Origin of the sequence: Pseudomonas versuta, from assembly GCF_001294575.1 — a bacterium.
GTDB lineage: Bacteria > Pseudomonadota > Gammaproteobacteria > Pseudomonadales > Pseudomonadaceae > Aquipseudomonas > Aquipseudomonas versuta.
The window spans coordinates 4,875,522-4,932,790 of the sequence record NZ_CP012676.1; the positions used below are offsets into that span (position 1 = coordinate 4,875,522).

At 60.2% G+C, this 57,269-nt stretch carries 50 protein-coding genes and 2 pseudogenes (2 of these 52 cut by a window edge); 24 read left to right on the plus strand and 28 right to left on the minus strand.

All coding sequences use genetic code 11. The features are described 5' to 3' along the window. Together AOC04_RS21895 and AOC04_RS21900 are read left to right on the plus strand one after the other, a co-directional pair. On the plus strand, positions 1–450 hold the 3' portion of the coding sequence (locus AOC04_RS21895) for a M48 family metallopeptidase (RefSeq protein ID WP_060696634.1). Its footprint begins 51 nt before the window's first position; 450 of the gene's 501 nt are visible here — the last part of the coding sequence; its start codon lies beyond the left edge, outside the window; the stop codon is at positions 448–450. Between the two features lie 55 nt (positions 451–505). Continuing rightward, positions 506–802 (plus strand): winged helix-turn-helix domain-containing protein, encoded by a 297-nt coding sequence (locus AOC04_RS21900; RefSeq protein WP_060696635.1) that lies wholly within the window; start codon positions 506–508, stop codon positions 800–802. Here the strand turns inward: AOC04_RS21900 and AOC04_RS21905 are convergent. The 10 genes from AOC04_RS21905 to betI form a co-directional block, all read right to left on the minus strand. Continuing rightward, entirely contained in the window at positions 793–1,245 is a 453-nt protein-coding gene (locus AOC04_RS21905; RefSeq protein WP_060696636.1) for a GNAT family N-acetyltransferase, read from the minus strand. The genes AOC04_RS21900 and AOC04_RS21905 overlap by 10 nt on opposite strands. Before the next feature lie 83 nt (positions 1,246–1,328). Further along, the gene (gene yccS / locus AOC04_RS21910) at positions 1,329–3,503 is read right to left on the minus strand and encodes a YccS family putative transporter (RefSeq protein WP_060696637.1); all 2,175 of its coding nucleotides are present in this window, start codon (positions 3,501–3,503) and stop codon (positions 1,329–1,331) included. 145 nt (positions 3,504–3,648) lie between these two features. Continuing rightward, a complete protein-coding gene (locus AOC04_RS21915; protein ID WP_060696638.1) occupies positions 3,649–4,827 on the minus strand; it encodes a BaiN/RdsA family NAD(P)/FAD-dependent oxidoreductase in 1,179 nt (392 codons plus the stop codon). Between the two features lie 152 nt (positions 4,828–4,979). Continuing rightward, positions 4,980–6,317, minus strand: coding sequence for an ATP-dependent RNA helicase DbpA (gene dbpA, locus AOC04_RS21920; RefSeq protein WP_232286864.1), 1,338 nt, complete (start codon positions 6,315–6,317; stop codon positions 4,980–4,982). 231 nt (positions 6,318–6,548) lie between these two features. Continuing rightward, positions 6,549–7,979, minus strand: coding sequence for a multidrug transporter subunit MdtD (mdtD, locus tag AOC04_RS21925; RefSeq protein WP_060696639.1), 1,431 nt, complete (start codon positions 7,977–7,979; stop codon positions 6,549–6,551). Between the two features lie 141 nt (positions 7,980–8,120). Continuing rightward, positions 8,121–9,458, minus strand: coding sequence for a TldD/PmbA family protein (locus AOC04_RS21930; RefSeq protein WP_060696640.1), 1,338 nt, complete (start codon positions 9,456–9,458; stop codon positions 8,121–8,123). Next, entirely contained in the window at positions 9,458–10,900 is a 1,443-nt protein-coding gene (locus tag AOC04_RS21935; RefSeq protein ID WP_060696641.1) for a TldD/PmbA family protein, read from the minus strand. The genes AOC04_RS21930 and AOC04_RS21935 overlap by 1 nt, the downstream gene beginning before the upstream one ends. A 220-nt stretch (positions 10,901–11,120) precedes the next feature. Then, entirely contained in the window at positions 11,121–12,824 is a 1,704-nt protein-coding gene (gene betA, locus AOC04_RS21940) for a choline dehydrogenase (RefSeq protein ID WP_060696642.1), read from the minus strand. A gap of 161 nt (positions 12,825–12,985) precedes the next feature. Beyond that, on the minus strand, positions 12,986–14,458 hold the full coding sequence (gene betB / locus AOC04_RS21945) for a betaine-aldehyde dehydrogenase (protein ID WP_060697007.1): 1,473 nt from the start codon (positions 14,456–14,458) through the stop codon (positions 12,986–12,988). 108 nt (positions 14,459–14,566) lie between these two features. After that, positions 14,567–15,160: a transcriptional regulator BetI gene (betI, locus tag AOC04_RS21950; RefSeq protein WP_060696643.1), complete on the minus strand. Its 594-nt coding sequence runs from the start codon at positions 15,158–15,160 to the stop codon at positions 14,567–14,569. A gap of 452 nt (positions 15,161–15,612) precedes the next feature. Between betI and AOC04_RS21955 the strand changes: the two genes are divergently transcribed. Beyond that, positions 15,613–17,553, plus strand: a complete 1,941-nt coding sequence (locus AOC04_RS21955; RefSeq protein WP_237178974.1) for a BCCT family transporter — start codon at positions 15,613–15,615, stop codon at positions 17,551–17,553. A gap of 91 nt (positions 17,554–17,644) precedes the next feature. On the opposite strand, the gene choV is transcribed toward AOC04_RS21955, so the two are convergent. The 3 genes from choV to AOC04_RS21970 form a co-directional block, all read right to left on the minus strand. Next, on the minus strand, positions 17,645–18,823 hold the full coding sequence (gene choV / locus AOC04_RS21960) for a choline ABC transporter ATP-binding protein (protein WP_060696645.1): 1,179 nt from the start codon (positions 18,821–18,823) through the stop codon (positions 17,645–17,647). Then, complete coding sequence (choW, locus tag AOC04_RS21965; protein WP_004419575.1) at positions 18,820–19,665, minus strand: choline ABC transporter permease subunit; 846 nt, start codon at positions 19,663–19,665, stop codon at positions 18,820–18,822. Before choW ends, choV begins: the two co-directional genes overlap by 4 nt. Positions 19,666–19,734: 69 nt before the next feature. Further along, positions 19,735–20,682 (minus strand): choline ABC transporter substrate-binding protein, encoded by a 948-nt coding sequence (locus tag AOC04_RS21970; RefSeq protein ID WP_060696646.1) that lies wholly within the window; start codon positions 20,680–20,682, stop codon positions 19,735–19,737. Between the two features lie 360 nt (positions 20,683–21,042). On the opposite strand from AOC04_RS21970, the gene AOC04_RS21975 reads away from it, so the two are divergent. Further along, positions 21,043–22,419: an L-serine ammonia-lyase gene (locus AOC04_RS21975; protein ID WP_060696647.1), complete on the plus strand. Its 1,377-nt coding sequence runs from the start codon at positions 21,043–21,045 to the stop codon at positions 22,417–22,419. Between the two features lie 420 nt (positions 22,420–22,839). After that, a complete protein-coding gene (gene gbdR, locus AOC04_RS21980; RefSeq protein WP_060696648.1) occupies positions 22,840–23,943 on the plus strand; it encodes a choline metabolism transcriptional regulator GbdR in 1,104 nt (367 codons plus the stop codon). Positions 23,944–24,036: 93 nt separating this feature from the next. On the opposite strand, the gene AOC04_RS21985 is transcribed toward gbdR, so the two are convergent. The 5 genes from AOC04_RS21985 to choX form a co-directional block, all read right to left on the minus strand. Then, positions 24,037–24,294 (minus strand): hypothetical protein, encoded by a 258-nt coding sequence (locus AOC04_RS21985; RefSeq protein WP_060696649.1) that lies wholly within the window; start codon positions 24,292–24,294, stop codon positions 24,037–24,039. 234 nt (positions 24,295–24,528) lie between these two features. Beyond that, positions 24,529–25,011 carry a thioesterase family protein gene (locus tag AOC04_RS21990; RefSeq protein ID WP_060696650.1) on the minus strand — a complete coding sequence of 161 codons (483 nt, stop codon included), beginning with the start codon at positions 25,009–25,011 and terminating at the stop codon, positions 24,529–24,531. Positions 25,012–25,023: 12 nt separating this feature from the next. Further along, complete coding sequence (locus AOC04_RS21995) at positions 25,024–25,989, minus strand: L-carnitine dehydrogenase (RefSeq protein ID WP_060696651.1); 966 nt, start codon at positions 25,987–25,989, stop codon at positions 25,024–25,026. Positions 25,990–26,081: 92 nt separating this feature from the next. Next, a complete protein-coding gene (gene cdhC, locus AOC04_RS22000) occupies positions 26,082–26,969 on the minus strand; it encodes a 3-dehydrocarnitine:acetyl-CoA trimethylamine transferase CdhC (RefSeq protein WP_060696652.1) in 888 nt (295 codons plus the stop codon). Between the two features lie 73 nt (positions 26,970–27,042). After that, a complete protein-coding gene (gene choX / locus AOC04_RS22005; RefSeq protein ID WP_060696653.1) occupies positions 27,043–27,969 on the minus strand; it encodes a choline ABC transporter substrate-binding protein in 927 nt (308 codons plus the stop codon). Positions 27,970–28,134: 165 nt separating this feature from the next. On the opposite strand from choX, the gene AOC04_RS22010 reads away from it, so the two are divergent. Next, a complete protein-coding gene (locus tag AOC04_RS22010) occupies positions 28,135–29,070 on the plus strand; it encodes a GlxA family transcriptional regulator (protein ID WP_060696654.1) in 936 nt (311 codons plus the stop codon). A gap of 74 nt (positions 29,071–29,144) precedes the next feature. Here the strand turns inward: AOC04_RS22010 and AOC04_RS22015 are convergent. Both AOC04_RS22015 and AOC04_RS22020 read right to left on the minus strand, forming a co-directional pair. Further along, positions 29,145–29,482, minus strand: a pseudogene (locus AOC04_RS22015) (DUF3010 family protein); the annotation flags it as partial. Between the two features lie 141 nt (positions 29,483–29,623). After that, on the minus strand, positions 29,624–30,025 hold the full coding sequence (locus AOC04_RS22020) for a lysozyme inhibitor LprI family protein (RefSeq protein ID WP_060696655.1): 402 nt from the start codon (positions 30,023–30,025) through the stop codon (positions 29,624–29,626). A 219-nt stretch (positions 30,026–30,244) separates the two neighbouring features. Here AOC04_RS22020 and AOC04_RS22025 point away from each other — a divergent pair, with 219 nt between their 5' ends. The 6 genes from AOC04_RS22025 (at position 30,245) to etfB (ending at position 38,110) form a co-directional block, all read left to right on the plus strand. Then, positions 30,245–31,222, plus strand: a complete 978-nt coding sequence (locus tag AOC04_RS22025; RefSeq protein ID WP_060696656.1) for a dipeptidase — start codon at positions 30,245–30,247, stop codon at positions 31,220–31,222. 127 nt (positions 31,223–31,349) lie between these two features. Then, the gene (locus tag AOC04_RS22030; RefSeq protein WP_060696657.1) at positions 31,350–31,880 is read left to right on the plus strand and encodes a 4-vinyl reductase; all 531 of its coding nucleotides are present in this window, start codon (positions 31,350–31,352) and stop codon (positions 31,878–31,880) included. Between the two features lie 15 nt (positions 31,881–31,895). Next, the gene (gene dgcA, locus AOC04_RS22035; protein ID WP_060696658.1) at positions 31,896–33,956 is read left to right on the plus strand and encodes a dimethylglycine demethylation protein DgcA; all 2,061 of its coding nucleotides are present in this window, start codon (positions 31,896–31,898) and stop codon (positions 33,954–33,956) included. 127 nt (positions 33,957–34,083) lie between these two features. Beyond that, complete coding sequence (dgcB, locus tag AOC04_RS22040) at positions 34,084–36,027, plus strand: dimethylglycine demethylation protein DgcB (protein WP_060696659.1); 1,944 nt, start codon at positions 34,084–34,086, stop codon at positions 36,025–36,027. After that, the gene (gene etfA / locus AOC04_RS22045) at positions 36,024–37,235 is read left to right on the plus strand and encodes an electron transfer flavoprotein subunit alpha (protein WP_060696660.1); all 1,212 of its coding nucleotides are present in this window, start codon (positions 36,024–36,026) and stop codon (positions 37,233–37,235) included. The genes dgcB and etfA overlap by 4 nt, the downstream gene beginning before the upstream one ends. Before the next feature lie 104 nt (positions 37,236–37,339). Beyond that, positions 37,340–38,110 carry an electron transfer flavoprotein subunit beta gene (gene etfB / locus AOC04_RS22050; protein WP_060696661.1) on the plus strand — a complete coding sequence of 257 codons (771 nt, stop codon included), beginning with the start codon at positions 37,340–37,342 and terminating at the stop codon, positions 38,108–38,110. A 497-nt stretch (positions 38,111–38,607) separates the two neighbouring features. Here the strand turns inward: etfB and gbcA are convergent, their stop codons facing one another. After that, positions 38,608–39,900 (minus strand): glycine-betaine demethylase subunit GbcA, encoded by a 1,293-nt coding sequence (gbcA, locus tag AOC04_RS22055; RefSeq protein WP_060696662.1) that lies wholly within the window; start codon positions 39,898–39,900, stop codon positions 38,608–38,610. Positions 39,901–40,182: 282 nt separating this feature from the next. Here gbcA and gbcB point away from each other — a divergent pair, with 282 nt between their 5' ends. From gbcB to AOC04_RS22070, 3 genes are all read left to right on the plus strand, one after another. Further along, a complete protein-coding gene (gbcB, locus tag AOC04_RS22060; RefSeq protein WP_004419536.1) occupies positions 40,183–41,283 on the plus strand; it encodes a glycine-betaine demethylase subunit GbcB in 1,101 nt (366 codons plus the stop codon). Between the two features lie 211 nt (positions 41,284–41,494). Beyond that, positions 41,495–41,719: a hypothetical protein gene (locus AOC04_RS22065; protein ID WP_060696663.1), complete on the plus strand. Its 225-nt coding sequence runs from the start codon at positions 41,495–41,497 to the stop codon at positions 41,717–41,719. Continuing rightward, a complete protein-coding gene (locus AOC04_RS22070; RefSeq protein ID WP_060696664.1) occupies positions 41,716–42,018 on the plus strand; it encodes a cell division protein ZapA in 303 nt (100 codons plus the stop codon). Before AOC04_RS22065 ends, AOC04_RS22070 begins: the two co-directional genes overlap by 4 nt. 82 nt (positions 42,019–42,100) lie before the next feature. Here the strand turns inward: AOC04_RS22070 and AOC04_RS22075 are convergent, their stop codons facing one another. Continuing rightward, positions 42,101–43,144, minus strand: a complete 1,044-nt coding sequence (locus tag AOC04_RS22075) for a threonine aldolase family protein (protein ID WP_060696665.1) — start codon at positions 43,142–43,144, stop codon at positions 42,101–42,103. Between the two features lie 307 nt (positions 43,145–43,451). Here AOC04_RS22075 and glyA point away from each other — a divergent pair, with 307 nt between their 5' ends. The 7 genes from glyA (at position 43,452) to fdhA (ending at position 52,380) form a co-directional block, all read left to right on the plus strand. After that, positions 43,452–44,705 (plus strand): serine hydroxymethyltransferase, encoded by a 1,254-nt coding sequence (gene glyA / locus AOC04_RS22080; protein ID WP_060696666.1) that lies wholly within the window; start codon positions 43,452–43,454, stop codon positions 44,703–44,705. A 22-nt stretch (positions 44,706–44,727) separates the two neighbouring features. Then, the gene (locus AOC04_RS22085) at positions 44,728–45,978 is read left to right on the plus strand and encodes a sarcosine oxidase subunit beta (protein ID WP_004419522.1); all 1,251 of its coding nucleotides are present in this window, start codon (positions 44,728–44,730) and stop codon (positions 45,976–45,978) included. A 15-nt stretch (positions 45,979–45,993) separates the two neighbouring features. Then, the gene (locus AOC04_RS22090) at positions 45,994–46,326 is read left to right on the plus strand and encodes a sarcosine oxidase subunit delta (protein WP_060696667.1); all 333 of its coding nucleotides are present in this window, start codon (positions 45,994–45,996) and stop codon (positions 46,324–46,326) included. Continuing rightward, the gene (locus tag AOC04_RS22095) at positions 46,323–49,340 is read left to right on the plus strand and encodes a sarcosine oxidase subunit alpha (RefSeq protein WP_060696668.1); all 3,018 of its coding nucleotides are present in this window, start codon (positions 46,323–46,325) and stop codon (positions 49,338–49,340) included. Before AOC04_RS22090 ends, AOC04_RS22095 begins: the two co-directional genes overlap by 4 nt. 111 nt (positions 49,341–49,451) lie before the next feature. Further along, entirely contained in the window at positions 49,452–50,084 is a 633-nt protein-coding gene (locus AOC04_RS22100; RefSeq protein ID WP_060696669.1) for a sarcosine oxidase subunit gamma, read from the plus strand. A gap of 150 nt (positions 50,085–50,234) precedes the next feature. Next, positions 50,235–51,092 (plus strand): formyltetrahydrofolate deformylase, encoded by an 858-nt coding sequence (gene purU, locus AOC04_RS22105; protein WP_060696670.1) that lies wholly within the window; start codon positions 50,235–50,237, stop codon positions 51,090–51,092. 88 nt (positions 51,093–51,180) lie between these two features. Further along, positions 51,181–52,380, plus strand: coding sequence for a formaldehyde dehydrogenase, glutathione-independent (gene fdhA / locus AOC04_RS22110; RefSeq protein ID WP_004419507.1), 1,200 nt, complete (start codon positions 51,181–51,183; stop codon positions 52,378–52,380). A 53-nt stretch (positions 52,381–52,433) separates the two neighbouring features. Here the strand turns inward: fdhA and AOC04_RS22115 are convergent, their stop codons facing one another. From AOC04_RS22115 to AOC04_RS22125, 3 genes are read right to left on the minus strand one after another with little or no spacing between them, the layout of a single operon-like run. Beyond that, complete coding sequence (locus AOC04_RS22115; protein WP_060696671.1) at positions 52,434–53,108, minus strand: anti-sigma factor; 675 nt, start codon at positions 53,106–53,108, stop codon at positions 52,434–52,436. Continuing rightward, positions 53,105–53,737 (minus strand): RNA polymerase sigma factor, encoded by a 633-nt coding sequence (locus tag AOC04_RS22120; protein ID WP_073509810.1) that lies wholly within the window; start codon positions 53,735–53,737, stop codon positions 53,105–53,107. Before AOC04_RS22120 ends, AOC04_RS22115 begins: the two co-directional genes overlap by 4 nt. Positions 53,738–53,797: 60 nt before the next feature. Further along, on the minus strand, positions 53,798–54,394 hold the full coding sequence (locus AOC04_RS22125; RefSeq protein ID WP_060696673.1) for a fasciclin domain-containing protein: 597 nt from the start codon (positions 54,392–54,394) through the stop codon (positions 53,798–53,800). 229 nt (positions 54,395–54,623) lie between these two features. On the opposite strand from AOC04_RS22125, the gene AOC04_RS22130 reads away from it, so the two are divergent. Next, positions 54,624–55,181, plus strand: a complete 558-nt coding sequence (locus AOC04_RS22130; RefSeq protein WP_060696674.1) for a DUF2780 domain-containing protein — start codon at positions 54,624–54,626, stop codon at positions 55,179–55,181. Between the two features lie 3 nt (positions 55,182–55,184). Here the strand turns inward: AOC04_RS22130 and AOC04_RS22135 are convergent. Then, positions 55,185–55,598 (minus strand): annotated as a pseudogene (locus tag AOC04_RS22135) (acyltransferase); the annotation flags it as partial. 335 nt (positions 55,599–55,933) lie between these two features. Between AOC04_RS22135 and rloA2 the strand changes: the two are divergent. Then, the gene (rloA2, locus tag AOC04_RS22140) at positions 55,934–56,434 is read left to right on the plus strand and encodes a retropepsin-like aspartic peptidase RloA2 (RefSeq protein ID WP_060696675.1); all 501 of its coding nucleotides are present in this window, start codon (positions 55,934–55,936) and stop codon (positions 56,432–56,434) included. A 30-nt stretch (positions 56,435–56,464) separates the two neighbouring features. Here the strand turns inward: rloA2 and AOC04_RS24000 are convergent, their stop codons facing one another. Next, a complete protein-coding gene (locus AOC04_RS24000; protein ID WP_167344886.1) occupies positions 56,465–56,641 on the minus strand; it encodes a hypothetical protein in 177 nt (58 codons plus the stop codon). Then, on the minus strand, positions 56,638–57,269 hold the 3' portion of the coding sequence (locus AOC04_RS22145; protein WP_060696676.1) for a PepSY-associated TM helix domain-containing protein. 481 nt of this gene lie beyond the right edge of the window; 632 of the gene's 1,113 nt are visible here — the last part of the coding sequence; its start codon lies beyond the right edge, outside the window — the gene reads right to left on this strand; its stop codon occupies positions 56,638–56,640. The genes AOC04_RS24000 and AOC04_RS22145 overlap by 4 nt, the downstream gene beginning before the upstream one ends.

Below are 57,269 nucleotides of genomic sequence, written 5' to 3' on the forward strand. Positions count from 1 at the left end.
GTACGCCAACTGATCGAGCGCGATCAGCTGGGCAGCTACCTGAGCGAGCGTTATCCACAGCGTCATGCGGTGCAAAGCGACAAGGCCCTATACGCCTATGCGCTGGAACTCAAGCAGGAGCACCTGCGCAATGCGCCTTCATTCGACAAGGTGCTGTTTGATAACAGGCTCGATCTGACCCACCGCGCCCTGGGCCTGCACACCACCATTTCGCGGGTCCAGGGTGGCAAGCTCAAGGCCAAGAGAGAGCTGCGCGTGGCCTCGCTGTTCAAGGAGGCGGCGCCAGAGTTTCTGAAAATGATCGTGGTCCATGAGCTGGCACACCTCAAGGAGTCAGATCACAACAAGGCGTTTTACAAGCTGTGTGAATACATGCAGCCGGATTACCACCAGCTGGAGTTTGACCTGCGGGTGTACCTCACGTGGCGGGACATGCAGGCTGGTCGATGACAACCTGCAGGCGCCTGCACTAGTAGTCGCCAAGCACAGATATCAGGAGTCCTGAATGGAAGTCAGCAAAACCAAAAGCAGCTTTTACCGGCGTTTGTACGTGGCCTGGTTGATCGACAGCCAGATCGCCAGCAGCGTACCGGCCCTGACCGAGGTCACCGGTATGCCGCGCCGTACCGCCCAGGACACCATCGCCGCGCTGGCCGACCTGGACATTGTCTGCGAATTCGAGCAGCAGGACGGGGCCCGCAATCATGCCGGGCGCTATCAGATTCACAGCTGGGGGGCCATCGATAAGGCCTGGATCGGCCAGCATCTGGCGCAGATCAAACAGGTACTCGGTTACCCCTGAGGTGTTTGATGACGGCGCATGCCGATGTGCGGGATGTCATCTTCAAGATAGATTTCGCCTTCGGCGCTAAACCCGTGCTGCTCATAGAACGGCTGCAAATGAGCCTGGGCGGACATGAACACTGGTTGCCCGGCCCAGTACTCATCGATATTTTCCAACGCTTGAGCCAGCAGCTCGTGCCCCAGTTTTTGCCCGCGGCCAGCGGGGGCAATGATCACCCGGCCAATGACCACGTCACCGCCTTGGGAATCGGGATCGAGCAGCCGGGCGTATGCCACCAGTTGGTTGTTCTGCCAGCCCATCAGGTGCAGGGTATCGCCACTGAGGTCTTGTCCATCGACGTCCTGATAGGCGCATTTTTGCTCGACGACAAATACCTCCGAACGCAGCTCCAGTATGGCGTAGAGCTGTTCCTTACCCAGATCGGTGTGGTGTTTGCACATCCATTGAGTGGTGGTCACAAGCCTGTCCCTGTTCGAGAAAACGATCGTCCGATAGTAGGCCCGAAGCCCGGTGGCGCCAAGCGTTACGGCGCTTTGATCAAATGCGCGGCCAGGGTGCGCAGCGGCCCGAGCTGACGGCAAATCAGTGCCAGCTGGGTTTGCACCAGGCGCTGGCTTTCGTCGAGCTCATCCGGCATCTGTTCCAGCTCATTGGCCAGTGCTTCTTCTTCGTCACTCTGCACCGCCACGGCTTGTTTGGTTGCCAGGCCTTGAGCAATCAGGTCGATGCTGTCTGCAATCCTGCGCCCCGCGCCTTCGATCAAGTGTTCGCGAATCTCGCTGGGCAACTGGGTGTCGCGGTGCGCGCCCAGGCCCGACAAATAGCTGAGCAAGGTGTGTGAGAGCACCAAAAAGCGGAAGCCCATATCGGCATCCTTACGGAAGTGTCCCGGCTCCATCAGCATGTTGGCCAGTGTGGTCGACAGGGCGGCGTCGGCGTTATGGGCATTGCGTCGTGCCAGGCGGTAGGCCAGGTCGTCGCTTTTACCCTGGGCGTACTGCTGCATGATCTGGCGCAGGTACTGACTGTTACAGCTCAGGGTGTTGGCCAGTACCTGATTCAGGCGCCGGCCCTGCCAGTCAGGCAAGAACAGGAACACCGCAGCGGCGGCAATCACGCTGCCCACCAGGGTATCGAACAGCCTCGGCAGAAACAGCCCGTAGCCGTCGCCCACCTGATTGAAGCAAAACAGAATCATCAGGGTGATGGCGGCAGTGCTCAGGGTGTAGCGGGTAGTCCGGTTGATAAAGAACACCACCCCGGCCACCACCGCGAACATCGATTGCACCAGCGGGTTGGGGAACAGATCGAACAGCGCCCAGCCCACGGCCAGGCCGATGGCCGTGCCGATGATCCGCTGGCTGAATTTGCGGCGGGTCGCGCCGTAACTCGGCTGGCACACGAACAGCGTGGTGAGGATGATCCAGTAGCCCTGGCTGGGGTGAATCCAGTGCACCATCGCAAAACCGATGGACAGCGCCAGCGGCAGACGCAGTGCGTGGCGGAAAATCAGCGAGGTGGGCGTCAGGTGCTGGCGCAAACGCGACCATACATCCTTGAGGTTGCGCGGCGAGCGGTCCAGCAGGCTGCTGTCGGTGGCATCGGCAAGGCTGTCGGGGTTGCTGGCATCGCTCAGCAAGCGGTCCAGCGTACCGAGGTTGGCGGCCAGCGCGCGCAGTGAACGCAACAGCCCGCGCCAGGCCGGGTTGCTTTGGATGCGCAGGTGTTCAAGGGAGGCGTGCAGGTCGCCCAGCGCCTCGGCAAAACTGTCGTCATAGACGAATGGCTGGCGCAGCTTGATCGACTCCGACAAGCGCTGGCAGGCCACACCTTGCTGGCGTAACAGGCGCTGGCAACGGAACATCACATCGCTGTGGAAGAACGCTTCGGCCAGCGCGTTGTACGGGTAGTGGGACGAGCTGGCGCGTTCGTGGATGTCCTGTGCGAGGAAGTACAGCTTGAGGTAGCGGCTGAGCTTGGACCCGGGCCTGGAGTTGCCGACCCGGTGCAAAATGATTTCCTTGGCGCTGTTCAGGGCGGCCACCACCTTGCCGTTCTGGCGTGCCAGTTCCAGCCGGCCGGCTTCGACATCCAGTTTGCGCACGGGCTCGAACAGCGATGATTTGATCTTCAGGTACAGGCCCAACTCCCAGAACAGGCGCGCCAGGCTTTGCTGCACCGGCTGATGGGAAAACAGCGCCTGCCACAGCACCGACAGCAGCCCGTACCAGGCTGCACCCGCCACCAGCAGCAAGGGCTCGTGCCAGAAATTGAGCACCTCACCGCCGCGTTGATCGACCCCGATCATGGTGTACACGGCCAGAATCAGCGTGGCTGAGGCAATCGCCCCGTAGCGTTCGCCCAGCGCCCCGAGCATGGTCAGGCCGAAGCTGGCCAGCGCCAGTGCGCAGACCATCAACCAGGGGTAGGGGAAGAGTAATTCGACACTGAAGGCCGAGGCGCTGAAACACACCAGGGTCACCAGCAACGCGTTCAGTCGGCCCTGCCAGCTGTCATCGGTCTCGGACAGGGCGCTGGCGATAATCCCCAGGAACAGCGGGATCAGCAGTGACATCTCGTCCTGATACCAGCAAAAAGCCATGCTGCCGGTCAGGGCGATAAATACGCGAACGCTGTAACTGAACTTGTCCCGTGCCCATAAACGGCGCAGGGACTGACTAAAGGAGGTCGATGACATGGAGGTGACGGTGCCTGACTCGTGATTCGCTAAATTGAGCCAGATAAGACGACAGCGCAATGACACTCTTCACATTGGACAGTAAATATTTTTTGACTCAGACCTTGTAGCCGCAGCCTTCGGCAGCGGTTACAGGATGACGACGTCAGACGAACTGTGCCGCCGCGTACCCGGAGGCCCACGCCCACTGGAAGTTGAAACCGCCCAGATGGCCGCTCACATCCAGCACTTCGCCGACAAAATACAAGCCCGGGCTTTTCAGCGACTCCATGGTCTTGGATGACACTTCACGGGTATCGACCCCGCCCAGTGTCACTTCAGCGGTGCGATAGCCTTCAGTGCCGGCCGGTACCACTTTCCAGCACGCCAGCCTGTCAGCCACTTCCGCCAGTTCGGCCGGGGTGTATTGCTTCATGGGCTTGGACACAAACCAGTGCTCGGCCAGCAAGTTGGCCATCTTCTTGGTGAAAATCTCACCGAGCAGGGTTTTCAGCTCGCTGTTCGGGCGTTCGGCCTGCTGGGTTTGCAGCCAGCTCAACGCGTCGAGGTCGGGCAACAGGTTGATTTCAACCGTGTCGCCGGAGTTCCAGAACGACGAAATCTGCAAGATCGCCGGGCCGCTCAAACCGCGGTGGGTGAACAGGATATTTTCCCGGAAGCTCTGATCGTTGCAGCTCACCAGGCAGTCCACCGAAGTGCCCGAGAGTTCGGTGCAAATCTCTTTGAGCTGATCGGTGATGGTGAATGGCACCAGGCCTGCGCGGGTCGCCAGCAAGGTGTGGCCGAACTGCTTGGCCACTTGATAGCCAAAACCGGTGGCGCCGAGGGTCGGAATCGACAGCCCGCCGGTGGCGATCACCAGTGACTGGCAGTTCAACTGATCCAGGGTGGTCTTGAGGCTGTAGCCGGTTTCGGTCTTTTCGATCTGCTCCACCGAGGTGTCCAGGTGCAGGCTGACGCCCGCCTGCTGGCACTCGCTCAGGAGCATTTCGAGGATGTCGCTGGATTTGTTATCGCAGAACAGCTGGCCGAGTTTCTTCTCGTGGTAGGGCACGCCGTGCTTGCTGACCAGTTCGATGAAATCCCATTGGGTATAACGCGCCAGCGCCGACTTGCAGAAGTGCGGGTTCTGCGACAGGAAATTGTTCGGTTCGGTGTACATGTTGGTGAAGTTGCAGCGGCCACCGCCCGACATCAGGATCTTCTTGCCCGCCTTGTTGGCGTGGTCAATCAGCATCACCTTGCGCCCACGCCCGGCAGCGGTCAGCGCGCACATCAAACCTGCGGCGCCAGCGCCAATAATCACAACGTCGGTAGAACGCAAAGCGGTGTCCTCACAAAATTCATTTTTACTTGGGGCCTGAACCTATTGTGGGAGCCGGCTTGCCGGCGATAGCAGCAACCCGGTGCATCTGAATCACCGAAGTGCTGTCATCGCCGGCAAGCCAGCTCCCACAAGAAGGGTGTCGCTTGGGCTTACAAGACCCGGACGCGCAGTACGCGGCCCTTGATTTTACCTTCGCTCAGGCGCTGGGCCGCTTGCTTGGCAATCGTGCGGTCAACGGCCACGTAGGCCTGGAAGTCAAAGATCGCGATCTTGCCGACCTGGGCACCGGGGATGCCCGCGTCGCCAGTCAGGGCGCCAAGGATGTCGCCGGGGCGAACCTTGTCTTTACGGCCTGCACCAATCACCAGAGTGCTCATGGCCGGCAGCAATGGCGCGCCGCCCTGGGATTTGAGGGTGTCCAGGGTTTCCCAGTTCAGCGGGGCTTTCTGCAGTTGCTCGATGGCCTGGGCGCGATGCGCTTCGGACGGAGCAACCAGGCTGATCGCCACCCCTTTTTCGCCAGCGCGACCGGTACGGCCGACACGGTGAATGTGGATTTCCGAATCACGGGCCAGCTCGACGTTGAGCACCATGTCCAGTGCATCGATGTCCAGACCACGGGCCGCAACGTCAGTGGCGACCAGTACCGAAGTCGAGCGGTTGGCGAACATCGCCAGCACCTGGTCACGGTCGCGCTGTTCCAGGTCGCCGTGCAGGCCGACGGCGGAAATACCCTTGGAGGTCAGGTGATCAACGGTTTCCTGAACCTGCTGCTTGGTGAAGCAGAAGGCCACGCACGATTGCGGACGGAAATGCGCGAGCACTTTGGTCACGGCGTCCATGCGCTCTTCAGGCGAGATTTCGTAGAAACGCTGCTCGATCTGGCTGTCCGTGTGCAAGGCCTCAGCTTTTACCTGCTGCGGGTTGCGCATGAACTTGGACGACAGCTGCTTGATACCGACCGGGTAGGTGGCGGAGAACAGCAGGGTCTGACGACGTTCCGGGGTCTGGCGAATGATGTCTTCGATGGCATCGTAGAAGCCCATGTCGAGCATGCGGTCGGCTTCGTCGAGGACCAGGGTGTTCAGACCGTCGAGTTTCAGCGAGCCTTTGCGCAAGTGCTGCTGGATGCGGCCCGGGGTACCGACGATGATGTGCGCGCCGTGCTCCAGCGAGCCGATCTGCGGGCCGAAGGACACGCCGCCACACAGGGTCAGCACCTTGATATTGTCTTCGGCGCGAGCCAGACGGCGGATCTCTTTGGCAACCTGGTCCGCCAGTTCGCGGGTCGGGCAGATCACGAGGGCCTGGCAACCGAAGAAACGCGGGTTGATCGGGTTCAGCAGGCCGATGCCGAAGGCGGCAGTTTTGCCGCTGCCGGTCTTCGCCTGGGCGATCAGGTCCATGCCTTTGAGGATCACCGGCAAGCTCTGCGCCTGGATCGGCGTCATCTGGGCATAACCGAGGGAGTCGAGGTTAGCCAGCATGGCGGCGGACAGAGGCAGAGAGTTAAAAGCGGTGGCAATGGTGGTCACGAGACTGGCCTGCAAAACAAAATGTCGCGCAGTGTAACAGCCCTATGGCCTTAGCCTGAACATTCTGGACGAGTTGTCATCTGAACCCTGACAACCCTGTAGGAGCAGCCGCTCGACGCTCGATTGCTCGCGAGCTGTTAAAAAGCTCGCGAGGCAAGCTCGTTCCTGCGGGATGTTGCGTTCTTAATGTTCCAGGTCGTGCTCGGAGTTGGCCTTGGGCTTGCGCCCGTCCTTGGGTGACAGCTGCAGGAAGATCGCGGCTGCCAGCATCGCCATGATGCCCACTGTCAGGAAGGTCAGCTGGAATGCCCCAAGTACCGTGTCCACCCCCTCTTCGCCGCCATCGCCGGTAAAGCCGCCGAGCAGGGCACCGGCGCATGCCACGCCCAGGCTCAATGACAGCTGCGCCACCACCGACAGCAAGCTGTTGCCGCTGCTGGCACTGGCGTCATCGAGGTCGATCAGGGTCACGGTATTCATGGCCGTGAACTGCAACGAGTTGATCGCGCCCAGAACAGCCAGCATCCCCAGCAGCAGCGGATAAGGGGTGTGTTCGGTGACCAGGCCCATGCTGGCCAGCATCAGGCCCAGCGCAAAGGTATTGGTCGTGAGCACGGTGCGATAGCCCACGCGCTCAATCAGCGGCCGCGCCACCCACTTGGCCAGCATCGCCGCCGCCGCCAGTGGCAGCATGCTCATCCCCGCCTGTGACGGCGAATAGCCCAGGGCGACTTGCAGCAGCAGCGGCACCAGAAACGGCAAGGCGCCGCTGCCGAGCCGGGCAAACAGGTTGCCCAGGATGCCCACGGCAAAGGTCCTGGTTTTAAACAACACCGGCGAGAACAGCGGGTTGCTGATATTGCCCGCCCGCAGCCAATAGGCCGCCAGGCACGCCAGCCCGGCGAACAGCAGCAACATCACCCGCAGGTGCGGCATGTGCAGCTCGCCCAGGCCTTCCATGGCAATGGTGATAAACACCATCGCGGCGCCAAACAGCACAAAGCCCAAGGTGTCGAAGCGGGTACGCTCGCTGCCGCGCAGGTCCGGGATGAAGTGCCAGACCGCCCAGCAGCCGAGTAGTCCGACGGGCAGGTTGATCAGGAAGATCCAGTGCCAGCTCAGGTACTCCACCATCCAGCCGCCCATGGTCGGCCCGATCAGGGGGCCGAGCAAACCGGGGATGGTGATAAAGCCCATGATCCGCACCAGCTCCGAACGCGGATAAGCCTTGAGCACCACCAGTCGCCCGATGGGCAGCATCAAGGCACCGCCCAGGCCCTGGACGATACGTGCGCCGATCAACTCGTTGAGCGTGCCGGACAGCGCGCACAGCAACGAACCGAAACTGAACAGGAGGATGGCGCTGAAGAAGATTTTTTTGGTGCCGAAGCGGTCGGCGATCCAGCCTGAGGCCGGAATCAGCAACGCGACGGTGAGCATGTAGGCAACGATCACGCCTTGCATGCGCAGCGGGTTTTCTTTCAGGTCGCTGGCCATATCGGGCAGTGCAGTATTGAGGATGGTGCCGTCGAGCGACTGCATGAAAAACGCGATGGCCACTACCCAGGGCAGCCAGCGAAGGACTTCAGGACTTAGAACCGGACGTACGGGCATAGGACCTCTTTTTATGAACAATCGAGAACCCGCTGCGGGGCTGGTTGGCCCCACCCTGTGGGAGCCGGCTTGCCGGCGATGGTCAGGAAAACCCGGTTGTTCCAATCGCCGGCAAGCCGGCTCCCACAGTGGGCAGGGTGGTTAAAGCGTCAATGTCAGTTTTTTTACCAGCGCTCCCGGTAACAGGTTTGACGCGGTCTGGCGCTGGTCATAGGTACTGGCCGACAACAGCAGCTCGCGTTCCACGGTCAGTGCTTCAAGCTGGGAACCCAGCAGACTATAGACGCTGTCATCAAAGCGCATGGTGTTGACCGGGGCCTTGATTTCGCCATTCTCGACCCAGAACGTGGCGAAGCGGGTCATGCCGGTCAGGCGTGCCGCCGACTGGTCGGAGTAGTTCAGGTACCACAGGTTGCTGATGTACAGCCCGGTACCCAACTGCTTGAGGATATCGGCCTGTTCCAGGCTGCCCGGCGCCATTGCCAGCGCACTCGGCCCTTCACCCCAGGGGGCGCCGTTGGCCTCAAGGCCGTACTCGGCAGCGCTGCGCGAGCCCACCAGTTGCTGATTGGCCTTGCCGTGTTTGACCAGCGACAGATCTTGGCGCGGATACCCTTCCTCGGAAAACCCCGGGCTCAGGGACTGGCTCACCCGCTCGTCCAGCGACACCAGCGGGCTCAGTTGCGCATCACCGGCATAGAGTTTTTGCAGCGGGCTGTATTTGCTGGCCAGCGCCTGGGCCGAAAACCCACCCCAGCTCAGCATGCTCATCACTTCTTCCAGTGCCGCCGGAGCCAGATAAGCGCGGTATTCGCCGGGTGCCAGGGCATGCAGCGGGCGATCGAGAAACTCCAGCTGCTCGCGGGCCAATTGCATGCGTCGGGCAAAACGCTGGCTGTCCCAGTCCGCCCCGGCGTAGCTGGCTTTCACCGCCTGGCCATTGCTGTGGAACAGGCTCCAGTCAAAGTTGAAGCTGTTGGCCTGGTGCCAGCCCAGCGCGCCTTCGGAGCTGGCATAGCCATAGCTGATCGGGCCGCTGGCATAAAAACCCACCAGGTCGATGCCTTCGGCGCTGCGGCTGATTTCCTCCAGCACACGGGCGGTGTCCGGCAATGGCTGGTCCTGCACATTGTGGCTGTGCCACGGCTCGGGGTTGAGCAGCAGATAAGGATCAACCGGCAGTAACGCCAAGGTGTCGCGCAATTGCTGCAACGCCTCGCACACGCGCTGTTGATCGACCGTCGGGTCACCGGCCAGGGTGATGCTGACGTCAGCGTGACGGCCATTGTCGATCAGCTTCAGGCTCAGGCTTGCCTGTTGTACAAGCCCTGCCTGGCGCACCTTGCCCTTGTTGAAACGAATGAATTCCGATGCTTCGGCGTTATAGCCCAAGGTGAATTGTTCCGGGCTGCGGATCGCATCGCCCAGCCATTGCACCAGTGCCTTGAACTGCCCGGCCTGACTTATTGGGGTACTCATCAGGCATCGCCTCCAAACACGTCGATATTACTGAACACACAGGCCGGGGACGCATGGCCTACACGGATCACCTGGTTGGGCTCGCCTTTGCCGCAGTTGGGGGTGCCCAGCACTTTAAACGTGCTGGCATCACCCACGGCGCTGAGGTTGCGCCAGAACTGCTCGGAGATACCGCGGTAGTTGGGGTTCTTGACCACGCCCTTGAGCTCGCCGTTCTCGATCAACTGGCCCCACTCGCAGCCGAACTGGAATTTGTTGCGCGCATCGTCAATCGACCAGGAGCGGTTGGTGGCCATCAGGATCCCGTTTTCGATCGCGCCAACCAGTTGCGCCATCGACTTGTCGCCGGGTTCGATATTGAGGTTGGCCATACGGTCTATCGGTGGACGATTCCAGCTACATGCCCGGCTGTTGGCCACGCCGTCGAGGCCTGCGCGAAATTGCGACAGGGCCCCGCCCAAAGGCCGCAGCAGCAAACCTTCACGGATCAGGAATTCCTTGTGCGCCGGGGTGCCGTCGTCGTCAAAGCCATAGCTGGCCAACTGCTCGGCAATGGTCGGGTCGAAGGTGACGTTGAGTAGCCTGGAGCCGTATTGCAGGCTGCCGAAGTCGCTGGCCTTGACGAAGCTGGTGCCCGCGTAATTGCGTTCGTCGCCCAGAATGCGGTCAAGTTCCAGCGGGTGGCCGATGGATTCGTGAATCTGCAGAATCATTTGGTCGGGCATCAACAGCAGGTCGCGCTTGCCCTGGGGTGTGTTGGGCGCAAGCAGCAACTGCAGGGCCTGCTCGGCGACCTGGGGCGCGGCTCCGATCAGGCCGCAACGGCCGATCACATCGATACCGCCTTGCTGGCCAAAATTTTCACGGCCCAGGCTGCGGGTCTGGCTGTCATTGCCGTCATAGGCGGTCACGCTCATGCCCGGGAAAACAAAACGCTGCGCCCGGCGCAACTCGGCACCCGCACTGTTGAGATAAATCTGCTCGACGTGATTGAGCCCCAGGGACACGTCCCAGCTGACCAGTCGCTCGTCCTTGGGCACGGCCGCCGACTCGGCCCCCAGCAGCTCGAAGCACTGGCTGAGGGACGGGAATGTCTGGTCCAGATCGGGCGAGTAATAGTCGGCGCGTTCCCGGGATACCGGTTCGAGTGTCAGGTCGAGCAGCGCGTGGGGCGTGATCAGACGGGCCTGGGCTTCGGCACGATCCAGAGCGGCCTGCAAACCGGCCTGCGACAGGTCGTTGGTGGCGGCATAGGCTTCAACGCCGTTGACCCGCACGGTCAGCATCGCGCCCTGGTCGTGACTGAATGCAGGGGGATCTGCAACGTTCTTGCGTACCGACAGGTGTTGCCCGGACTCGCGTACATAACGCAACGAAAAGAACTCGGCCCGGGTGCGCAGCGCGCCAAAGCGCTGCTTGAGCTGAGGGTAGAAATCGAACATGCACAGACCTCCGAACAACGAAAAGTGTATCGAAGCTTGGGTTTGGGAAGTGAAACGAGGCTCTAGAGTAGGCCTGCGGGGAGGCCGGGACAAGCGGGGAAGGATGAAACCGGGATGGTTGTGGGAGCGGGCTTGCCCGCGATGCAGACGACCCGGGGTGATGCTATCGCGGGCAAGCCCGCTCCCACAGAAGCAGGAACGGGCTCAATTGCAATCGGTGTTACTGCGCGGTACGGCTCACATCACGCAGCGGCTTGCCGCGTACCGGTGCATCGCCTGCGACGTAGTAGTCGGCAGTGCTGCGCGGCAGTGGCGCACGACCACGGATCTTGTCGGCGATTTTTTCGGCGATCATGATTGTCGGTGCGTTGAGGTTACCGGTGGTGATCAGCGGCATGATCGACGCATCGACTACCCGCAGACCCTGCATGCCATGCACGCGGCCTTCGCCATCCACGACAGCCATTTCGTCGGTGCCCATCTTGCACGAGCAGGACGGGTGGAACGCTGTTTCCGCGTGTTCACGGATAAAGGTGTCCAGTTCTTCGTCAGTCTGCTTGTCGATACCCGGGCTGATTTCACGGCCACGGAAGGCGTCCAGAGCAGGCTGCTGCATGATTTCGCGGGTCAGGCGGATGCCGTCACGGAACTCCTGCCAGTCTTGCTCGGCGGCCATGTAGTTGAACAGGATGCTCGGGTACTCGCGCGGGTCCTTGGACTTGACGTTGATCCGGCCACGGCTTGGCGAACGCATGGAGCCCATGTGCGCCTGGAAACCGTGTTCTTTCACCCCGTTGCTGCCGTTGTAGTTAATCGCAACCGGCAGGAAGTGGTACTGGATGTTCGGCCATTCGAAGTCTTCGCGAGTACGGATAAAACCGCCCGCTTCGAACTGGTTGCTGGCGCCGATGCCCTTGCCCAGGAACAGCCACTCGGCACCAATGGCCGGCTGGTTGTACCACAGCAAAGACGGGTACAGCGAAACCGGCTGGGTGCATGCGTATTGCAGATACAGCTCCAGGTGGTCCTGCAGGTTCTGGCCGACGCCCGGCAGGTCGTGAACCACCGGGATATCGAGGCTGTTGAGCAGTTCGGCCGGGCCGACGCCGGAGCGTTGCAGCACGGTTGGCGAACCGATCGCGCCGCTGCACAGCAGCACTTCTTTACGGGCCTTGGCCAGAATGCGGGTGTCGCTGTCGCCGACCATGTAAGAAACGCCAACCGCACGCTTGCCTTCAAACTCGATCTTGTCGGTCAGGGCGTGGGTGACGATGGTCAGGGTCGAACGCTGCTTGGCGGTGTCCAGGTAACCGCGAGCGGTGCTGGCACGACGACCGTTTGGCGTCACGGTACGGTCCATCGGGCCGAAACCTTCCTGCTGGTAGCCGTTAAGGTCTTCGGTACGCGGGTAGCCAGCCTGTACGCCGGCTTCAACCATGGCGTGGAACAACACGTTGTTGCCTGCCTTTGGCGTAGTCACGCTGACCGGACCATCACCGCCGTGGTAATCGTTGGCGCCGATGTCGCGGGTTTCCGCTTTACGGAAGTACGGCAGGCAGTTCAGGTAATCCCAGTCTTCGAGGCCTGGCAATTTTGCCCAGCCGTCGTAGTCCATCGCGTTGCCGCGGATGTAGCACATGCCGTTGATCAGGGACGAGCCGCCCAGGCCTTTGCCGCGGCCACATTCCATGCGGCGATTGTCCATGTGCGGTTCAGGATCGGTTTCAAAGGCCCAGTTGTAGCGACGGCCTTGCAGCGGGAACGCCAGAGCCGCAGGCATCTGGGTTCGGAAATCGAAACGGTAGTCCGGGCCGCCAGCTTCGAGCAGCAGCACGGTGACGCCTTCGTCTTCAGTCAGACGGGTCGCCAGGGTGTTACCGGCAGAGCCGGCACCAATGATGATGTAATCGAATTCTTGGGACATAAAATGCACCCTCGTGTAGATAAAGAACCCTGTAGTCGCTGCCGCAGGCTGCGATCGGCTGCGAAGCAGTCGCGCTCCTGCTTTGGCAAGAGGGCTCTGCGAGCCTTATCGCAGCCTGCGGCAGCGACTACAGTTGATCGGTTGTCAGTCAGACAATCGGCTTAGAACACCGAAACGTAATCGCCCAACTCAACCTGTACCGATTTGATCTGGGTGTACTGCGCCAGGGAGCTGATGCCGTTTTCGCGGCCGATACCCGACTGCTTGTAGCCGCCGACCGGCATTTTGGCGTCGGACTCGCCCCAGGCGTTGATCCAGCAAATGCCCGCTTCCAGCTGATGAATGACGCGGTGGGCGCGGTTCAGGTCTTTGGTCACGACACCGGCGGCCAGGCCGAACTCGGTATCGTTGGCGCGGCGGATCACTTCTTCTTCGGTGTCGTAGGTCAGGATGCTCATCACCGGGCCAAAGATTTCTTCTTTGACGATGGTCATCTCATCGGTGCAGTCGCTGAACACGGTGGGTGCCACGAATGCACCTTTGGCCAGGTCGCCCTGGGTCAGGCGTTCGCCGCCGCACAGGAGGCGGGCGCCTTCTTCCTTGCCTTTGGCAATGTAGCCCAGCACGCTTTCCATGTGAGCAAAGCTGACCAGCGGACCGAAGTTGGTGTTTTCGTCTTCCGGGTTGCCGATGCGGATACGTGCAACGCGCTCCAGGATCTTGGCTTCGAACGCAGCTTTAAGTGCGGTCGGTACGAACACACGAGTGCCGTTGGTGCACACCTGGCCCGAGCTGTAGAAGTTGGCCATCATCGCGGTGTCAGCCGCACGATCCAGGTCGGCGTCATCAAAAATGATCAGCGGCGACTTGCCGCCCAGTTCCATGGTCACTTCTTTAAGCGAAGAGCTGGTGGCGCTGGAGGTGACTTTCTTGCCGGTGTCGGTGCCGCCGGTGAACGAGATTTTCTCGATGCGCGGGTGCTCGGTCAGCCAGGTGCCGACTTCACGGCCGCTGCCGGTCAGCACGTTGAACACGCCGTCCGGTACGCCGGCAGCGGTGTAGATTTCAGCCAGTTTCAAGGTGGTCAGCGAAGTGACTTCACTTGGCTTGAAGATCATCGCGTTACCGGCAGCCAGCGCCGGTGCGGACTTCCACAAAGCGATCTGGATCGGGTAGTTCCACGCGCCGATACCGGCTACAACGCCCAGCGGCTCGCGACGGGTGTAAACGAACGAAGTGTCGCGCAGCGGGATTTGCTCGCCCTGAATGGCGGGCACCAGGCCTGCGTAGTATTCCAGTACGTCGGCGCCGGTCACGATGTCGACATAACGGGTTTCGGAGTACGACTTGCCGGTGTCCAGGGTTTCCAGAGCGGCCAGTTCATCGTTGCGCTCGCGCAGGATGTCCACAGCCCGACGCAGGATGCGCGAACGCTCTACGGCAGTCATGGCAGCCCAGATTTTCTGGCCTTTCTCGGCGCTGACAACAGCACGCTCAACGTCTTCTTTAGTCGCACGTTGCACTTGCGCAAGGACTTCGCCGTTAGCCGGGTTGATGGCATCGAAGGTTGCACCGCTGCTGGCGTCGGTGTAGCCGCCGTCGATGTAGAGTTTTTGCAGTTCGAAACGGGCCATAAAATCCTCGCAAGTGCATAAGTGGTTGGCGTTGATCGTGAAACTGGCTGCCATCTAACTGGGGCAACTCAGATTCGCGACAGTTCAGGGGTTAAGCGTTGATTGGGCCTAACTCACCTTTTTCGCCAGTTGTAGATCCATGTATTCGTAGCAGATGCGTTGTGCCTGTTCGGTGTCGAAAGCGTCTCCCGACAGGGCACCCCGCAACCATAGACCATCGATGAGAGCTGCCAGGCCTCGTGCTGCATTGCGGGCTTGGGCCTGCGGCAGGACTCGGCGAAATTGGCAGCACAGATTGGAATACAGGCGGTGATCGTTGATCCGCTGCAATCTGTGTAACGACGGCTGGTGCATGCTGGCGGCCCAAAAGGCCAGCCAGGTCTTCATTGCCGGGCCACTGACCTGGCTGGCGTCGAAGTTGCCTTCAACGATCACCTGCAGGTGTGCCCTTGGGCTGTCATCGCTCAGCGCCTGGCGGCGGGCGGTGACGTTTTCGATCAAGACGTTCATCAAGTACCGCATGGTGGCGGCAATCAGACCGTTCTTGTCGCGAAAGTAGTGACTGATGATGCCATTCGACACGCCGGCCAAACGGGCAATCAGTGCAATGCTGGCATCGGCCATCCCGACCTGATCGACCGCCGTTAACGTGGCTTCGATCAACTGCTGGCGGCGTATGGGTTGCATCCCGACCTTTGGCATCTTGCAAATCTCCTTGGGCCTGCGAGCAGTGCAAATCGATCACTGAACGAAGACCAGTCTATTTTGTTTTGATTGAACGTTCAATCAACAAAGAATAAGCTCTGCGACAAATCGTCGCGATTTGTGCCATTTCCTTGGGCATGAATGGCGAAAAACGACACAGCAAACATCTCTGGAACCCCGGCTTTGTGTAGGAGCGAGCTTGCTCGCGAGCTTTCTAATCGCGTTACAGGGCTCGCGAGCAAGCTCGCTCCGGCAAAAACAGCAGGGTCCGGGCGGGTCCGGTTTTTTAGCGGTGTCTTTATATCACTCGACCGTTGGTCGCTATCTAAGCGTTTGGTCGAGTGGTGCGTTGCCTCAAGTCTTTCTCTCGCGCTGCCTGGAGCATCCGTGCCATGAGTTCTGCTTCTCTTATAAAGACCCCGCCGCAAAAGGTGACGGTCAACGGTTGGGTGTTTTACACCTCCACTGCCTTGATATTGTTGCTGACTGCCATTTTGATCATCGCCCCCGAAGAAGCAGGCCGCGTACTGGGTGTTGCCCAGGAATGGCTGTCGCGCAGCTTCGGCTGGTACTACATGGTGGTGATTGCCGCTTACCTGATTTTCGTCGTGGGCCTGGCGTTTTCGTCCTACGGAAAACTGAAACTGGGTACCAAGCAAGACACCCCCGACTTCAGCTACGGCGCCTGGGCCGGGATGCTGTTCTCGTCCGGTATCGGTATCTCGCTGTTGTACTTCGGTGCATCCGAGCCGCTGGACCACTACTTCAACCCGCCTGAAGGCGTCTCGGGCAGTCATGAAGCCGCGCGACAGGCGCTGCAACTGACCTTCCTGCACTGGGGCCTGCATGGCTGGGCGATCTACGCACTGGTCGGTCTGGCCGTGGCTTACTTTGCCTACCGCCACAACCAGCCGCTGGCCCTGCGTTCGGCGTTGTACCCGTTGATGGGCGAGCGTTGGGTAAAAGGCGCTGCGGGCCATGCGGTAGACGGCTTCGGCATGTTCGTGACGTTGCTCGGCCTGGTGACCAACCTGGGCATTGGCTCGATGCAAGTGTCGTCGGGGCTTGAGAACCTGTTCGGCATGGAACACAGCAATACCAACTTGCTGATTGTGATCATCGTGATGAGCACCGTGGCCACCATCGCGGCGGTTTCTGGCGTTGAAAACGGTATTCGCCGTCTGTCGAACCTGAACATCGTGCTGTTCAGTGGCTTGCTGATTTTCGTGCTGTTGTTCGGCCCGACCCTGCACCTGCTCAACGGCTTTGTGCAAAACACCGGCGACTACCTGAACGGTATCGTCATGAAAACCTTCGACCTGTACGTCTATGAAGGCGACACCAAAAAGACCGAAGGCTGGTTGGGTCTGTGGACCCTGTTCTACTGGGCGTGGTGGATTTCCTGGGCCCCGTTCGTCGGCATGTTCATCGCGCGTATTTCCCGCGGGCGGACCGTGCGTGAACTGGTAGCAGGTGTATTGCTGATTCCGCTGGGCTTCACCCTGGCCTGGTTGTCGATCTTCGGTAACTCGGCACTGGACCTGGTGGTTAACCACGGCGCGGTGGAGTTGGGCAAAACGGCGCTCGAACAGCCGTCGATGGCGATTTACCAACTGCTTGAGCACTACCCGGCATCGAAAATCGTGATCGGCGTGTCGATCTTTGTCGGCTTTGTACTGTTCCTGACCCCGGCGGATTCCGGGGCGGTAATGATGGCCAACCTGTCCTGCAAAGGCGGCGATGTCGATGAAGACGCACCGCACTGGCTGCGCATCTTCTGGTCGGTGGTGATCACCCTGGTGACCATCGGCCTGTTGTTCGCCGGTAACTTTGCCGCCATGCAAACCATGGTCGTACTGGCCGGCCTGCCGTTCTCGGTGGTGCTGATCCTGTTTATGTTCGGCCTGCACAAAGCGATGCGCCAGGACACCCAGATGGAACAGGAACAGGCCGAACTGGCAGCCCGCGGTCGCAGCGGCTTTTTCAGCGAGCGCCTGACGGCCCAGGACCTGCAGCCAACCCAGGCGGTGGTGCAGCGCTTCATGGACAAACACGTGTCCCCGGCGCTGGAAGAAGCCGCTGCGCAACTGCGTGCTCAAGGGTTCGATGTACAGACCTTGCTGGGTAAAGCCAAGCGTTGCATGGGCGTGCGGGTCGAGATGGAAGAAGGCAACCCGTTTGTCTACGAAGTCAGCCTGGACGGCTACATGGCGGCGCCGGGCGAGTCCGGCCAGGATGAAGTGCGCAATCGTTACTACCGGGCCGAGGTGTATTTGCACAACGGCAGCCAGGAGTACGACCTGATGGGCTTCACCCCTGAGCAAATCAGCCGTGACGTGCTCGACCAGTTTGAAAGCCATCGCCAGCTCCTTGGGCGGGTTTACAGCTAAATTCACGTCCCTCCTGTAGAAGCGAGCTTGCTCGCGAGCTGGTTTAAAAAGCTCGCGAGCAAGCTCGCTCCTACAAGGTCAGTACGGGCACTTAGCCCAGGTTTTTGCCCAGCAGCGCGTGGTACAGCTCGGTATCGCCGAGTATCCCCACCACTTTCTGATTGTCGTGCAGCACCAGTTTGTTGCCGGTCTGATAACGGATTTGCAGCGCGTCGCGCATGCCGATTCCGGAATCCACCAGGGTCGGCCCGCGTCCCAGTCCTTCGACGGCCTGCCCATGGCTCCAGTGCTGCAAGTCCACGCTGCTGGCGCCCTGGCGCACACCCTTGATGGTGTTGCCTTCTGCCAGATCAATCCACGAGTCGTCCCCCGGGTCTATGCACACCGAGCCGTTGATGCGTTTGCAGTTGTCCAGCGTGCGCATCAGGCTGCGCCCGCACAGTACGTTCAGGGGGTTGGTATGGGCGACGAAGGTGCGCACATAGTCGTCTGCCGGGTTGAGCACGATTTCTTCGGGCTTGCTGTACTGAATGATCTTGCCGTCTTTCATGATCGCGATGCGGCTACCCAGTTTCAGCGCCTCGTCCAGATCGTGACTCACAAACACAATGGTCTTGCTGAGTTTGCGTTGCAGCTCCAGCAATTCGTCCTGCAAGCCCTGGCGGATCAGCGGGTCCAGTGCCGAAAACGGTTCATCCATCAGCAAAATATCGGCGTCCATTGCCAGCGCCCGGGCCAGGCCGACCCGCTGCTGCATGCCGCCGCTCAGTTCATCCGGCTTTTTGTTGCGCCACTGGGTCAGGCCCACCAGCTCCAGCTTTTCGTCCACCAGGGTGCGTCGTTCCTTTTCGGGCCGGCCCTGCATCTCCAGACCAAAACTGATGTTCTCGCGCACGGTTAACCAGGGCATCAGGGCGAACTTTTGAAACACCATGGCGATGCGCTTGGTGCGCATCATTTTCAGTTCGGCCGGGGTGCAGGAAGCAATATCGATTTGCTTGCCTTCATGCTCCACATGCAACTGGCCGCGGCTCACGGTGTTGAGCCCGTTGATACAGCGCAGCAAGCTGGATTTACCCGAGCCGGACAACCCCATCAACACGCAGATTTCGCCTTTGTCGATGTCCAGGCTGGCGCTTTCGACGCCGACAATCTGCCCGGTTTTTTTCAGGATCTGATCCCGTGACAGGCCCTGGTCCAGCAGGCCCAGGGCTTCGCGTGGATCTTTGGCAAAGATAACGTCGACTTTGTCGAAGCGAATAATGCTCATGCGTCGGCTCCTTTTTTAGCTTCCGGCTGCTTGCAGATCCGGTCGAGCATGATCGCCAGCAAAACAATCGCCAGTCCGGCTTCAAAGCCCAGGGCGATGTCTGCGGTGTTCAGTGCGTTGACCACCGGTTTGCCCAGGCCATCGGCACCGACCAGCGCGGCAATCACCACCATCGACAGCGACAACATGATGCATTGGGTAATCCCGGCCGCGATGCTGGGCATGGCATGGGGCAGCTCGATCCGCGTGAGCAGTTGGCGGCGCGAACAGCCAAAGGCCTTGCCGGCATCGAGCAGTTCATGGGGTACATCGCGAATGCCCAAGTACGTCAGGCGAATCGGCGCGGCAATCGCAAAGACCACGGTAGAGATCAGCCCCGGCACTACACCCAGGCCGAACAGGGTCAGGGTAGGGATCAGATAAACGAAGGTCGGTACGGTCTGCATCAGGTCCAGTACCGGGCGCATGAAGGTGTAGAACATGGGTTTGTGCGCCGCCAGAATGCCCAGCGGCACCCCGATGATCACGCAGACAAAGGTGGCGAACAGCACCTGCGCCAGGGTTTCCATGGTTTCTTGCCAGTACCCCAGATTGAGGATCAGCAGAAACGACAGCGCCACGAACACCGTCAGCCCCCACTTGCGTTGAATAAAGTGCGCGAGCAGTGCAATCAGTCCGATAAACACAAAGGGGTTGAACCAGGTCAGGGCGAACGTCACGCCGTGGATCATGGTTTCCAGCGTCAGCGCAATGGCGTCGAAGGTGCTGGCACCGTGTTTGGTCAGCCAGTCGACGAAGCTGGCGATGTACTCGCCCAGAGGGATTTTGTGATCAATCAGCATGGTAGTGAACATCCGCATGCAGGGGGAATTGAACCGGAGCCGGACGGGCGTGCCGTCCGGCGCCCGAGATTACTTCGCTAGGCTGGCCTTTACGGCCTCAAGGCCCGGCTTGCCATCAATCGTGGTCACCCCCGTCAGCCAGGTGTCGAGCACCTGCGGGTTCTGTTTGAGCCAGGCTTTGGCCGCCACGTCCGGTTTGATCTTGTCATCAAGCACTTTGCCCATCAGGGTGCTTTCCATGTCCAGGGTGAACACCAGGTTCTTCAGCAACTGGCCGACGTTCGGGCACTCCTCGGTGTAGCCCTTGCGGGTGTTGGTGTAGATAGTCGCCTGACCATAATTGGGGCCAAAAAAATCATCGCCACCGGTGAGGTACTTCATCTTGAAACGGGTGTTCATCGGGTGCGGTTCCCAACCCAGAAACACCACGTCGGTGCCACGGCGCTGGGCGCGATCGACTTGTGACAGCATCCCGGCTTCGCTCGACTCCACAACCTTGAAGCCCGCGTCCTTAAGGCCGAAGGCGTTCTTGTCGATCATGGTCTGGATCATGCGGTTGCCATCGTTGCCCGGTTCGATGCCGTAGATTTTGCCGTCCAGTTCCTTCTTGAATTTAGGCAGGTCGGAGAAGTCTTTGAGGCCCTTGTCATACAGCGCCTGGGGGACGGCGAGGGTGTATTTGGCATTCTCCAGATTGGCCCGCACGGTCTCGACGGTTCCGGCATCGCGGTAAGCCTTGATGTCGTTTTCCATGGTCGGCATCCAGTTGCCCAGAAACACGTCCATGTTCTTGCCATCGGCCAGCGACTTGTAGGTGACGGGCACTGAAATCATGGTGGTTTTGGTCTTGTAGCCGAGGGCCTTGAGCACCTCGCTGGTGACGGCGGTGGTGACGGTGATGTCGGTCCAGCCGACATCCGAGAAGTTAACGGTGCTGCATTGCGCCGGCTCTGCAGCCTGGACGATCACGGGCAGACTCAACAGTGCAGCCAGCAACAGCGACGGGGAATGTTTCATGGAACGACTCCTGGGTGTCTGGGTGGCGGTTTTTCGAATCGAAAAGCCGCACGTATCAGTTGCGGTTGGGCGATGCCCGGCAGACGTTTGGCGGCGCATCTGGCAATCGAGTCGAGACTGATCATGTAACAGTGAAATTCAAACGCCTACAGGGTGCGTCGCATCCAGTACAGGGAGGGTCGTATCTGGTACTTGGGAGGTCGTATATGGAAAATTCCGCTGTCAAAACCGGCTTTTCCGGCCCTCTGCACCCTATAAAACGGCGAGGGCGCTGGCAGGCAAAGCCGGGTCGTAGCTGGACGTTTTAGCGGATTGAAAACCGCCCATAGTGCGGGCATTCACCCCCGAGGCTTTGTGCTCATGGCTATCAGCGTGTTTGACCTGTTCAAGATCGGCATTGGCCCCTCCAGCTCCCACACGGTCGGGCCCATGCGGGCCGCGGCGCTGTTTGTGCAGGGTTTGCGCGAACGCGACCAGCTACAACAGGTACGCCGTATTGAAGTGCAGCTTTATGGCTCGCTGTCCGCCACGGGCATCGGCCATGGCAGCGACAATGCCGTGCTCATGGGCTTGATGGGTGAATGGCCGGACGCCATCGACCCGGCACAGATTGGCCCGCGCATCGCGCAACTGCGTGAAAGTCGGACACTGCTGCTGGACGGGTATTTGCCCATCCCGTTCGAGTGGGCTCAAGACATGCGCCTGATCGACGAAAACCTGCCATTTCATCCCAATGCCATGACCCTGATAGCCGCCACCGAGCATGGCGAACTGTTCCGCGACAGCTATTACTCGGTGGGCGGCGGCTTTGTGGTGGACGCAGCACAAGCGGCCAGCGGCCTACTGGACATGGACCGGACCCTGTTGCCGTATGACTTTTCCAGCGCCGCCGAGCTGCTCGAACTGTGCGCCACACATCACCTGAGCGTGGCCACCCTGATGATGGCCAATGAACGTACTTGGCGCAGTGAGGATGAAATCCGCTGTGGCCTGATCAAGCTCTGGCGGGCCATGCAGGATTGCGTGGAGCAAGGTCTGAAACACGAGGGCATCCTGCCCGGCGGTTTGCATGTCCGTCGCCGCGCTGCCCGCTTGCACCGTAGCTTGCAGGAGCTGGGTAAACCCAACGTCATTGGCTCGACGCTCAGTGCCATGGAGTGGGTCAACCTGTTTGCACTGGCGGTCAACGAAGAAAACGCTGCTGGCGGGCGCATGGTCACGGCCCCCACCAACGGCGCGGCGGGCATCATCCCCGCGGTGCTGCATTACTTCATGAAGTTCAGCGACGAAGTCAGTGAAGCCCATGTGGTTGACTATTTATTAAGCGCGGCGGCGATCGGCATTCTGTGCAAAAAGAACGCCTCGATTTCCGGGGCCGAAGTGGGGTGCCAGGGCGAGGTCGGTTCGGCCTGTGCCATGGCCGCCGCCGGGCTGGCGCAAATCCTCGGCGCTACGCCGGAGCAGTTGTGCAACGCCGCCGAGATTGGTCTGGAACACAACCTGGGCCTGACCTGCGACCCGGTGGGCGGGCTGGTGCAAGTGCCGTGTATCGAGCGCAACGCCATAGCTGCGGTCAAAGCCATCAACGCGGCACAAATGGCCTTGCGCGGTGATGGCCAGCACTTTATTTCGCTGGACCGGGTGATCCGCACCATGCGCGACACGGGCGCCGACATGCATGACAAATACAAAGAAACCTCACGGGGCGGTCTGGCCGTCAGCGCAGTGGAGTGCTGAGCGCCGGATGACTGGGTCACCCCCTCCTGTAGGAGCGAGATTGCTCGCGAGCAAGCTCGCTCCTACAGGGTTTGTAGTCAGGTTTTCCGCGCGCTGTTTAGGCGCATACCGACCTCTTTTAGCGCATTCGTGCGCTTGGTGACATTCCGTCACATCTCTGTTTCTAGCGTCTCCCTCAAGTGCTACCAATGTGCTCAAAAGCGCCGGGCAATCTGCGCCGGTTGCTTTTAAACATGGCTTGTCCGGTATTTCATCACGACCCGTCCAGACACATTGCGACGTCGTTTTCAGGCTTTGTTGAATGCTCATTCAAGTTTAGGCATGGCATTTGCGTTGTGATTGCAAAGCCCCGTCAAACGAGGGCAATAACAAGAGCCTGTGCCTGGGGCCATCACCCGCTTTGTGTGAGGAGATACCGCGATGACGTCGTTCAACTCCGGGGTTCAACCCCAGAACCGTACGCCTCAATCCATCGGCTTTCTGCTGCTGGACAATTTCACGCTCATTTCCCTGGCTTCCGCGATAGAACCCTTGCGCATGGCCAATCAGCTGTCCGGGCGCGAACTGTATCGCTGGAGCACCCTCACCGCAGATGGCAGTCAGGTATGGGCCAGCGACGGTCTGCAAGTAACCCCCGATGCAAGTATGTACAAGGCCCCGGCGCTGGACATGGTGATTGTTTGCGGCGGCATCGGTATTCAGCGCACGGTGACCCGCGAGCACGTTTCATGGCTGCAAAGCCAGGCGCGCCAGTCGCGCCGTCTGGGCGCGGTGTGCACCGGCAGCTGGGCCCTGGCCTATGCGGGTCTGCTCGACGGCTTTGATTGCAGCGTGCACTGGGAATGTCTGGCCTCCATGCAGGAGGCCTTTCCACGAGTCGCCATGAGCACTCGCCTGTTTACCCTGGACCGCAGCCGTTTCACCAGTTCGGGCGGCACCGCGCCGCTGGACATGATGCTGCACCTGATCAGTCGCGATCATGGCCGCGAACTGTCGGCGGCCATTTCCGAAATGTTTGTGTATGAACGCATTCGCAACGAACAGGACCATCAGCGGGTGCCGCTCAAGCACATGCTTGGCACCAACCAGCCCAAGCTGCAGGAAATCGTGGCGTTGATGGAAGCCAACCTCGAAGAGCCCATCGACCTCGATGAACTGGCGGTGTACGTCACAGTATCGCGACGTCAGCTGGAGCGTTTGTTTCAGAAGTATTTGCACTGCTCGCCATCGCGTTACTACCTCAAGCTGAGGCTGGTGCGGGCGCGCCAGTTACTCAAGCAGACACCGATGTCGATCATTGAAGTCGCGGCGGTATGCGGCTTTGTTTCTACTCCGCATTTCTCTAAGTGTTACCGCGAGTATTTCGGTATTCCGCCCCGCGACGAACGTGTGGGTTCCAATACTGCCCAGCAGACAACCCTGGTGCCGATTCCGCAGTCATTGCTGATGACACCGCTGGCTGGCCCCATGTCAGCCCTGAATCAGGCCCGTCACGAATCAACCTTTGCCAGCGTAAGGCTGTAGCGCCGCAGAGCCATCCGCAGGAGCGAGCTTGCTCGCGAGCTCTTCGCAAAAAAGCTCGCGAGCAAGCTCGCTCCTACAGAGGTGGGTTCAGGTTCAGGCCGTCTGGTTTTGCTTGAATTGCGCCAGCCCCGGCAGCAGTTGTTGATCTATGGCCTGGCGCACCGCTGGCAAAATGGTCGCGCTGCCGGTGTAGAGTTTTTCTACCAGGCCCTTGAGTGCGCGCGCGTTGGTTTCATTCAGCCCGCAAACCACGGTCGTGCAGGCTTGCTCGGCGCTGCCCGACACTTCAAACCCCAATGAGCGCAGTTGGCCCAGCAGGTCCTGCTCATCAATCAAGTCCGCATGCATCATGTTTTTATCCTTTTACAGAGGCGCGATCGAACTCGATTCTGGTACGGCCCGGGCCAGGGGGCAAGGGCGGTTTGACGATTTGTCCGGGACGCCTAAGCGCAGGTCGTTTTCGGCTAAGTCCCGGCGCAAAGGGTTGTGCACACTGACTTTCGCGGCACCGTCGATGGTTTGGTCACCCTCTGGGCATCACACAAGGTTAGCCCCGAACCTGTCACGGCAGGTCCGGGGCTTTTTTCATGCCTTCGCGGTATTGGGCAGGCCGATCACCCGGCCCGCATAGGCCGGCTTTGGCAGATCACCCTGCTGGGTTTCTATTGCTTGCAACAACGCCAGCGTGTGTTCGCTGAACGGCGCAGAGTGCGGCCCTGAAAGGTCGACATGCAGCAGCATTTGCTCATTGCCGGCCAGGGTTTGCACTTCGCCGGTCAGGTGCAGGCTGTGATAAAGATGCAGGCGCTTTTTATCAAAGCCGATGAGCTGGGTACGCACTTCGACCTGGGCGCCGAGCTTCACTTCGTGCAGATAGTTCAAGTGCACTTCCAGGGTGAACAGCGAGTGGCCGCCGGCCTCGCGGTTCTGGCTGTCGAGCCCCAGCCGGTCCATCAGGGCATCGGTGGCATAGCTGAAAATCAGCAGGTAAAACGCGTCCCGCAAATGGCCGTTGTAATCGACCCACTCTTCAAGGACGGGGGTGCTGTAGGTCGTGAGGATGGGCATGCAGTACCTCGATCAATCGTTGATGGCAATGCCATGTTTGAGTTTGGTCGCCTTCACCGCTTCCATCACCGCCAGCAGGCAGTCATCACGATAGCTTTCCAGCGCGCCAATGCTGTGGCTGCCCAGTTGTTCTGTGGTGCCCTCAACCACGTCGTCGATCAGTTTTTCGCTGAGTGGCGGAGCAGTCAGGTAGGTCCACGGCAGTTTCAGGGCCGGGCCGAACTGGTTCATGAAGTGGCGCATGCCCGCATCGCCACCGGCCAGGGTATAGGTGAGGAACGTGCCCATGAACGACCAGCGCAAACCGGCGCCAAAGCGGATTGCATCGTCGATTTCACCGGTGGTTGCCACCCCGTCATTGACCAGGTGCAGCGCCTCGCGCCACAGGGCTTCGAGCAAGCGATCGGCGATAAAGCCCGGCACTTCCTTGCGCACATGCAAGGGCCGCATGCCCAGGGATTGATAGACCTCGATCGCTGCCGCAATGGCTTGGGGCGCGGTTTTTTGTCCGCCCACCACTTCCACCAGCGGCAGCAAGTACACCGGGTTGAACGGGTGGCCGACGATGCAGCGTTGAGGATGGGTGGAGGTCTCGTAGAACTCGCTGGGCAGCAGCCCCGAAGTGCTGGAGCCGATCAATGCATCGGGTTTGGCGGCGGCGCTGATTTTGCTGTGCAGCTCGAGTTTGAGATCAAGCCGCTCGGGTGCGCTTTCCTGGATGAAATCGGCGTCGCGTACACATTCTTCGATGGTGCTGACAAAGCGCAGGCGGTCCTGGGACGCGCCTTTGGCGAGGCCGCTTTTTTCCAGCGCGGGCCAGGCCTTGGCCACGCGTTTGCGCAGGGCAGTTTCGGCACCGGGAGCAGGGTCCCAGGCCACCACGTCCAGGCCGTGGGCCAGTGCGCGGGCGACCCAGCCGCTGCCAATGACACCGCTGCCCAGGGCCGCGAAGGTTTTGATGTTAGTGATAAAGGTCATGGGTAATTCCTGATCAAAATTCGGTCTTAAACCTGTAGGAGCAGCCGGTCGACGCTCCTACAGGGGGGGACATGTGGGCAGGGGAGGCGGTGTTAGTGGCGCTGGCTCAAGCCCATCTTGACCCGGCCCTCAGCCGGGGTCAGAACCCGGGCGCCAAGGCGGCTTAGGATTTCTGTGGCGCGTTCTACCAACTGCCCGTTGGTCGCCAGTACCCCGCGATCCAGCCACAGGTTGTCCTCCAGCCCGACCCGGACGTTGCCGCCGAGCAAGACCGCCTGGGCCGCCATCGGCATTTGCATGCGACCAATGCCGAACCCGGCCCACACCGCATTGGCGGGCAGGTTGTCGACCATGGCTTTCATGCTGGTGGTGTCTGCCGGCGCGCCCCACGGGATGCCCAGGCACAGCTGGAACAGCGGGTCGTCGAGCAGGCCTTCCTTGATCATTTGTTTGGCGAACCACAGATGGCCGGTGTCGAAAATTTCCAGCTCGGCTTTAACCCCCAGCTCCTGAATGCGCTTGGCGCCCGCCCGCAGCTGGGCCGGGGTCGACACATAAATCGTGTCGCCGTCACCGAAGTTCAGGGTGCCGCAATCCAGGGTGCAAATTTCCGGCAACAACGCTTCGACGTGAGCCAGACGGGTCAGCGGCCCGACCAGGTCGGTATTGGGGCCGAACTCCATAGGGTTTTCGCCGGGGCCTATGTGCAAGTCGCCGCCCATGCCGGCAGTGAGGTTGACGATGATGTCGATGTCGGCCTCGCGGATGCGCTCCATCAATTCGCGGTACAGCGCCACATCGCGGCTGAACTGACCGGTTTTTGGGTCGCGAACATGGCAATGGACCACCGTGGCTCCGGCCCTGGCCGCTTCCACGGCGGCGTCGGCAATTTGCTTGGGCGTAATAGGTACCAGGTGGCTGCGGCCGCTGGTGTCGCCGGCACCGGTGAGTGCGCAAGTGATGATGACGTCGTGGTTCATGGGTGATTCCTTAGGGCGTAGAGCGCCACGCCGCTGCCGTTGCAGGCGGCGGCCGGAGGGGCTCGGTGTTGAATTATTTAGCGCTGAGTTTCAGGTTCCCGGCAGCGGGTTTGCCATCCACTGTGGTGACGCCTTCGAGCCAGCGCTGTTGGTCTTGCGGGTGATCCTTGAGCCACTGCCGGGCCGATACCCGGGCGTCCTTGTGGTCCAGCAACGGCTGCATCATGCGGCTCTCGTCATCGGCGCTGAAGGTCAGGTTGCTCAGCAAGCGGCTGACGTTCGGGCAACGGCTGGCGTAGTCCGGCGTGGTGACGGTCCATACCGTGGCCAGGCCTTCATTCGGGCCCAGCGCATCTTCGCTGCCGGTCAGGTAGGTCATGTTCTGGTTAATGTTCATCGGGTGCGGGGTCCAGCCAAAGAACACGATCGGCTCGTTGCGGTTGACCGCGCGGGTCACGGCCGAGAGCATTCCGGCCTCGCTGGATTCCACCAGCTGGAACTTGCCCAGGCCAAAGCGGTTCTGATCGATCATCGCCTTGATCTGGGTATTGGCACCGGAACCCGGTTCAATCCCGTAGATTTTGCCGCCCAGTTCTTTCTCGAATCTGGCGATGTCAGCAAAGCTTTTAAGCCCTTTGTCACTCATATAGGTCGGCACGGCGAGCATCGCCTTGGCATCGTCAAGGCTGGGCCTGGCCAGCACCTTCACCTGTTTGGCATCGACAAAGGGGGTGATGCTCTGGTTCATGATCGGGTTCCAGTAGCCCAGAAACATGTCCAGCCGGTTATCACGCATCCCGGCGAAGATGATTTGCTGGGAAGCGCTGGTCTGTCTGGTTTTATAGCCGAGACCGTCGAGCAGGGTTTGCGCCATGGCGCTGGTGGCGATCACATCGGTCCAGTTGACCACGCCCATGCGCACGTTCTTGCACGATGGATCCTCGCCAGCCAATACGTAGGGGCTGAGTACTAACAAGCAACAGCTGATCAGTCGTTTCATGGAGCGGGCCTCGGCAGGTAGCTATTAGAGAACCGGTGTCTTTGTGCACCGTGACGCCAAGTTACGCAGGTCGGGCAGGGCTTAACCGCACTGGAGCGACGGGCTTTTGCACTGCAGCGACCTGAGTGTGTTTCAATCTTTCGAACTGTCTGCACGAGTGCCTCCATGCCCCAGGATTTCTACTTCCTATTGCTGCCCGGCTTTTCATCATTGGGGTTTATCTCTGCCATTGAGCCGCTGCGGGTGGCCAACCGTTTTCGTGGCGAGCTTTATCGCTGGCACGTGCTGAGCAGCGACGGTGGTGCGGTGCAGGCGAGCAATGGCATGTCGGTCAATGCCGAGGCCGCACTGGAGGGGCTCAAGGCCGGGGCGACGCTGCTGGTGGTGGCCGGCTTTGAGCCGCTGGCCCATGTCACGCCTGCGCTCATTCACTGGCTGCGGCGTCTGGACGGCGAAGGGGTGAGTCTGGGCGGCATCGACACTGGCAGTTTTGTGCTGGCCGAGGCGGGCTTGCTCGACGGCTATCGACTGACCCTGCACTGGGAAGCGCTGGAGGCGTTCAAGGAATCGTGGCCGCAGTTGCAGGTTACCCAGGAACTGTTCGAAATCGACCGCCGGCGGATTACCTGCGCAGGTGGCACGGCGTCCATCGACATGATGCTCGATCTGATTGCCCAGGCGCACGGGCCGGAGCTGGCGATTCAGGTCTCGGAACAGTTCGTGCTCGGGCGCATCCGCCCGCGCAAGGATCACCAGCGCATGCAAGTTGCCACGCGCTACGGCATCCGCAACAAGAAGCTGGTGCAGGTCATTGGCGAGATGGAACAACACAGCGAGCCGCCCCTGAGCACGTCGCAACTGGCACTGAGCATCAGCGTCACCCGGCGCCAACTGGAGCGCCTGTTCCGCCTGCATCTGAACGACACACCGCGCAATTTTTACCTTGGGCTGCGTCTGGAGAAAGCCCGGCAATTGCTGCGCCAGACCGACATGAGCGTGCTGGATGTCAGCCTGGCCTGCGGCTTTGAATCACCGTCGTATTTCACCCGCAGCTATCGGGCGCGTTTTGCCTGCGCGCCACGACAGGACCGGGTCGGTTAACCCTTGAGCAATGCCGCGCACGCAGCCTTGTAGGCATCATGCTGATATTTGTTCAATGAAGCGGGCAGTTCGAAGGCGTGTTTTTTGAATTGCGCGTTGAGGGTTTGCGGTGACAGCAATTGCACCTCGCAATCGTCCAGCAACTGGATGATGCCTTCGATTTGAAGGTGGTCGGCCCGCCCGCAAACTCGCCTTTTTTGCTGCGCTTCTTGATTACGATGCGAGTGATGCCATTGGCCTTTACAAAGGCTGCGAGCTGCGCGGCGAAGGCTTTGACGTTGAGGGCATTTTCGTCGTCGTCGAGGGCGATTTTTTTGCTCGCAATGGCCAGATGTTGAAGGCCGTCGGGGCCCTGGGTGGCAAGGGCGAAGATGGCTTCGCTGCCTTTGATATCGATACCGCAAATAGTCATAAAAACCCTGGATTTAAGTAAAGCACCTGACCTGTGGGAGCCGGCTTGCCGGCGATGGCATCAGCCGGTTTACCCCTTATAGGGCACCGCGCCTGAATCGCTGGCAAGCCAGCTCCCACAGGTTGATTGATAGCAGGGTGGTTATTCCTGCCCGATCGATTCCAGAAACTCCGAACGGTCATCGCTCATGCGCGCCATGCAGTCGTTTTGGGCAATATTGAAGGTTTCGGTGCCGGAGGTGGCCGGAAATACCACAATCGCGCAATCGGCGTCACGCTGGTGCAACCACAGTGCCTGAGCGGTCTTGATCTTGCTGATGATGTTATTGAGCTGAGTCGCGTTTGAGCCGTACATCGAGGTCATTCGCGCTTGCAGGGCTTCGTAGTTCTCGGTCAGCAACAGCTCGGCAGCATTTTTGCTGTACGCCGAACACGCCAGGGTTTGCTGGTCGTTTTCCACCGCATCGCACGGGTTGTAGTCGGCATCATCGGCTGCATATGCACCGCTTGTGATCAACGCCAAGGCCAGGAGAATCGATTTCATTGCGGCTTCCTAATCCATAGTTGGGATGGATTCTGGCTCAAGCGGGGGCCAAAGAACAGCCGCGCAGCACAGGTGGTGAGATTGGCGCCGGGTGCTTTGTCGCGCATTGACGCTTTCGGCAATTGCGCTGTCGCTTTTGCACCCGGCTGTTTTTGACCCCGAGCCTATGCTGGCCCCAAAGCGCCGGCAGTCGATTCGGCGTACATAAGGGGACGCCTGATGAGCCCAGCCGAGTTGCACGCAGACAGCATCGTTATCGACGGGCTGATCATTGCCAAATGGAGCCGTGAACTGTTTGAAGACATGCGCAAGGGCGGCCTCACGGCAGCCAACTGCACGGTGTCGGTGTGGGAGGGCTTTCAAGCCACGATCAATAATATTGTGGCCAGCCAGGCCCTTATTCGCGAAAACAGCGACCTGGTTATCCCGGTTAAAACCACCGCCGATATTCGTCGGGCCAAGGCGCTGGGCAAAACCGGAATCATCTTCGGCTTCCAGAATGCCCACGCCTTTGAAGACCAGTTGGGCTACATCGAGATCTTCAAACAGCTCGGGGTTGGCGTGGTGCAGATGTGCTACAACACGCAAAACCTGGTGGGCACCGGCTGCTACGAGCGCGATGGCGGCCTGTCGGGCTTTGGTCGCGAAGTCGTGGCTGAAATGAACCGCGTCGGGATCATGTGCGACCTGTCCCACGTGGGTTCAAAAACTTCGGAAGAGGTGATCCTCGAATCGAAAAAACCGGTCTGCTATTCGCACTGTCTGCCGTCCGGCCTCAAAGAGCATCCGCGCAACAAATCCGACGCTGAACTTAAATTCATTGCCGACCATGGCGGCTTTGTCGGGGTGACCATGTTCGCGCCATTTCTGGCCAAGGGCATCGACTCGACCATTGACGATTATGCCGAAGCCATCGAGTACACGATGAATATCGTCGGCGAAGATGCGATCGGTATCGGCACCGACTTCACCCAGGGCCATGGTCAGGAATTCTTCGAAATGCTGACCCACGACAAGGGCTACGCCCGGCGTCTGACCAGCTTCGGCAAGATCATCAACCCGCTGGGCATCCGCACGGTGGGGGAGTTTCCCAACCTCACCGAAACCCTGCTCAAGCGCGGCCACCCCGAGCGCGTGGTGCGCAAAATCATGGGCGAAAACTGGGTCAACGTGCTCAAGGATGTCTGGGGCGAATAGCCGTACAGCTCCTCGTAGTCGCTGCCGAAGGCTGCGATGAGGACCTCTTGAAAAACGGGCTGCTTCGCAACCCTTCGCAGCCAGCGCCAGCGTCTACATAGATTTGTTCAATTTTTGGAGTTTTTCCATGGCTAAAATCGCCCCGCAATTGCCTATCGAAGTCGACAGCGAAACCGGTGTCTGGACCTCCGATGCCCTGCCCATGTTGTATGTGCCGCGGCATTTTTTCGTCAATAACCATATGGGCATCGAGGAAGTGCTGGGCGCCGACGCCTACGCCGAAATTCTCTACAAGGCCGGCTACAAGTCCGCCTGGCACTGGTGCGAAAAAGAAGCCGAGTGCCACGGCCTGGAAGGTGTTGCGGTGTTCGAACATTACATGAAGCGTCTGTCGCAGCGTGGCTGGGGCCTGTTCACAATCCAGGACATCGATCTCGATAAAGGCACCGCCACCATCAAGCTCGAGCACTCCTGTTTCGTCTACGTGTACGGCAAGGTCGGGCGCAAGGTCGATTACATGTTCACCGGCTGGTTTGCCGGGGCCATGGATCAGATCCTGCAGGCTCGTGGCAGCCACATTCGCACCAGGGCCGAGCAGGTTTATAGCGGATCGGAAGAAGGCCACGACCACGGCCTGTTTATCGTCAAGCCGTTGTAAGTCGAGGATCGGGATATGGCGTTCGAAGCAATGTTTGAGCCGATTCAAATCGGCAAACTGACCATCCGCAACCGCGTGCTCAGCACGGCCCACGCCGAGGTGTATGCCACCGATGGCGGCATGACCACTGAGCGCTACGTGCAGTACTACGAAGAAAAAGCCAAGGGCGGTATCGGCCTGGCGATTTGCGGTGGTTCGTCAGTGGTGGCGATCGACAGTCCGCAAGAGTGGTGGAGTTCGGTCAACCTGAGTACCGACCGCATCATCCCGCACTTCCAGAACCTGGCCGATGCCATGCACAAGCACGGCGCCAAGATCATGATCCAGATAACCCACATGGGCCGCCGCTCCCGCTGGGACGGCTTCAACTGGCCGACCCTGATGTCGCCATCCGGGGTGCGTGAACCGGTGCACCGTGCCACCTGCAAAACCATCGAGCCCGAAGAAATCTGGCGCGTGATCGGCAATTACGCCAGTGCGGCAGGGCGTGCCAAAAAAGGCGGGCTGGACGGGGTCGAACTGTCGGCGGTGCACCAGCACATGATCGATCAGTTCTGGAGCCCGCGAGTCAACAAACGCACCGATGAATGGGGTGGCAGTTTTGAAAATCGCATGCGCTTCGGCCTTGAAGTACTCAAGGCCGTGCGTGCCGAAGTCGGCCCGGATTTCTGCGTCGGCATTCGCCTGTGCGGTGACGAATTTCACCCCGATGGCTTGAGCCACGAGGACATGAAACAAATCGCCAAGTACTACGACGACACCGGCATGCTCGATTTTATCGGCGTGGTTGGCTCGGGCTGCGACACCCATAACACCCTCGCCAACGTGATCCCCAACATGAGTTACCCACCGGAGCCGTTTTTGCACCTGGCCGCCGGGATCAAGGAAGTGGTCAAAGCGCCGGTGTTGCACGCGCAAAACATCAAGGACCCGAACCAGGCCACGCGGATTCTGGAAGGCGGCTATGTGGACATGGTGGGCATGACCCGTGCCCATATCGCCGACCCGCACCTGATTGCCAAAATCAAAATGGGCCAGATCGACCAGATCAAACAATGCGTGGGCGCTAACTACTGTATCGACCGTCAATACCAGGGGCTGGACGTGCTGTGTATCCAGAACGCCGCCACCTCCCGCGAATACATGGGCGTGCCGCACATCATCCAGAAAACCACCGGGATCAAACGCAAAGTAGTGATCGTCGGCGCCGGACCTGCCGGTATGGAGGCCGCGCGGGTAGCGGCTGAACGGGGGCACGACGTGACCCTGTTCGAGAAAAAGGACGTTATTGGCGGGCAAATCACCACCGCCTCCAAAGCCCCGCAGCGCGACCAGATGGCCGGTATTACCCGCTGGTTCCAGCTGGAATTGGCGCGCCTGAACGTTGATCTGCGTCTGGGCACTGCGGCAGATCCGGCCACCATTCTCGACCTGCGCCCCGACATCGTGGTGCTGGCCGTGGGCGGGCATCCGTTCGTGGAGCAGAACGAACACTGGGGCGCCGCCGAAGGGCTGGTGGTCAGCAGCTGGGACGTGCTCGACGGCAAGGTTGAACCGGGCAAGAACGTGCTGGTGTACGACACCATTTGCGAATTCACCGGTATGTCCGTCGCCGATTTCATGGCCGACAAAGGGGCGCAGGTCGAGATCGTGACCGACGACACCAAGCCCGGCGTGGCGATTGGCGGGACTTCATTCCCGACCTACTACCGCAGCCTGTACCCCAAGGAAGTGATCATGACCGGGGACATGATGCTGGAGAAGGTGTACCGCGAAGGCGACAAGCTGATTGCCGTGCTGGAGAACGAATACACCGGCGCCCGGGAAGAGCGCGTGGTCGACCAGGTGGTGATCGAGAATGGCGTGCGCCCGGATGAAGAGCTGTATTACGCGCTCAAACCGGACTCGCGCAACAAGGGCCAGATTGACGTTGAAGCGCTGTTCGCGATCAAACCGCAGCCGTGTCTGAGCGAAGCGGGGGACGGGTATCTGCTGTTCCGCATCGGCGACTGCGTGGCGCAACGCAACGTGCATGCCGCGATCTATGACGCACTCAGGTTGTGCAAGGATTTCTAAGCACGTGTGAATAACTCTGTGGGAGCTGGCTTGCCAGCGATGTTTTCAGCCATTGCATATGCCTCATCGCCGGCAAGCCGGCTCCCACAGGATTTGCGCAACCCCTGAGGTCTTCGGGAGCTTCACCATGCTCAATATTGTTCTCCCTGTATTGTTATTCGCAGCTCTGGGGCTGGCCGTCATCGGCGCCGTGCGGCGGATGCATATGTGGCGTCGTGGCCGCCCGGCCAGGGTCGATCTGCTCGGCGGCCTGCTGGCCATGCCCCGGCGCTACATGGTCGACCTGCACCACGTAGTGGCCCGCGATAAATACATGGCCAATACCCACGTTGCCACCGCCGGGGGCTTTGTACTGGCGGCGTTGCTGGCGATTCTGGTGCATGGCCTGGGGCTGCATAACCGCATCCTCGGCTACGCCCTGCTGGTTGCCACGGCGCTGATGTTTGTGGGCGCGCTCTTCGTGTTCAAACGTCGCCTCAACCCACCGGCCCGCCTGTCCAAAGGCCCGTGGATGCGCCTGCCGAAAAGCCTGCTGGCATTCTCGCTGAGCTTTTTTATCCTCACCCTGCCGGTCGCCGGTGTGCTGCCCCAGGACTTTGGCGGCTGGTTGCTGGCAGTGCTGCTGGGGGCGGGAGTAGTGTGGGGTGTGGCGGAACTGTTTTTTGGCATGACCTGGGGCGGGCCGATGAAACACGCCTTCGCCGGGGCTTTGCACCTGGCCTGGCATCGGCGCGCCGAGCGCTTTGGCGGTGGTCGGTCCACCGGCTTGAAACCCTTGGATCTGGAAGACCACAGTGCGCCACTGGGGGTGGAAAAACCCAAGGATTTCACCTGGAACCAATTGCTGGGTTTTGACGCCTGCGTGCAATGCGGCAAGTGCGAAGCGGCGTGTCCGGCCTACGCTGCGGGCCAGCCGTTGAACCCGAAAAAGCTGATTCAGGACATGGTGGTGGGGCTCGCGGGCGGCACCGATGCGCACTTTGCCGGCAGCCCGTACCCGGGCAAGCCCATTGGCGAGCATGCTGGCAATCCGCATCAACCGATCGTTAACGGCCTGGTGGATGCGGACACCCTGTGGTCCTGCACCACCTGCCGTGCCTGTGTTGAAGAGTGTCCGATGATGATTGAGCACGTGGACGCCATCGTCGATATGCGCCGCTTCCTGACCCTGGAAAAAGGTGCAACGCCGAACAACGGGGCCCAGGTGCTGGACAACCTGATCGCCACCGACAACCCCGGCGGTTTTGCCCCGGGCGGGCGGATGAACTGGGCCGCAGATCTGAATCTTGATCTGATGCGCGATAAACCTTCTGTGGACGTGCTGTTCTGGGTTGGCGATGGCGCCTTCGACATGCGCAACCAGCGCACCCTGCGCTCATTCGTCAAAGTGCTGAAAGCGGGTGGCGTCGACTTTGCGGTCCTGGGCCTCGAAGAGCGTGACAGCGGTGACGTGGCCCGGCGCCTTGGTGACGAAGCGACCTTTCAGGCATTGGCCAGGCGCAATATCCAGACCCTGGGACAATACCGCTTCAATCGCATCGTGACCTGCGACCCCCACAGTTTTCATGTTTTGCAAAACGAATATGGCGCCTTTGGCGGTGAGTACCGGGTGCAGCATCACAGCACTTACATGGCCGAGCTGATCAGTCTCGGCACGCTTGCCTTGAAGGCGGATACGGGCGGCAGCGTGACCTATCACGACCCCTGTTATCTGGGCCGCTACAACGGTGAATACGAGGCACCCCGCGCGGTATTGCGCGCCCTGGGGATTGAGGTCAAAGAGATGCAGCGCTCGGGCTTTCGCTCGCGCTGCTGTGGCGGTGGCGGCGGTGCGCCGATTACTGACATTCCCGGCAAGCAGCGGATTCCCGACATGCGCATGGACGATATCCGCGAGACGGGCGCCGAGCGCGTGGCTGTAGGTTGCCCGCAATGCACGGCGATGCTCGAAGGCGTAGTCGAGCCGCGTCCACAGATCAAGGATATTGCCGAACTGGTGGCTGAGGCCTTGATCGAACATATAGTGCCCGCCAAAGCGGCCAGACGGGCAGCCCCGGAGGTAATTGCATGAGTGACATTATTCGCCGCGACCCGCGTGCCGAGTGGATTGCCCGCAATCGCCTGCATCCTCTGCACGTCGCCACGCAACCGCTACAAACCCGCTGGATGGGGCCAAACGGCGTGCTGCGCAAGAATGTGCATGGCCACGGGTTTATCGGCCCCAACGGTATCAAGCGAATTGACCGCAGTGGCGCGCAGCAGGGCGGTACGACCAAACGCGTGGCCAGTGTTGAAGTGCAATTACCCCTGCATCAGGTGCCGGCGCCAGCGTTTTATATCTGCGTGGTGCCGGACATGGTCGGTGGCCGTCTCGGCAGTCATGACCGCGACTTGCTGGGCCTGGCCCGGCAGTTGGCGGGCAGCGACGGCGCGGTGCTGGCAGTGGTGTTTGGCGAGTGCAAAGAAACGGCCTTTGCCAGGGCAGGGGTGGATCGTTTGTTGTTACTCGATAGCGAAGGTTATGCACCGGAGCAACGGGTTTACGATTTACGGGCTGTGGATAACCAGTTCGCCCCCAAACACTGGTTGCTGCCCGACAGCCGCAATGGCGGCGCAGAGTTGGGCCGCCGCTTTGCTGCGAGCCTGGGCCAGCGCCCGGCCACGCGGGTGTGGCAGATCAAGGACGGAGCCTGTTTGGGACGCGCCGGGGCCGGTCTGCAGGATCTGGCGCAGCCGTTACCAAGGTTGATCCTGGCGGCTGCCGAGTGCGCCGAGCCGGTCAGCGAAACCCGGCATGAAGCATTGGCGGTGCAGTTATCCACAGACGCGCCGCGTTGCTTGGCCCGTATCGAAGACCTGGGTGCAGTTGAGGTCGATCCGGCAGCGATTCCTATGGCCGAAGCGGAATTTATCCTCAGCGGCGGTAACGGGGTTAAGGACTGGGGACTATTCCACAGGGCGGCGGCGGCGCTGGGCGCCACCGAAGGTGCATCAAGGGTGGCGGTGGACGACGGCTTTATGGGCCGGGAGCGTCAGGTCGGGGCCAGCGGCACCTGGGTCACGGCCCGGGTGTACGTGGCGGTCGGCATTAGCGGTGCAATCCAGCACCTGCAAGGGATCGGCGCATGCGACAAGGTGGTGGCGATCAATCTTGATCCGGGCTGCGACATGATCAAACGCGCTGACCTTTCTGTGATCGGCGAGGGTGGTGCGATTCTCGAAGCACTGACCGCCGCTGTGGATAACTGGCGCCAGGGCGCCAGACGCGATGCCGCCTGATTGACCTAAACCCCCTGTAGGAGCGAGCTTGTCTCGCGAGCTTTTAAACAGATCGCGAGGCAAGCTCGCTCCTACAGACTGTTTACAGTTTTGGAGATTCGCTTATGACCATTGCCACCGTTGCTCTGGTTTCAATCGGTGCCCACCCGGCTTCCGGCCGGGCCCGGCGCGCTGAACAGGATGCCCGGGCTGTCGAGCTCGGCCTCCAGCTGGCTGGGGATAACCTGCATGTTCTGCACGCAGGTAACCCCCACGAACTGGCGCTGCGTGCGTATCTGGGCATGGGCCTGGACGAACTTCACGTGCTGGAACAGGCGGACGGCGACGATGCGCTGCCGGTATTGCGCGACTACATTCGGGAAGCCGGGGTGCAGGTGGTACTGACGGGCAGTCAGGCTGAAACCGGTGAAGGCTCGGGCATGCTGCCGTATCTGCTCGCAGAGCAACTGGGCTGGCCGTTGCTGGTGGGGGTGGCCCAGATCGAATCTATCCACAACGGTGTTGCCCTGGTGTTGCAGGCGTTGCCCCGCGGCCAGCGGCGCCGGCTCAAGGTGCGCCTGCCGTTTATGGCCACTGTGGATAACGCCGCCCCCAAGGCCCGACAAAGCGCGTATGGCCCGGCTACCCGTGGTGTGGTCGATGCCGAAGTGGTTGAGGTGATTGTCGACGAGTTATCCACAGTCGGTGTTTTCCAGCCTGCCAGGCCGCGGCCAAAGCGTCTCAAAGTGATCAGGGCCAAAAGCGGCGCCGACCGTATGAAAGCGGCGACAGCCAAGGCAGCGGGTGGTGGAGGACAAATACTCAAAGGCAAGAGCAGCGAAGAGTGTGCACAGGCGATTTTGAAGTTATTAATCGAAGAAGGCGTGGTGCGCTGAGTTGCCCACAAAGTCTGTTAGCGCTTATGTGGATAAGTTGTTTGCTGTCGGCTAAGCGCTATATGGATCAAGGCTTTCAGGCTTCTGATCAAAAAACAACCAATTGCTGTAGTTATCCACTGCTGAGCGGTCAAACCCTTTAAAAATCGGGCCCTTAAAGGGTTTTCCACAGAAAAGGCGTGCGGTGCATAAGTTGCGCACAATCTCTGTTGGCGGATATGTGGATAAGGTGTTTGCGGTTGCTTGCAGCCCATGTATCCCGTGGCCTGTAAGGTTTTGTACAAAAAACAACCAATCACCGTTTTCGGGATAACTTAGCCACTTCCCCACAATTACTGTGGGTGTGACTGTGGATAAGATGTTGGTGAAGGGCTGCGGGCCTTTGATTGTATGGGGTGTAGCCTGTTGGTTAAAAAATAGCCTGCAGGAGCGAGCTTGCCTCGCGAGATTTCAATCGTTCGCTTGAACAGCTCGCTCCTACAGGTTTGGTCGGGCGGTTATTGGGCGACCACGCCTTTGAGGTACGGCGCCGGCGCCGCGCCCAGGTTGCTCAGCAAGCGCTCGCTGTACCAGTCGACGAAGTTGACCACGCCAAACTCGTAGGTTTGCGAGTACGGCCCCGGCTGGTAGGCCACGGAGTTGATGCCGCGCTGGTTCTCTTCAGCCAGGCGCCGGTCCTGATTGTTGGTGGCGTCCCATACGTTACGCATGCGCTCCACGTCATAGTCCACGCCTTCCACTGCATCCTTGTGCACCAGCCATTTGGTGGTAACCATGGTTTCCTGGGCGCTGAGCGGCCATACGGTAAAGACGATGATGTGGTCGCCCATGCAGTGGTTCCATGAGTGCGGCAGGTGCAGGATGCGCATCGAGCCCAGGTCCGGGTTTTTAATCCGGCCCATGAGTTTTGCACAGCCCTGTTTGCCATCCAGGGTCATCGACACGGTGCCCTTGAGCAGCGGCATGCGCACGATGCGGTTGCGCAGGCCGAAGCTGGCGTGGGCGTAGGGGATTTTTTCCGCATCCCAGGCCGCTGCCGAGGCTGCCACGTGATCCTTGAATGCCTGGTCGGCCCGGGGGTCGGTGACGTCGTCCCATTCCAGCAGGGTCTTGAGCAACTCGGGGTGCGATGCGTTGCAGTGGTAGCACTCGCGGTTGTTTTCCAGCACCAGTTTCCAGTTGGCCTTTTCCACCAGGGTGGTATGAATCGCCACCTTGGTGTTTTCCATGTCGTAGGGTTCCATGTAGTGGTTCAGCGTGGCCAGGAACTCGTCGATTGCGGGTGGGTTCTCGGCCAGGCTGATAAAGATGTAGCCCCCTGCGGTTTTCACGTTCACCGGCTTGAGCCCGTATTGCTTCATGTCAAATTCGGCGCCCATCTCGGTGCCGGCAAACAGCAGGCGGCCATCGAGTTCATAGGTCCACTGGTGGTAATGGCACACCAGCTTGGCGACCTTGCCCTTCTCGGAAGTGCATAACCGCGAGCCGCGATGACGGCATACGTTATGAAAAGCATGGACCTGACCCTCGGCACCGCGAATCACGATGATCGGGTTGTTGCCCACTTGCAGGGTCAGAAAATTGCCCTTGGTCGGGATCTCGCAGGTCATGCCTGCAATCAGCCACTCCTTCTGAAAGATCTCCTGCATGTCGATTTCGAACAGGCGCTCGTCGTTATAAAACGGCTGCGGCAGCGAAAAAGTACGCTCGCGGTTCTGCAACATCTCGGCGGTGGCCTTGCGTGCGGGTTCCAGTGGATCGCCCAGGCTCAGGGTTGCGGTGATGTCCATCGTTGTAATCCTCATGGCCATTGTATGTGGCCCGAAAGTGGCTGCTCAGGGGTGCGACGCAAGGCAAAGCAATTAACGCTATCAGTGGCGCTGAGTGTGCGATCAGGGCGTGCCGATGCCATATCTGCGGGCGACATGGCCCAATCTGTTCCCGACGCGCCAGCCCCTGTTTCAAGGGGCTGGTCGCGATAAGTATGTGAATGTCGTGAATAGGTAAATGGCCGCCCCGGGGCATGCGCAGAATCGCCAGCAAGAGGCCGGTTGTCGGCCGTGGAGAAGCGCATGTCCAACAGCTTTCTGAATCCGGTAACCACCCAGACCTGGGCCAACGGCCGACACATCGTGCGATGCGTCAAAGTGATTCAGGAAACCTGGGATGTGCGCACCTTCTGCTTTATGGCCGACCAGCCGATCCTGTTCTTTTTCAAGCCGGGGCAGTTCGTGACCCTGGAGCTGGAAATCGACGGCGATCCGGTGATGCGCTCGTACACCATTTCCAGTTCGCCTTCGGTGCCGTACAGCTTTTCGGTGACCATCAAGCGCGTGCCGGGCGGGCGCGTGTCCAACTGGCTGCACGACACCTTGAGTGAGGGTCAGGAGCTGGCGGTGCACGGTCCGGTCGGGCTGTTCAACGCCATCGATGCCCCGAGCCCCAAGGTGCTGTATCTGAGTGGCGGGGTCGGCATTACCCCGGTGATGTCGATGGCGCGCTGGTTCTACGACACCAATGCCAACGTCGACATGGTGTTTATCCACAGCGCCCGTTCGCCCAAAGACATCATTTATCACCGCGAGCTGGAGCACATGGCTTCGCGCATCGACAATTTCAGCCTGCACCTGATTTGCGAGAAGCACGGCCTGGGCGAGCCCTGGGCCGGGTATCGCGGTTATTTGAATCACAAGATGCTGGAACTGATGGCACCCGACTTTATGGAGCGCGAGGTGTTCTGTTGCGGCCCCACGCCTTACATGAGCGCGGTCAAGCGGCTGCTGGAAGCCAACGGTTTTGACATGAGCCGTTACCACGAAGAGTCTTTTGGCGCGACCCCGCCCGAGGCCCGGGCCGATGCGGTGGAGCAGGCCGAACAGGCGGCAGATGCGCCGGAGCTGGATCTGGCGGACCTCAACCAGGTGGAATTCACCGCGTCGGGCAAAAGTATCCGTGTGGGCCCGGCCGAAACCGTACACGCCGCGGCAGCCAAGCTGGGGCTGTTGATTCCCAAAGCCTGCGGCATGGGGATTTGTGGCACGTGCAAGGTGTTGAAGCTGGGCGGCGAAGTCGAGATGGAGCACAACGGCGGCATCACCGACGAAGACGTGGCAGAAGGCTACATCTTGTCGTGCTGCAGCGTACCCAAGGGCGATGTGCGGATTGAATTCTGATACCTGTAGGAGCGAGCTTCTTGAAAAACCACAGCTCGCGAGACAATCGAGCGTCGAGCGGCTCTTCCTGCAGGGGGGGTGTTTGAGGGAAGACGGGAACAAAGATCGCAAACCACAGTCTTTAGGGGGCTTAAAGGCCGGTTGCCGCTAGCTTAGCCGGTGACTTTTCTTTATCGTACGCGCCCTCTGAAAACAGCTTGAGATCACCACCATGATGGAATCATCCCTTAGTAAACTGGAACAACTGGTCAGCGATCTGGTTCAACAAAAGCAGGAGCTGTTGGACATCAACGCTGCGCTGAACGTTGAACTGGCCCAGGCCAAAGATGACAACGAAAGCCTGCAACTGAGCCTGATGGAACAGGAAGAGAAGCAAGGTGCAACAGCTGCCCGTATCCAGGCACTGGTTGAACGCGCGAGCACTGTCAGCGCATGAGCGAAGACAGAGACGGAATAAAAGTCGTCTCGATTCTGGGCAACGACTATTCGATCAAGGCACCTGAAGGGGAGCTGCAAACCCTGGTGTCCGCATCGGTGATGTTGAACACTGCCTTGGCCGATACGAAAAGAAAGTACCCGAGCTTGATCGGGGACAAGTTGTTGGTGCTGGCCGCGTTGAATCTGTGTTCGCAACAGATTGAGCTCAAACAGCAGCACAAACAGGAACTCGACCGTTATCAAGAGCAAGTCAGCGCCACGGTCGAAGTGATTGAGCGGACTCTCGGGCAATCCTGAGTCTGGTAACAATCAATCATCTTCTGTAGGAGCGGGCGTGCTCGCGAGCTGTTAGAAGCTCGCGAGCAAGCTCGCTCCTGCATTAATTTGTACCCATCACTTCGCGGATATCCGCTGCCAGTTCCCGCACCCGCGCCTCTTCGGTATCCCATGAGCACATGAAGCGTGCGCCGCCCTTGCCGATAAAGGTGTAAAAGCGCCAGCCCTTGGCTGTCAGCGCTGCCACAGCCGGTTCCGACAGTTGCAGGAACACGCCGTTGGCTTCCACCGGAAACATCAGCTCAACCCCCGGAATGTCACTGACCAGCTGGCTCAGCAATTGTGCGCAGTGGTTGGCGTGGCGGGAATGTTTGAGCCAGGCGTCGTTTTCCAGCAAGCCGACCCAGGGTGCTGACAGAAAACGCATTTTCGACGCCAGTTGCCCGGCCTGTTTGCAGCGATAGTCAAAATCCACGGCCAGGGCGTGATCAAAGAACAGAATCGCTTCGCCCACCGCCATGCCGTTTTTGGTCCCGCCAAAGCACAGCACATCAACCCCGGCTTTCCAGCTCAGCTCCGCAGGCGAGCACCCCAGGTACGCGCAAGCATTGGAAAAACGGGCGCCGTCCATGTGCAACAGCAGGCCCAGCTCCTTGCAGGTAGCGTTGATGGCGCGGATTTCTTCCGGGCGGTACACGCTGCCGACTTCGGTGGCCTGGGTGATGGTGACGACCCGCGGCTTGGGGTAGTGGATGTCTTTGCGCTTGAGGGCGATTTCGCGGATCGACTCGGGGGTGATCTTGCCGTTTTCAGTGCGGGCAATCAGCAGTTTCGAGCCGTTGGAGAAGAACTCCGGCGCACCGCATTCGTCGGTTTCGACGTGGGCGGTCTCGGAGCAGATCACGCTGTGGAAGCTCTGGCACAACGACGACAGGGCCAGTGAGTTGGCGGCGGTGCCGTTGAAGGCGAAGTACACCTCGCAATCGGTTTCGAACAATTTGCGGAAATCGTTGGCGGCCCGCAGGGTCCATTCGTCATCACCATATGAGCGCTGGTGGCCGTGGTTGGCCAGCTCCATGGCGGCCCAGACTTCGGGACAGATACCGGAGTAGTTGTCGCTGGCGAATTGTTGGCTCTTGTCAGTCATTTCCCGGTTCCATGGTCGAAGATCGTGCTGCACTTTATCCAAGAATCCGGCGGGTGCACAGAATGCTCGACAGACTTCTTGTGGGAGCCGGCTTGCCGGCGATGGCAGACCAGGTATCGCCAGTGGCTCGCATCGCCGGCAAGCCGGCTCCCACAGGGCATGAGTGATACGCGCTTTTGTCCCATGTCGTAAACGCACCTTTGTGTGGCGTCCATAGGCATTTGATCCGGGGGCGCCAGCTCTACCATCTGGCTCAAAGGGCAAGCCCTAACCGAGACCAAAGGCGCGCTGGCGCTGGGAGAACGCAATGTTCAGCAAGCAGGATCAGATTCAGGGCTACGACGATGCCTTGTTAGCGGCCATGAATGCCGAAGATCAGCGTCAGGAAGATCACATCGAACTGATTGCCTCCGAGAACTACACCAGCCGGCGTGTGATGCAAGCCCAGGGCAGCGGCCTGACCAACAAGTACGCCGAAGGCTACCCCGGCAAACGCTATTACGGCGGTTGCGAGCATGTGGATAAAGTCGAGCAGCTGGCCATCGACCGCGCCAAACAACTGTTCGGTGCCGATTATGCCAACGTGCAACCGCACTCCGGCAGCCAGGCCAACGCGGCGGTGTACCTGGCGTTGCTCAATGCCGGGGACACTGTGCTGGGCATGAGCCTGGCCCACGGTGGTCATTTGACCCACGGCGCCAGCGTCAGTTTTTCCGGCAAGTTGTACAACGCGGTGCAATACGGCATCGACACCGCCACCGGGCTGATCGACTACGACGAAGTCGAGCGTCTGGCCGTCGAGCATCAGCCGAAGATGATCATTGCCGGGTTCTCGGCTTACTCCAAATTCCTCGATTTTCCGCGTTTCCGGCAGATTGCCGACAAGGTCGGGGCATACCTGTTTGTCGACATGGCCCACGTGGCCGGTCTGGTGGCGGCGGGCTTGTACCCGAACCCGCTGCCCTACGCTGATGTGGTGACCACCACCACCCACAAAACCCTGCGCGGGCCGCGCGGCGGGCTGATTCTGGCCAAGGCCAATGAAGCGCTGGAGAAAAAATTTAACTCGGCGGTGTTCCCCGGCGGCCAGGGCGGGCCGTTGATGCATGTGATAGCCGCCAAGGCCGTGTGTTTCAAGGAAGCCCTGGAGCCCGGCTTTAAAACCTATCAAAAACAGGTAATCGACAACGCCCGGGCAATGGCCGAGGTGTTTGTCAAACGCGGTTATGACGTGGTCTCGGGCGGCACCGACAACCACCTGTTTTTGCTTAGCCTGATCCGCCAGGGCCTGACCGGCAAAGACGCTGATGCAGCCCTGGGCCGGGCTCATATCACGGTCAATAAAAACGCGGTGCCGAACGATCCGCAATCACCCTTCGTGACTTCGGGCCTGCGCATCGGCACCCCGGCAGTCACCACCCGCGGCTTCAAAGTGGCGCAATGCACGGAGCTGGCCGGCTGGATCTGCGACATCCTCGATCACCTCGGCGATGCCGATATCGAGGCTGATGTGGCGCGCCAGGTAACGGCACTGTGCAAAGACTTCCCGGTTTATCGCTGAGCGCGGTTTTGGAGTAATCCCTATGCAACGGTATTCAGGCTTCGGCCTCTTCAAACACTCCCTCAGCCACCATGAAAACTGGCAGAAGATGTGGCGCACGCCGACCCCGAAAAAGGTCTACGACGTGATCATTGTCGGCGGTGGCGGCCACGGCCTGGCCACCGCTTACTATCTGGCCAAGGAACACGGCATCACCAATGTGGCGGTGGTGGAAAAGGGCTGGCTGGGTGGCGGCAACACGGCGCGCAACACCACCATCGTGCGTTCCAACTATTTGTGGGACGAGTCGGCGCATCTGTACGAGCACGCAATGAAGCTGTGGGAAGGCCTGTCCCAGGACCTGAACTACAACGTCATGTTCTCCCAGCGCGGGGTGTACAACCTGTGCCACACCCTGCAAGACATTCGCGATTCGGAGCGCCGGGTCAGTGCCAACCGCCTCAACGGGGTGGACGGCGAGTTGCTGAATGCGAAACAGGTGGCAGACGAAATTCCGTACTTGGACTGTTCAAAAAACACCCGCTACCCGGTGATGGGCGCCACTGTCCAGCGGCGTGGCGGCGTGGCCCGGCATGACGCCGTGGCCTGGGGCTTTGCCCGGGCCGCCGATGCGCTGGGGGTGGACTTGATCCAGCAAACCGAAGTGCTCGGCTTTCGTAAGGAAAACGGCGTGTGCATTGGCGTCGAAACCAGTAAAGGTTTTATCGGCGCCAAGCGTGTGGGCGTAGTCACGGCCGGTAACTCCGGGCACATGGCGCGCCAGGCCGGGTTCCGCCTGCCGATTGAATCGCACCCGCTGCAGGCATTGGTATCGGAGCCGATCAAACCGATTATCGACAGCGTGATCATGTCCAACGCGGTTCACGGTTACATCAGCCAGTCCGACAAGGGCGACTTGGTGATCGGCGCCGGTATTGACGGCTATAACGGCTACGGCCAGCGCGGCTCGTACCCGGTGATCGAGCACACCATTCAAGCCATTGTCGAGATGTTCCCGGTGTTGTCCCGGGTGCGCATGAACCGCCAGTGGGGCGGCATCGTCGATACCACGCCGGACGCCTGCCCGATCATCTCCAAGACCCCGGTACCGAACCTGTTCTTCAACTGCGGTTGGGGTACGGGCGGGTTCAAGGCCACGCCGGGCTCGGGCAACGTGTTTGCCGCAAGCCTTGCCAAAGGCGAAATGCACCCGCTGGCTGCGCCGTTTTCCATTGACCGGTTCCACAACGGCGCCCTGATCGACGAACACGGCGCTGCCGCTGTCGCCCACTAACAGGAGAATCACCCCATGTTGCACATCTTCTGTCCCCATTGCGGCGAGTTGCGTTCCGAAGAGGAATTTCACGCCAGTGGCCAGGCCCACATTCCGCGGCCGCTCGACCCCGGCGCCTGCACCGATGCCGAGTGGGGCGACTACATGTTCTTTCGCGACAACCCCCGTGGCCTGCACCACGAGTTGTGGAACCACGTGGCCGGCTGTCGCCAGTTCTTCAACGCGACGCGCAATACCGTGACCTATGAAATTCTTGAAACCTACCTGATCGGCAGCAAGCCGCAGTTCACCGAACAGGCCGCGCCACTGACCACTACGGCCACTCGCGAGCTGGGAGAAAAGGTATGAGCCAGACCCATCGCCTGCCTAACGGCGGCCGCGTCGACCGCAACAAAGTGCTGACCTTCACCTTCAATGGTCAACAGTACAAAGGCTACGAAGGCGACAGTCTGGCCGCAGCATTGCTGGCCAACGGCGTCGATGTGATCGGTCGCAGCTTTAAATATTCCCGGCCGCGGGGCATTTTTGCCGCCGGTGCCGAAGAGCCCAATGCGGTGCTGCAAATCGGCGCCACCGAAGCCACCCAGATCCCCAATGTGCGCGCCACGCAACAGGCGCTGTATCAAGGTCTGGTCGCCACCAGCACCAACGGCTGGCCCAACGTCAACACTGACGTGATGGGGATTCTGGGCAAGGTCGGCGGCAAGCTGATGCCGCCCGGGTTTTACTACAAAACCTTCATGTACCCGCAATCGTTCTGGATGACCTACGAGAAGTACATCCGCAAGGCGGCGGGGCTGGGGCGTTCGCCAACCCAGAACGATCCCGATACCTACGACTACATGAACCACCATTGCGATGTGCTGATCGTCGGGGCCGGTCCGGCCGGGCTGGCCGCTGCCCTGGCGGCAGCACGCAGCGGTGCACGGGTGATCGTGGCCGATGAACAGGAAGAGTTCGGCGGCAGCCTGCTCGACAGCCGTGAAAGCCTGGACGGCAAACCGGCGATGGAATGGGTCGCCGGGGTGATTGCTGCACTCAAGGCGCTGCCGGACGTGTTGCTGCTGCCACGGGCCACCGTGAACGGCTATCACGACCACAACTTCCTGACCATTCACGAGCGTCTCACCGACCACCTTGGCGACCGCGCGCCCATCGGCCAGGTGCGTCAGCGCATTCATCGGGTAAGGGCCAAGCGTGTGGTGCTGGCCACCGGCGCGTGCGAGCGGCCGCTGGTGTACGGCAACAACGACGTGCCGGGCAATATGCTTGCGGGTGCGGTGTCGACCTATGTGCGCCGCTATGGGGTGGCGCCGGGCAGAAAACTGGTGCTGAGCACCAACAATGACCATGCCTATCGCGTGGCGCTGGACTGGCTCGATGCCAGTCAGCAAGTGGTGGCCATTGCCGATGCCCGCAGCAATCCCCGCGGTGCACTGGTCGAAGAAGCGCGGGCCAAAGGCATCCGGATTCTGACCGGCAGCGCCGTGATCGAAACCCGCGGCAGCAAACATGTAACCGGTGCCCGTGTGGCGGCGATTGACCTCAAACAGCACAGCGTCGCCAGCCCCGGGGAATGGCTGGAGTGTGATCTGGTTGCGACCTCCGGTGGCTACAGCCCGGTGGTGCACCTGGCCTCGCACCTGGGCGGCAAGCCGACCTGGCGTGAAGATATCCTTGGTTTTGTCCCCGGCGAAGCCCCGCAAAAACGCGTCTGCGTGGGCGGCATCAATGGTGTCTACAAGCTCGGCGACAGCCTGGCCGACGGCTTTGAAGGTGGCGTGAGGGCGGCCAGTGAAGCCGGGTTCAAGCCGGTTGAAGGCGTGCTGCCCAAAGCCCTGAATCATCACGAAGAGGCCACCCTGGCGCTGTTTCAGGTGCCCCACGAAAAAGCCACGGCACGGGCGCCGAAGCAATTCGTCGACCTGCAAAACGACGTGACCGCAGCGGCCATTGAGCTGGCGACGCGCGAAGGTTTCGAGTCGGTGGAGCACGTCAAGCGCTACACCGCCCTGGGGTTTGGCACAGACCAGGGCAAGCTGGGCAACGTCAACGGGCTGGCTATTGCGGCACGTTCGCTGAACGTGACCATCGCGCAAATGGGCACCACCATGTTCCGCCCCAACTATACGCCGGTCACCTTCGGCGCGGTGGCGGGCCGCCATTGCGGGCACATCTTCGAGCCGGTGCGCTACACCGCGCTGCAAGCCTGGCACGTCAAGCAAGGTGCCGAGTTTGAAGACGTTGGCCAGTGGAAACGCCCGTGGTACTTCCCGCGCAATGGCGAAGACCTGCACGCGGCGGTCAAGCGCGAGTGCAAGGCGGTGCGTGACAGCGTCGGCATTCTCGATGCCTCCACCCTCGGCAAGATTGACATTCAGGGCCCGGATGCCCGGGAGTTTCTGAACCGCATCTACACCAACGCCTGGACCAAGCTCGATGTGGGCAAGGCCCGCTACGGCCTGATGTGCAAAGAAGACGGCATGGTGTTCGACGATGGTGTGACGGCCTGTCTGGCCGACAACCATTTTGTGATGACCACCACCACCGGCGGTGCGGCCCGTGTACTGCAGTGGCTGGAGATTTATCAACAGACCGAGTGGCCGGATTTGAAGGTGTACTTCACCTCGGTCACCGACCACTACGCGACCCTGACCCTGTCCGGCCCCAACAGCCGCAAGCTGCTGAGCGAAGTGACCGACATCGACCTGGACCGTGAAGCCTTCCCGTTCATGACCTGGAAAGAGGGTCTGGTGGGCGGCGTACCGGCACGGGTGTTCCGTATCTCGTTCACCGGTGAGCTGTCGTACGAGGTCAACATCCAGGCTGACTACGCCATGGGCGTGCTGGAAAAAATTGTCGAGGCGGGCAAGCCGTACAACCTCACCCCATATGGCACCGAGACCATGCACGTGCTGCGGGCCGAGAAGGGTTTCATCATCGTCGGCCAGGACACCGACGGTTCCATGACCCCTGACGACCTGAATATGGGCTGGTGTGTGGGCCGCACCAAAGCGTTCTCATGGATCGGCTGGCGCGGGATGAACCGCGAAGACTGCGTGCGTGATCAGCGCAAACAACTGGTGGGCCTCAAGCCGGTGGACCCGGCCAAATGGCTGCCTGAAGGCGCGCAACTGGTGTTCGACACCAAGCAGGCGATCCCGATGAGCATGGTCGGCCATGTGACCTCCAGCTACACCTGCGGTTCGCTGGGTTACTCGTTTGCCATGGGCGTGGTCAAAGGCGGCCTCAAGCGCATGGGCGAGCGGGTGTTCGCACCGTTGGCGGACGGCAGCGTGATCGAGGCTGAAATTGTGTCTTCGGTGTTCTTCGACCCCAAGGGCGAACGGCAGAATATTTGAATCAAGACCATCGCTGGCAAGCCAGCTCCCACATGGGTTGCATTGCAAGTGTGGGAGCTGGCTTGCCAGCGATATCGGTCGATCCTACATAACATTGCGAACGGGTGATTCATGACCACAGCCAACGTTTACCAACAACGCCCGGACTCGGGCGCGAAAGCGGAGTCATCGTTACACCACGCCAACCTTGCCGGGCTGGTCGGCAAAGGCCGCAAGAACCCTGGCGTGACAGTGCGCGAGAAAAAACTCCTGGGTCATCTGACCCTGCGTGGCGATGCCAGGGACCCGGCCTTTGCCGAAGGCGTGCACAAGGCCCTGGGCCTGGAATTGCCGGTGGCCTTGAGCCTGGTGGCCAAGGGTCAGACATCGCTGCAATGGATGGGCCCGGACGAGTGGCTGCTGATTGTTCCCGGCGGCCAGGAATTCGCCGTAGAGCAAGCCCTGCGCGCAGCGCTGGCGGGGCTGCATATCTCGGTGGTCAATGTCAGTGGCGGCCAGCAACTGCTGGAGCTGAGCGGCCCGAACGTGCGTGAAGTGCTGATGAAGTCCACCAGCTATGACGTGCACCCCGATAACTTCCCGGTGGGCAAGGCAGTGGGCACGGTGTTCGCCAAATCGCAGCTGGTGATCCGCCACACTGGCGAAGACACCTGGGAACTGCTGATCCGGCGCAGCTTTTCGGACTATTGGTGGCTATGGTTGCAGGACGCAGCGGCGCAATACGGGCTGAGTGTCGAGGCCTGAGTAACGCCCGATCACAAAACTGATTGTGGGCGCTGGCTTACCAGCGATGCAGGCGATGCGGTCTTTCTCTGGGGGCGCGCTGATGCAATCGCTGGCAAGCCAGCTCCCACAAGGGTCATGCCAATCAACACATTGACAAGGAGCACCCCCATGAGCCGCGCCCCGGATACCTGGATTCTCACCGCTGACTGCCCCAGCCTGCTGGGTACGGTGGACGCGGTGACGCGTTATCTGTTCGAGCACCGTTGCTATGTCACCGAGCACCATTCGTTCGATGATCAGAGCTCGGGGCGGTTTTTCATTCGTGTTGAGTTCCGCCAGCCTGATGGCTTTGACGAACAGGAATTCCGTGCAGGCCTGGCCGAACGCGGTGATGCCTTCGGCATGACTTTCGAGCTGACCCCGCCACACTATCGGCCCAAAGTCCTGATCATGGTGTCCAAAGCCGATCACTGCCTAAACGACTTGCTCTATCGCCAGCGCATCGGCCAGTTGTCGATGGATGTGGTGGCCGTGGTTTCCAATCACCCGGACCTTGAGCCGCTGGCCCAATGGCATGACATTCCCTATCACCACTTCGCGCTTAACCCCTCTGACAAAGCGGCGCAGGAGGCAAAGGTATGGCAAGTGATCGAAGAAACGGGTGCCGAGTTGGTGATTCTCGCCCGCTACATGCAAGTGCTGTCGCCTGAGCTGTGTCGCAAACTGGACGGCAAGGCGATCAATATCCATCACTCGTTGCTGCCCGGTTTCAAAGGCGCCAAGCCCTATCACCAGGCTTACGAGAAGGGCGTCAAACTGGTGGGCGCCACCGCGCACTACATCAACAACGACCTGGACGAAGGCCCGATCATTGCCCAGGGCGTCGAGGTGGTGGATCACAGCCACTACCCGCAGGACCTGATTGCCAAGGGCCGCGATATCGAAGCGCAAACCCTGGCCCGGGGCGTGGGCTATCACATCGAGCGGCGCGTTTTCCTAAATGGAGGTCGTACGGTGGTCCTCTGACCGGCGCCGCAGGTTCTAAGCTGCAGGCAGACCGGCTTGCGGCTTGCCGTTGCCGGTCACCCCTCCAAAAACAACAAGGGTGAGTTCGATGGCTGACAATCGCGGTGTGGTGTACCTGGGCAATGGCCAGGTTGAAGTGCAAAGCATTCCCTTCCCGAAGATGCAAAACCCGCAAGGCAAACAAATCAATCACGGCGTGATCCTGCGGGTGGTGTCGACCAATATCTGCGGCTCCGACCAGCACATGGTGCGCGGACGCACCACCGCGCAAACCGGCCTGGTGCTGGGGCATGAGATTACCGGGGAGGTGATCGAGGCCGGTCGCGACGTCGAACATTTGAAAGTCGGCGACCTGGTGTCGGTGCCCTTTAACGTGGCGTGCGGACGTTGCCGCAGCTGTAAGGAGCAAAACACCGGGGTGTGCCTGACCGTCAACCCGGCCCGTCCCGGCGGCGCTTATGGTTACGTGGACATGGGCGACTGGGTCGGCGGCCAGGCTGAATATGTGCTGGTGCCGTATGCCGATTTCAACCTGCTCAAACTGCCGGACCGCGACGCGGCGATGGAGAAAATCCGCGACCTGACCTGCCTCTCCGACATTCTGCCCACCGGCTACCACGGTGCTGTGACTGCGGGCGTCGGCCCTGGCAGCACGGTGTACATCGCCGGTGCAGGGCCGGTAGGTCTGGCGGCAGCGGCGTCGGCGCGACTGTTGGGCGCGGCCGTGGTGATTGTCGGCGACGTGAACCCGATTCGTCTGGCGCACGCCAAGGCCCAGGGCTTTGAAATTGCCGACTTGTCCAAAGACACGCCGCTGCACGAGCAGATTGCCGAGCTGCTGGGTGAGCCGGAAGTGGATTGCGCGGTCGATGCCGTGGGCTTTGAGGCCCGTGGTCACGGTCATGACGGGGTCAAGCACGAAGCTCCGGCCACCGTACTCAATTCACTGATGGGCGTGGTGCGGGTGGCGGGCAAAATCGGCATCCCGGGCCTGTATGTGACCGAAGATCCGGGCGCTGTGGATGCGGCTGCGAAAATGGGCAGCCTGAGCATTCGCTTTGGTCTGGGCTGGGCCAAGTCCCACAGCTTCCATACCGGCCAGACGCCAGTGATGAAATACAACCGCCAACTGATGCAAGCCATCATGTGGGACCGGATCAAAATCGCCGATATCGTCGGGGTTGAAGTGATCAGCCTGGACGATGCGCCACGTGGCTATGGCGAGTTTGATGCGGGGGTACCGAAGAAGTTTGTAATCGATCCGCACAAGCTGTTCAGCGGGGTCTGATCGACACATCCACTGCTGGAGCGAACTGCATTCGCCCGCTCCGGCAGTGATGTTTACAACGCGGCCAACGGCCCCTGGTACAACACCGGCCCGGTCGGCTGGCCGGTCGGTGAACCGCCACGCGGTTCAAGGCTGACTGCCAGCACTACACGGGTGCCCAGCATTTGCTGCTGGCTCTCGCTCAGGCCGATCATGCCATCGCCGCCCGTGGGGATCAGGCCCAGCGATACAGGCTTGCCCTCTACCGGGATCGCCCATAACTCGAGGCTGCGCCCGGCATCGACGGCGGCCAGTTCCAGCGGTTGAACCTTCAGGTAGTCGGCGTGAGCTTCGATCCGCAAGCCAGGTTGCTGGGTGCCGCTGAGTAAGGTGGCCTTGTACTGAGCGTTGTCGCGGGTATAGAGCAACCCCACCGTCACTGCAATCAGCAAAGAGCAGACCACCGCCCCCGTGCGTAGCCAGGTCCAGAACGGACGCTTGGCCGGCACATGCAGCTTTTGTGGTTCGATCCGCAAAACGACGGCCTGCCACACGTGCTCGGGTACGGGCTGCGCAGACAAGGGTTCGGTCAGGCTGGTGAGATGGGTGTTCCACTGCGCCAGTTCGGCGCGCAAATGTGCATCGTCCAGCAGCAGTTGTTCAAAGCGTTTGCGGGCAGTGGGCGGCATCAGGCCAATGGCATAGTCGCCAGCCAGTGCCCGGCGCAGGTCGGCAGTTTTATAGTTCATGATTCGAGGCACCTGCGCAGACGTTCCATGCCCCGGCGAATCGAGGATTTGACTGTGCCCAAGGGCGCTGCCAGCTGCGCGGCCAGTTCGCTGGCACTCAAGCCTTGGAAATAGGCAATGGTAATGGTCTGGCGCTGCATGCCGTCCAGTTGCTCAAGGCAATGATTGAGGGCACGGGAGGAGCGGGCGCTGTCCAGTTGCTCATCGGCGCCCGGGGTGTCATCGGCCACGGCGTCCTGTTGCAGATCGCTTAATGGCAACTCGCGGTGTTTGCGCAGTTGGTCGATGGCCAGGTTGCGCGTGATGTTGATCATCCAGGTCAGTGGTGCCGACAAATGAGCTTCATAACGTGAGGCGTTGTGCCAAATGCGCACAAAACTTTCCTGCACCACTTCTTCAGCGAGGTCGCGTCGACCCATACATCGCAAGGCTACGCTGTGCAAGCTGGGAGCCACACTGCGGTACAGGGTTTCAAAAGCGCGTCGATTGCCCAACGAGCATTGGGCCAGCAGCTGTTTTAGGTACTCGGCGTTGGCAGTTAAAATACCCGTTCTCCCTACATCACTGGTGATGGCTCCATGCCAGTTATCGGTTGAGATTAGTTGAGCATATAGAGTTATTCCATTCATGGCAGGGTTCTCATTGACCGGCCGGTTGCGGGAGCACCAACCGGCCGGACGGGCGTGCAACTATTTAGGCATCAGTACTTTGTCGATGACCTGAATGACGCCATTGGACTGGTTAACATCGTAGGTAGTGATGTCGGCCACATTGCCTTTTTCATCCTTGACCACGATGTTGTGCGGGCCATTCATCATCACCCACAGTTTGCCGCCGCTGACGGTGGTGAGTTCTGCTTTACCGCCACCGGCCTTGATGCGTTTGGCCAGCTCCATCATGTCGAGTTTGCCGGCCACCACGTGGTACGTGAGAATCTTGGTCAGGGTGGCTTTGTTTTCAGGTTTGAGCAGCGTGTCGACCGTTCCTGCCGGCAAGGCTGCGAACGCGGAGTTGACCGGCGCAAACACGGTGAACGGCCCTTTGCCTTTAAGGGTGTCAACCAGGCCTGCCGCTTTAACGGCTGCCACCAGAGTGGTGTGATCGGCCGAATTGACTGCGTTGTCGATGATGTCTTTGCCGGGCAGCATGCTTTGCCCGCCGACCATCACACTGTCGTGGTTCATGCCCATGTCAGCCGCTTGTGCGGTAGTGAGGAGCGCGCCGCCGGCAAGGGCCAGGGTCAGAAGGCTGGCAATCAACGGGGTTTTGATCGAATTGCGTTTCATGGTCTGTGTCCTTGTCGGTTATCAGGCGGTCAGTAAGTCTGTCCGTGCTTGATATACGCAGGCGAGGGCAAAGCGGATGCAGCGCGGGCAAACAATTTTTCAATTAAGATTGCGTGCCGTTTGATCCAGTAGTGGCATTTGGGAACATCTGCCGGTTATTCGGGTCTTACACACAGTTTTGCCGTCGCGTTAATTGACGCGCGGCTCTTTGGATATAGAGGTTGATGCAATGAAAAAGTTGAGCGCAGTGGCACTGGCAACATTGATGACCGTGGCCGCAAGCCCGGTGTTTGCGGGTTTCAGCTTGAGCGATGTGGCTGGCGTCGCGGCTCAAATGCAGGGCGCCAACGGTAACGGCGCGACCACTGACAAGTCGGCACAAGCGGTGCAGTTACTGAGCAAGGTCAACGAGCTTGGGGTCAAGCCCGAGCAGGCGGCTGGCGGTGTTGGCGCGATGTTGAGCCTGGCGAAAAACCAGCTGACTTCCAGTGACTATTCCGAGCTGACCAAGCAAGTGCCGGGTGTTAACAAGCTGGCTGGCGCCGGTGCCCTGGGTCAACTGAGCCAACTGGGCGGTTTGCTGGGCAAGACCAATGGCGTGTCCGAAACCGCGACCAGCGCTGTGAGCAACGTGGCCAACACCAGCCAGCTTGATGCCGCGTTCTCTGCGCTGGGCATGCAGGACGGGATGGTCGCCAAGTTTGCCCCGGTTCTGCTGGATTACTTCAAAGGCCAGAACGTCAGCACTTCGCTGCTGAGCAAACTGGGTAGCGCCTGGGGCGTTTAAAGATCAGCCACGCTCGGCACGCAAGGTGCTGATGCGTTGATCTTTCTTGATCCAGAGCTGGTTGACCCAGCTCTGGATCTGCTCACGAAACACCGGATCATTCTCGTAATCCCCCTGCCATAACGCCGGGTCCAGCTCGCGGAGCTGTATGTCGACGATCACCTTGGGCACTTGCCCGCTGATCAACTCCCAAAACCCCGGAATCCTTGCCTGTGGATACACCACGGTCACGTCGAGCACGGCATCCAGCTGATCGCCCATGGCTGCCAGCACGAAGGCCACGCCGCCTGCCTTGGGCTTGAGCAGGTAGGTGTAAGGCGATTGCTGGCGGGCGCGCTTGGCCGGGGTAAAGCGCGTGCCTTCAAGATAGTTGACCACGGTCAACAGCTGGCGCTTGAACAGATCGAAGGCGGCCCGGTGAGATGAGTGTGAGCACGGCAAACAGCATCAACGGGCCAAACAGGACGAGGGTGTTACACAGTAATAGCAGTGTGACCAGACAGCCGGTGAGCAGGCGGCGCATAAGTAACTCTTGAACGTTCAGGGACCGGTCATGATAAGCAGAGCCTTGCAGAACGCCAAATCGGCGTATCGACAAATGTTTCACGCGCCAGCCGCTATGGTTCAGCCGACACTGTAGACGCGGGCTTGCTCGCGATAGCATCACCACGGTAAATGAATTAAACGAGTTGCCAGCATCGCGAGCCAGGCTCGCCCCTGCAGGTGGCGTTAAACCGAAGGAAACTGTCTTTATGAAGTCTGTTCTAGCCTTACTGTCTGTATTGGCACTGCCGGTGATGGCCGCCGAGCCGACCCTGTACGGGCGTTACGAATACATCAAGTTGCCGGAAATCGGTGAAACCCTCAAAGCCAAGATGGACACCGGCGCCCTGACTGCGTCGCTGTCAGCCAAAAACATTCAGACCTTTACCCGCGATGGCGACGAGTGGGTACGCTTCCAGCTGGCAACCGAAGGTGCGAGCAGCAAGGTCTATGAACACAAAGTGGCCCGCATCAGCAAAATCAAAAGCCGCGCCGATGAAGATGAAGACAAGGACGCAACCGAAAGTGCCAAGCGCCCGGTGGTCGATCTGGAAATGTGCCTGGGTAATGTCAAGCGCACGGTAGAGGTCAACCTCACCGATCGCAGCAGTTTCAACTACCCGCTGTTGATCGGTGCCAAGGCCTTGCGCGAGTTCGGTGCCGCGGTGAATCCGGCCCGTCGCTATACGGCAGACAAACCGGATTGCTGATCAAACCCGGCCCTACCCTGCAGGGTAGGGTCAACGCTTGAGTAACCCGCGCACGCTGAGCCACACCGGGATACCCAGCCCTATCCAGCTCAGCGCATCCCAAGCGCCATCATCCAGCAGCGCACAGAACAAACCTGTTGCCCCTACCAGGCCGATCGCCAGCGGGATGGAAAACACTTTCCAGAAACTCGACTGACGCGGTTTCATCGGGCGCTCTCCTTGGCTGCGCGACGACGTACCCACCACAGGTACAGACCGCTGCCCAGAACCACGATGGTCAGCAGGTCGAGTGCCGCCCACAGCACTTTCATCGGCATACCGCCGTAGTCGCCAAAGTGCAGCGGTTGCGACATGCCCATGGCATCCATGTACCACGGGCGCCCGGCCACGGCGGTGACTTCAAGGTTGCTGGCGTCTATCAGCACCGGAGTCAGCAGGTGTGAGGTCAGGTGGGTATTGCCTTTCATGAACACCGAGTAATGGTGCTCGCTGGAGAACCGGGTACCGGGGAAGGCGATAAAGTCCGGCTGCATGTCGGGCGCGGCCTTGGCGGCGATGTGCAACAGGTCACTGGCGGGTGCCAGGTGAGTCAGTGGCGGGGCGTCGCGGTAGGGTTCGATCATGGCGCTGAGGGTTTCAGCGCGCCAGGCGGCGATGATCAGGTCAGCGCTGGCGCTGATCACCCCGGTCACGCCCACCACCAGCGCCCAAGTCAGGGTCACGACGCCAATCAGGTTATGCAGGTCGAGCCAGCGCAAGCGCCGGGACTTGTCGGTGCGCACGGTGGCAAAGTCATGGCGGCGCATGAACGGCAAATACAAGACACTGCCGGAGA

Bases quoted from the DNA above. Each gene is read 5' to 3' on its own strand.
- choW (WP_004419575.1), bottom strand. From the start codon at position 19,665: ATGCTGATTGATCACAAAATCCCTCTGGGCGAGTACATCGCCAGCTTC.
- purU (WP_060696670.1), top strand. From the start codon at position 50,235: ATGAGCCGCGCCCCGGATACCTGGATTCTCACCGCTGACTGCCCCAGC.
- glyA (WP_060696666.1), top strand. From the start codon at position 43,452: ATGTTCAGCAAGCAGGATCAGATTCAGGGCTACGACGATGCCTTGTTA.
- gbcB (WP_004419536.1), top strand. From the start codon at position 40,183: ATGTCCAACAGCTTTCTGAATCCGGTAACCACCCAGACCTGGGCCAAC.
- AOC04_RS22130 (WP_060696674.1), top strand. From the start codon at position 54,624: ATGAAAAAGTTGAGCGCAGTGGCACTGGCAACATTGATGACCGTGGCC.
- AOC04_RS21935 (WP_060696641.1), bottom strand. From the start codon at position 10,900: ATGTTCGATTTCTACCCTCAGCTCAAGCAGCGCTTTGGCGCGCTGCGC.
- AOC04_RS21995 (WP_060696651.1), bottom strand. From the start codon at position 25,989: ATGACCTTTATCACTAACATCAAAACCTTCGCGGCCCTGGGCAGCGGT.
- dbpA (WP_232286864.1), bottom strand. From the start codon at position 6,317: ATGCTGGCTAACCTCGACTCCCTCGGTTATGCCCAGATGACGCCGATC.
- AOC04_RS22070 (WP_060696664.1), top strand. From the start codon at position 41,716: ATGAGCGAAGACAGAGACGGAATAAAAGTCGTCTCGATTCTGGGCAAC.
- etfB (WP_060696661.1), top strand. From the start codon at position 37,340: ATGACCATTGCCACCGTTGCTCTGGTTTCAATCGGTGCCCACCCGGCT.
- AOC04_RS22090 (WP_060696667.1), top strand. From the start codon at position 45,994: ATGTTGCACATCTTCTGTCCCCATTGCGGCGAGTTGCGTTCCGAAGAG.
- AOC04_RS21975 (WP_060696647.1), top strand. From the start codon at position 21,043: ATGGCTATCAGCGTGTTTGACCTGTTCAAGATCGGCATTGGCCCCTCC.
- AOC04_RS21970 (WP_060696646.1), bottom strand. From the start codon at position 20,682: ATGAAACATTCCCCGTCGCTGTTGCTGGCTGCACTGTTGAGTCTGCCC.
- dgcA (WP_060696658.1), top strand. From the start codon at position 31,896: ATGGCGTTCGAAGCAATGTTTGAGCCGATTCAAATCGGCAAACTGACC.
- yccS (WP_060696637.1), bottom strand. From the start codon at position 3,503: ATGTCATCGACCTCCTTTAGTCAGTCCCTGCGCCGTTTATGGGCACGG.
- AOC04_RS22075 (WP_060696665.1), bottom strand. From the start codon at position 43,144: ATGACTGACAAGAGCCAACAATTCGCCAGCGACAACTACTCCGGTATC.
- betB (WP_060697007.1), bottom strand. From the start codon at position 14,458: ATGGCCCGTTTCGAACTGCAAAAACTCTACATCGACGGCGGCTACACC.
- choX (WP_060696653.1), bottom strand. From the start codon at position 27,969: ATGAAACGACTGATCAGCTGTTGCTTGTTAGTACTCAGCCCCTACGTA.
- fdhA (WP_004419507.1), top strand. From the start codon at position 51,181: ATGGCTGACAATCGCGGTGTGGTGTACCTGGGCAATGGCCAGGTTGAA.
- AOC04_RS22010 (WP_060696654.1), top strand. From the start codon at position 28,135: ATGCCCCAGGATTTCTACTTCCTATTGCTGCCCGGCTTTTCATCATTG.
- AOC04_RS21990 (WP_060696650.1), bottom strand. From the start codon at position 25,011: ATGCCCATCCTCACGACCTACAGCACCCCCGTCCTTGAAGAGTGGGTC.
- AOC04_RS22115 (WP_060696671.1), bottom strand. From the start codon at position 53,108: ATGAACTATAAAACTGCCGACCTGCGCCGGGCACTGGCTGGCGACTAT.
- AOC04_RS22100 (WP_060696669.1), top strand. From the start codon at position 49,452: ATGACCACAGCCAACGTTTACCAACAACGCCCGGACTCGGGCGCGAAA.
- choV (WP_060696645.1), bottom strand. From the start codon at position 18,823: ATGAGCATTATTCGCTTCGACAAAGTCGACGTTATCTTTGCCAAAGAT.
- AOC04_RS22030 (WP_060696657.1), top strand. From the start codon at position 31,350: ATGGCTAAAATCGCCCCGCAATTGCCTATCGAAGTCGACAGCGAAACC.
- mdtD (WP_060696639.1), bottom strand. From the start codon at position 7,979: ATGCCCGTACGTCCGGTTCTAAGTCCTGAAGTCCTTCGCTGGCTGCCC.
- AOC04_RS22095 (WP_060696668.1), top strand. From the start codon at position 46,323: ATGAGCCAGACCCATCGCCTGCCTAACGGCGGCCGCGTCGACCGCAAC.
- AOC04_RS22020 (WP_060696655.1), bottom strand. From the start codon at position 30,025: ATGAAATCGATTCTCCTGGCCTTGGCGTTGATCACAAGCGGTGCATAT.
- AOC04_RS22065 (WP_060696663.1), top strand. From the start codon at position 41,495: ATGATGGAATCATCCCTTAGTAAACTGGAACAACTGGTCAGCGATCTG.
- etfA (WP_060696660.1), top strand. From the start codon at position 36,024: ATGAGTGACATTATTCGCCGCGACCCGCGTGCCGAGTGGATTGCCCGC.
- AOC04_RS21930 (WP_060696640.1), bottom strand. From the start codon at position 9,458: ATGAGTACCCCAATAAGTCAGGCCGGGCAGTTCAAGGCACTGGTGCAA.
- gbdR (WP_060696648.1), top strand. From the start codon at position 22,840: ATGACGTCGTTCAACTCCGGGGTTCAACCCCAGAACCGTACGCCTCAA.
- betA (WP_060696642.1), bottom strand. From the start codon at position 12,824: ATGTCCCAAGAATTCGATTACATCATCATTGGTGCCGGCTCTGCCGGT.
- AOC04_RS21985 (WP_060696649.1), bottom strand. From the start codon at position 24,294: ATGATGCATGCGGACTTGATTGATGAGCAGGACCTGCTGGGCCAACTG.
- AOC04_RS24000 (WP_167344886.1), bottom strand. From the start codon at position 56,641: ATGAAACCGCGTCAGTCGAGTTTCTGGAAAGTGTTTTCCATCCCGCTG.
- AOC04_RS22120 (WP_073509810.1), bottom strand. From the start codon at position 53,737: ATGAATGGAATAACTCTATATGCTCAACTAATCTCAACCGATAACTGG.
- betI (WP_060696643.1), bottom strand. From the start codon at position 15,160: ATGCCAAAGGTCGGGATGCAACCCATACGCCGCCAGCAGTTGATCGAA.
- AOC04_RS22125 (WP_060696673.1), bottom strand. From the start codon at position 54,394: ATGAAACGCAATTCGATCAAAACCCCGTTGATTGCCAGCCTTCTGACC.
- AOC04_RS22025 (WP_060696656.1), top strand. From the start codon at position 30,245: ATGAGCCCAGCCGAGTTGCACGCAGACAGCATCGTTATCGACGGGCTG.
- gbcA (WP_060696662.1), bottom strand. From the start codon at position 39,900: ATGGACATCACCGCAACCCTGAGCCTGGGCGATCCACTGGAACCCGCA.
- AOC04_RS21900 (WP_060696635.1), top strand. From the start codon at position 506: ATGGAAGTCAGCAAAACCAAAAGCAGCTTTTACCGGCGTTTGTACGTG.
- dgcB (WP_060696659.1), top strand. From the start codon at position 34,084: ATGCTCAATATTGTTCTCCCTGTATTGTTATTCGCAGCTCTGGGGCTG.
- cdhC (WP_060696652.1), bottom strand. From the start codon at position 26,969: ATGAACCACGACGTCATCATCACTTGCGCACTCACCGGTGCCGGCGAC.
- rloA2 (WP_060696675.1), top strand. From the start codon at position 55,934: ATGAAGTCTGTTCTAGCCTTACTGTCTGTATTGGCACTGCCGGTGATG.
- AOC04_RS22085 (WP_004419522.1), top strand. From the start codon at position 44,728: ATGCAACGGTATTCAGGCTTCGGCCTCTTCAAACACTCCCTCAGCCAC.
- AOC04_RS21905 (WP_060696636.1), bottom strand. From the start codon at position 1,245: ATGTGCAAACACCACACCGATCTGGGTAAGGAACAGCTCTACGCCATA.